The 48,698-nt window shown below is 55.6% G+C and carries 45 protein-coding genes and 5 pseudogenes; 17 read left to right on the top strand and 33 right to left on the bottom strand.

Annotated features, from left to right (window positions below; all coding sequences use genetic code 11):
- From AC56LN_RS22625 to AC56LN_RS22600, 6 genes are all read right to left on the bottom strand, one after another.
- On the bottom strand, positions 1 to 314 hold a 314-nt coding region (locus tag AC56LN_RS22625; RefSeq protein ID WP_499574813.1), incomplete at its 3' end, for a hypothetical protein.
- Between the two features lie 138 nt (positions 315 to 452).
- The gene (locus tag AC56LN_RS22620; RefSeq protein ID WP_499574812.1) at positions 453 to 3,638 is read right to left on the bottom strand and encodes a CusA/CzcA family heavy metal efflux RND transporter; all 3,186 of its coding nucleotides are present in this window, start codon (positions 3,636 to 3,638) and stop codon (positions 453 to 455) included.
- A gap of 12 nt (positions 3,639 to 3,650) precedes the next feature.
- A complete protein-coding gene (locus AC56LN_RS22615) occupies positions 3,651 to 4,901 on the bottom strand; it encodes an efflux RND transporter periplasmic adaptor subunit (protein WP_499574811.1) in 1,251 nt (416 codons plus the stop codon).
- Positions 4,898 to 6,202 carry a TolC family protein gene (locus AC56LN_RS22610; protein ID WP_499574810.1) on the bottom strand — a complete coding sequence of 435 codons (1,305 nt, stop codon included), beginning with the start codon at positions 6,200 to 6,202 and terminating at the stop codon, positions 4,898 to 4,900. The genes AC56LN_RS22615 and AC56LN_RS22610 overlap by 4 nt, the downstream gene beginning before the upstream one ends.
- 124 nt (positions 6,203 to 6,326) lie before the next feature.
- The gene (locus AC56LN_RS22605; protein WP_499574809.1) at positions 6,327 to 6,689 is read right to left on the bottom strand and encodes a cation efflux protein, CzcI family; all 363 of its coding nucleotides are present in this window, start codon (positions 6,687 to 6,689) and stop codon (positions 6,327 to 6,329) included.
- 25 nt (positions 6,690 to 6,714) lie between these two features.
- Positions 6,715 to 9,150 (bottom strand): heavy metal translocating P-type ATPase, encoded by a 2,436-nt coding sequence (locus AC56LN_RS22600; protein ID WP_499574808.1) that lies wholly within the window; start codon positions 9,148 to 9,150, stop codon positions 6,715 to 6,717.
- A 90-nt stretch (positions 9,151 to 9,240) separates the two neighbouring features.
- Here AC56LN_RS22600 and cadR point away from each other — a divergent pair, with 90 nt between their 5' ends.
- Both cadR and AC56LN_RS22590 read left to right on the top strand, forming a co-directional pair.
- Positions 9,241 to 9,669 carry a Cd(II)/Pb(II)-responsive transcriptional regulator gene (gene cadR / locus AC56LN_RS22595; RefSeq protein WP_290420669.1) on the top strand — a complete coding sequence of 143 codons (429 nt, stop codon included), beginning with the start codon at positions 9,241 to 9,243 and terminating at the stop codon, positions 9,667 to 9,669.
- Positions 9,670 to 9,799: 130 nt separating this feature from the next.
- Positions 9,800 to 11,728 carry an FTR1 family protein gene (locus AC56LN_RS22590; protein WP_499574807.1) on the top strand — a complete coding sequence of 643 codons (1,929 nt, stop codon included), beginning with the start codon at positions 9,800 to 9,802 and terminating at the stop codon, positions 11,726 to 11,728.
- 193 nt (positions 11,729 to 11,921) lie between these two features.
- On the opposite strand, the pseudogene AC56LN_RS22585 reads toward AC56LN_RS22590, so the two are convergent.
- The 3 genes and pseudogenes from AC56LN_RS22585 to AC56LN_RS22575 form a co-directional block, all read right to left on the bottom strand.
- Positions 11,922 to 12,075, bottom strand: a pseudogene (locus tag AC56LN_RS22585) (dihydrolipoyl dehydrogenase); the annotation flags it as partial.
- 66 nt (positions 12,076 to 12,141) lie between these two features.
- Entirely contained in the window at positions 12,142 to 12,498 is a 357-nt protein-coding gene (locus AC56LN_RS22580; RefSeq protein WP_499574814.1) for an efflux RND transporter permease subunit, read from the bottom strand.
- 131 nt (positions 12,499 to 12,629) lie between these two features.
- Positions 12,630 to 13,337, bottom strand: coding sequence for a TolC family protein (locus AC56LN_RS22575; protein WP_499574806.1), 708 nt, complete (start codon positions 13,335 to 13,337; stop codon positions 12,630 to 12,632).
- 119 nt (positions 13,338 to 13,456) lie between these two features.
- Here AC56LN_RS22575 and AC56LN_RS22570 point away from each other — a divergent pair, with 119 nt between their 5' ends.
- Together AC56LN_RS22570 and AC56LN_RS22565 are read left to right on the top strand one after the other, a co-directional pair.
- The gene (locus AC56LN_RS22570) at positions 13,457 to 13,870 is read left to right on the top strand and encodes a MerR family transcriptional regulator (protein ID WP_040778152.1); all 414 of its coding nucleotides are present in this window, start codon (positions 13,457 to 13,459) and stop codon (positions 13,868 to 13,870) included.
- Between the two features lie 101 nt (positions 13,871 to 13,971).
- The gene (locus AC56LN_RS22565) at positions 13,972 to 15,039 is read left to right on the top strand and encodes a cation efflux transmembrane domain-containing protein (protein ID WP_499574805.1); all 1,068 of its coding nucleotides are present in this window, start codon (positions 13,972 to 13,974) and stop codon (positions 15,037 to 15,039) included.
- A 103-nt stretch (positions 15,040 to 15,142) separates the two neighbouring features.
- On the opposite strand, the gene AC56LN_RS22560 is transcribed toward AC56LN_RS22565, so the two are convergent.
- From AC56LN_RS22560 to AC56LN_RS22540, 5 genes are all read right to left on the bottom strand, one after another.
- Positions 15,143 to 16,498, bottom strand: a complete 1,356-nt coding sequence (locus AC56LN_RS22560) for a TniQ family protein (protein WP_499574804.1) — start codon at positions 16,496 to 16,498, stop codon at positions 15,143 to 15,145.
- On the bottom strand, positions 16,495 to 17,475 hold the full coding sequence (locus AC56LN_RS22555; RefSeq protein ID WP_499574803.1) for an ATP-binding protein: 981 nt from the start codon (positions 17,473 to 17,475) through the stop codon (positions 16,495 to 16,497). The genes AC56LN_RS22560 and AC56LN_RS22555 overlap by 4 nt, the downstream gene beginning before the upstream one ends.
- Before the next feature lies 1 nt (position 17,476).
- Positions 17,477 to 19,456 carry a hypothetical protein gene (locus AC56LN_RS22550; RefSeq protein WP_499574802.1) on the bottom strand — a complete coding sequence of 660 codons (1,980 nt, stop codon included), beginning with the start codon at positions 19,454 to 19,456 and terminating at the stop codon, positions 17,477 to 17,479.
- Positions 19,453 to 20,151, bottom strand: a complete 699-nt coding sequence (locus AC56LN_RS22545; protein WP_499574801.1) for a hypothetical protein — start codon at positions 20,149 to 20,151, stop codon at positions 19,453 to 19,455. The genes AC56LN_RS22550 and AC56LN_RS22545 overlap by 4 nt, the downstream gene beginning before the upstream one ends.
- A 158-nt stretch (positions 20,152 to 20,309) precedes the next feature.
- The gene (locus AC56LN_RS22540; protein WP_367608846.1) at positions 20,310 to 20,675 is read right to left on the bottom strand and encodes a helix-turn-helix domain-containing protein; all 366 of its coding nucleotides are present in this window, start codon (positions 20,673 to 20,675) and stop codon (positions 20,310 to 20,312) included.
- Between the two features lie 1,194 nt (positions 20,676 to 21,869).
- On the opposite strand from AC56LN_RS22540, the gene AC56LN_RS22535 reads away from it, so the two are divergent.
- Positions 21,870 to 24,110 carry a DOMON domain-containing protein gene (locus AC56LN_RS22535; RefSeq protein ID WP_499574800.1) on the top strand — a complete coding sequence of 747 codons (2,241 nt, stop codon included), beginning with the start codon at positions 21,870 to 21,872 and terminating at the stop codon, positions 24,108 to 24,110.
- Positions 24,111 to 24,462: 352 nt separating this feature from the next.
- Here AC56LN_RS22535 and AC56LN_RS22530 read toward each other — a convergent pair whose 3' ends face one another.
- From AC56LN_RS22530 to AC56LN_RS22510, 5 genes are all read right to left on the bottom strand, one after another.
- Positions 24,463 to 26,214: a diguanylate cyclase gene (locus AC56LN_RS22530; protein WP_499574799.1), complete on the bottom strand. Its 1,752-nt coding sequence runs from the start codon at positions 26,212 to 26,214 to the stop codon at positions 24,463 to 24,465.
- Positions 26,215 to 26,804: 590 nt separating this feature from the next.
- Entirely contained in the window at positions 26,805 to 26,909 is a 105-nt protein-coding gene (locus AC56LN_RS22525) for an excalibur calcium-binding domain-containing protein (protein WP_312183871.1), read from the bottom strand.
- 440 nt (positions 26,910 to 27,349) lie between these two features.
- Positions 27,350 to 27,916, bottom strand: a complete 567-nt coding sequence (locus tag AC56LN_RS22520) for a hypothetical protein (protein ID WP_499574798.1) — start codon at positions 27,914 to 27,916, stop codon at positions 27,350 to 27,352.
- A 140-nt stretch (positions 27,917 to 28,056) separates the two neighbouring features.
- The gene (locus AC56LN_RS22515; protein ID WP_499561090.1) at positions 28,057 to 28,386 is read right to left on the bottom strand and encodes an H-NS histone family protein; all 330 of its coding nucleotides are present in this window, start codon (positions 28,384 to 28,386) and stop codon (positions 28,057 to 28,059) included.
- A 206-nt stretch (positions 28,387 to 28,592) separates the two neighbouring features.
- Positions 28,593 to 29,219 carry a tyrosine-type recombinase/integrase gene (locus tag AC56LN_RS22510; protein ID WP_499561092.1) on the bottom strand — a complete coding sequence of 209 codons (627 nt, stop codon included), beginning with the start codon at positions 29,217 to 29,219 and terminating at the stop codon, positions 28,593 to 28,595.
- A 286-nt stretch (positions 29,220 to 29,505) separates the two neighbouring features.
- On the opposite strand from AC56LN_RS22510, the gene AC56LN_RS22505 reads away from it, so the two are divergent.
- On the top strand, positions 29,506 to 29,724 hold the full coding sequence (locus AC56LN_RS22505; RefSeq protein ID WP_499574797.1) for a hypothetical protein: 219 nt from the start codon (positions 29,506 to 29,508) through the stop codon (positions 29,722 to 29,724).
- Positions 29,717 to 30,409, top strand: coding sequence for a nucleotidyl transferase AbiEii/AbiGii toxin family protein (locus tag AC56LN_RS22500; protein ID WP_499574796.1), 693 nt, complete (start codon positions 29,717 to 29,719; stop codon positions 30,407 to 30,409). Before AC56LN_RS22505 ends, AC56LN_RS22500 begins: the two co-directional genes overlap by 8 nt.
- A 1,232-nt stretch (positions 30,410 to 31,641) precedes the next feature.
- Here AC56LN_RS22500 and AC56LN_RS22495 read toward each other — a convergent pair.
- Positions 31,642 to 31,812 carry a DUF8220 family protein gene (locus AC56LN_RS22495; protein ID WP_499574795.1) on the bottom strand — a complete coding sequence of 57 codons (171 nt, stop codon included), beginning with the start codon at positions 31,810 to 31,812 and terminating at the stop codon, positions 31,642 to 31,644.
- Between the two features lie 200 nt (positions 31,813 to 32,012).
- Here AC56LN_RS22495 and AC56LN_RS22490 point away from each other — a divergent pair, with 200 nt between their 5' ends.
- Positions 32,013 to 33,038 (top strand): IS110 family RNA-guided transposase, encoded by a 1,026-nt coding sequence (locus AC56LN_RS22490; RefSeq protein ID WP_499574794.1) that lies wholly within the window; start codon positions 32,013 to 32,015, stop codon positions 33,036 to 33,038.
- An 822-nt stretch (positions 33,039 to 33,860) separates the two neighbouring features.
- Here AC56LN_RS22490 and AC56LN_RS22485 read toward each other — a convergent pair.
- Positions 33,861 to 34,151 carry a hypothetical protein gene (locus tag AC56LN_RS22485; protein WP_499574793.1) on the bottom strand — a complete coding sequence of 97 codons (291 nt, stop codon included), beginning with the start codon at positions 34,149 to 34,151 and terminating at the stop codon, positions 33,861 to 33,863.
- A gap of 737 nt (positions 34,152 to 34,888) precedes the next feature.
- On the opposite strand from AC56LN_RS22485, the gene AC56LN_RS22480 reads away from it, so the two are divergent.
- The gene (locus tag AC56LN_RS22480) at positions 34,889 to 35,059 is read left to right on the top strand and encodes a hypothetical protein (RefSeq protein ID WP_499574792.1); all 171 of its coding nucleotides are present in this window, start codon (positions 34,889 to 34,891) and stop codon (positions 35,057 to 35,059) included.
- 184 nt (positions 35,060 to 35,243) lie between these two features.
- Complete coding sequence (locus tag AC56LN_RS22475) at positions 35,244 to 35,513, top strand: hypothetical protein (protein WP_499574791.1); 270 nt, start codon at positions 35,244 to 35,246, stop codon at positions 35,511 to 35,513.
- Positions 35,514 to 36,224: 711 nt separating this feature from the next.
- Here the strand turns inward: AC56LN_RS22475 and AC56LN_RS22470 are convergent.
- Positions 36,225 to 36,892, bottom strand: a pseudogene (locus tag AC56LN_RS22470) (IS6 family transposase); the annotation flags it as partial.
- A gap of 78 nt (positions 36,893 to 36,970) precedes the next feature.
- Here AC56LN_RS22470 and AC56LN_RS22465 point away from each other — a divergent pair.
- On the top strand, positions 36,971 to 37,279 hold the full coding sequence (locus tag AC56LN_RS22465) for a hypothetical protein (RefSeq protein ID WP_499574790.1): 309 nt from the start codon (positions 36,971 to 36,973) through the stop codon (positions 37,277 to 37,279).
- A 221-nt stretch (positions 37,280 to 37,500) separates the two neighbouring features.
- Complete coding sequence (locus AC56LN_RS22460) at positions 37,501 to 37,749, top strand: hypothetical protein (RefSeq protein WP_499574789.1); 249 nt, start codon at positions 37,501 to 37,503, stop codon at positions 37,747 to 37,749.
- Here AC56LN_RS22460 and AC56LN_RS22455 read toward each other — a convergent pair.
- Positions 37,710 to 38,402: pseudogene (locus tag AC56LN_RS22455) on the bottom strand (IS6 family transposase). The gene AC56LN_RS22460 and the pseudogene AC56LN_RS22455 sit on opposite strands and share 40 nt — an antisense overlap.
- Before the next feature lie 306 nt (positions 38,403 to 38,708).
- Here AC56LN_RS22455 and AC56LN_RS22450 point away from each other — a divergent pair.
- Positions 38,709 to 39,008 (top strand): hypothetical protein, encoded by a 300-nt coding sequence (locus AC56LN_RS22450; protein ID WP_499574788.1) that lies wholly within the window; start codon positions 38,709 to 38,711, stop codon positions 39,006 to 39,008.
- Positions 39,009 to 39,173: 165 nt separating this feature from the next.
- On the opposite strand, the gene AC56LN_RS22445 is transcribed toward AC56LN_RS22450, so the two are convergent.
- Positions 39,174 to 40,400, bottom strand: a complete 1,227-nt coding sequence (locus AC56LN_RS22445; RefSeq protein WP_499574787.1) for an integrase domain-containing protein — start codon at positions 40,398 to 40,400, stop codon at positions 39,174 to 39,176.
- Positions 40,401 to 41,803: 1,403 nt separating this feature from the next.
- On the opposite strand from AC56LN_RS22445, the gene AC56LN_RS22440 reads away from it, so the two are divergent.
- From AC56LN_RS22440 to AC56LN_RS22430, 3 genes are all read left to right on the top strand, one after another.
- Positions 41,804 to 42,523 carry a nucleotide-binding protein gene (locus AC56LN_RS22440; RefSeq protein WP_499574786.1) on the top strand — a complete coding sequence of 240 codons (720 nt, stop codon included), beginning with the start codon at positions 41,804 to 41,806 and terminating at the stop codon, positions 42,521 to 42,523.
- Positions 42,524 to 42,525: 2 nt separating this feature from the next.
- Positions 42,526 to 43,137, top strand: coding sequence for a hypothetical protein (locus AC56LN_RS22435; protein WP_499574785.1), 612 nt, complete (start codon positions 42,526 to 42,528; stop codon positions 43,135 to 43,137).
- Between the two features lie 76 nt (positions 43,138 to 43,213).
- On the top strand, positions 43,214 to 43,630 hold the full coding sequence (locus AC56LN_RS22430) for a hypothetical protein (RefSeq protein WP_499574784.1): 417 nt from the start codon (positions 43,214 to 43,216) through the stop codon (positions 43,628 to 43,630).
- A gap of 64 nt (positions 43,631 to 43,694) precedes the next feature.
- On the opposite strand, the gene AC56LN_RS22425 is transcribed toward AC56LN_RS22430, so the two are convergent.
- The 4 genes from AC56LN_RS22425 to AC56LN_RS22410 all read right to left on the bottom strand — a co-directional run bounded on the left by AC56LN_RS22425 (position 43,695) and on the right by AC56LN_RS22410 (position 45,187).
- Positions 43,695 to 44,165 (bottom strand): lytic transglycosylase domain-containing protein, encoded by a 471-nt coding sequence (locus AC56LN_RS22425; RefSeq protein WP_499574783.1) that lies wholly within the window; start codon positions 44,163 to 44,165, stop codon positions 43,695 to 43,697.
- 27 nt (positions 44,166 to 44,192) lie between these two features.
- Complete coding sequence (locus AC56LN_RS22420) at positions 44,193 to 44,375, bottom strand: thioredoxin fold domain-containing protein (protein WP_499574782.1); 183 nt, start codon at positions 44,373 to 44,375, stop codon at positions 44,193 to 44,195.
- Positions 44,372 to 44,674 carry a thioredoxin fold domain-containing protein gene (locus tag AC56LN_RS22415; protein ID WP_499574781.1) on the bottom strand — a complete coding sequence of 101 codons (303 nt, stop codon included), beginning with the start codon at positions 44,672 to 44,674 and terminating at the stop codon, positions 44,372 to 44,374. Before AC56LN_RS22415 ends, AC56LN_RS22420 begins: the two co-directional genes overlap by 4 nt.
- Before the next feature lie 309 nt (positions 44,675 to 44,983).
- Positions 44,984 to 45,187 carry a hypothetical protein gene (locus AC56LN_RS22410; protein ID WP_499574780.1) on the bottom strand — a complete coding sequence of 68 codons (204 nt, stop codon included), beginning with the start codon at positions 45,185 to 45,187 and terminating at the stop codon, positions 44,984 to 44,986.
- Positions 45,188 to 45,440: 253 nt separating this feature from the next.
- Here AC56LN_RS22410 and AC56LN_RS22405 point away from each other — a divergent pair, with 253 nt between their 5' ends.
- Positions 45,441 to 46,496, top strand: coding sequence for a CAP domain-containing protein (locus tag AC56LN_RS22405; RefSeq protein WP_499574779.1), 1,056 nt, complete (start codon positions 45,441 to 45,443; stop codon positions 46,494 to 46,496).
- An 88-nt stretch (positions 46,497 to 46,584) separates the two neighbouring features.
- On the opposite strand, the pseudogene AC56LN_RS22400 reads toward AC56LN_RS22405, so the two are convergent.
- The 5 genes and pseudogenes from AC56LN_RS22400 to AC56LN_RS22380 all read right to left on the bottom strand — a co-directional run.
- Positions 46,585 to 46,977, bottom strand: a pseudogene (locus AC56LN_RS22400) (IS5 family transposase); the annotation flags it as partial.
- Complete coding sequence (locus tag AC56LN_RS22395; RefSeq protein ID WP_499574815.1) at positions 46,883 to 47,146, bottom strand: hypothetical protein; 264 nt, start codon at positions 47,144 to 47,146, stop codon at positions 46,883 to 46,885. The gene AC56LN_RS22395 and the pseudogene AC56LN_RS22400, both read right to left, overlap by 95 nt.
- Positions 47,143 to 47,466 carry a hypothetical protein gene (locus tag AC56LN_RS22390; protein ID WP_499574778.1) on the bottom strand — a complete coding sequence of 108 codons (324 nt, stop codon included), beginning with the start codon at positions 47,464 to 47,466 and terminating at the stop codon, positions 47,143 to 47,145. Before AC56LN_RS22390 ends, AC56LN_RS22395 begins: the two co-directional genes overlap by 4 nt.
- 57 nt (positions 47,467 to 47,523) lie before the next feature.
- Complete coding sequence (locus AC56LN_RS22385) at positions 47,524 to 47,973, bottom strand: hypothetical protein (protein ID WP_499574777.1); 450 nt, start codon at positions 47,971 to 47,973, stop codon at positions 47,524 to 47,526.
- Positions 47,974 to 48,458: 485 nt separating this feature from the next.
- Positions 48,459 to 48,698: pseudogene (locus AC56LN_RS22380) on the bottom strand (IS5/IS1182 family transposase); the annotation flags it as partial.

Raw genomic sequence — 48,698 nt, 5'->3', positions numbered from 1 at the left:
AGGTTCGAGGCATGATTAAGAGCATGTATTGCCCCCCCTGCTAGAAACGGACTTGGAATTAGCAGAACGACGACGATGGCAAGACGCATGTTTTCGTCCTGATCTACCTCCTCTTCTTTGCCAACTGCGCGCTTGCTTTTATTGCCATAAAGTGTGACGACGGCAATTTGATACAGGGCACTCGCAGCGAGCGAAAAGCTCTCCCAAAAAATGGCGCCATAAGCGGTCCACCCCAAGGCCAGGACACTCGAGCCCAGCACAAGATGCCGTAGAACCACCTCAATCGCACTTGGTGTCAAACGCATAATCGACATCTCCCAGACGGGGCCGAGCGAAGTGCATGTGGCGAGCCAAACATAAATGCATCTGTACAGGCTGCCACATACTGCTGACTCGCCCCTCAAAAGGCGGTGTGCTGTTCACACCGCCGGGTATCCAGCTAGACGCGGATTTTAGACAGGAGTTACCACGCGCGTCTCACGCAGGGGGCCATCTGGATCCTTACGGTGAGCCAGTCGATATAGAAGAGGCAGTACCAGCAACGTTAGTGCCGTGGACGACAGGATGCCGCCGATCACCACCGTCGCCAGCGGGCGCTGCACCTCGGCGCCGGTGCCGGTAGCGATCGCCATCGGCACAAACCCCAAGGACGCGACCAGCGCCGTCATAAGGACCGGCCGCAGACGCGTGAGCGCTCCATGGGTGATCGCTTCGTCGAGCGACATGCCGTCTTCTCGCAGCGACCGGATGAACGAAATCATTACCAGCCCGTTCAGCACGGCTACCCCAGACAAAGCGATAAAGCCGACCGCAGCGGTGATCGACAGCGGAATGCCTCGTAAAGCCAAGGCCACGATACCGCCGGTCAAGGCAAACGGGATGCCGGTGAAGACCAACAGCCCGTCTTTGACGTTTCGGAACATCATGAATAGCAACATGAACACCAGGAACAACGCCAGCGGCACAACGATCTGCAAGCGCTGGGTAGCCGACTGAAGCTGTTCGAATGTTCCGCCCCAGGTGGTCCAATAGCCTGCAGGGATCTTCACGCTCCTGGCCAGAGCCGCCTCCGCTTCCGGCACGAAGCTGCCGATATCGCGGCCGCGTACGTTGGCACTGACCACGATACGGCGCTTGCCGTCTTCGCGGCTGATCTGGTTCGGACCTGGTGCCAGATCGAGCGTTGCCAGTTCGCCTAAGGGAATGAAGGCGGGAGTGCCCTCACTGTCTCCAGCGCTAGTGCCTGAGCGTGGTGGCACTGCGATTGGCAAGCGGCGAAGCGCATCGAGGTCTGCGCGCTGCACCTCTGGCAGCCGTACTACGATGGCGAAGCGGCGATCGCCTTCGAACATGGTGCCGGCCTCGCGCCCACCTGTAGCCGCAGAGATCGTGGCCTGCACATCAGTGATGTTCAGCCCATAACGCGCTGCCTTGTTCCGGTCAATATTGACCGTCAGCATCGGCAAACCGGTAGTCTGCTCGACCTTAACCTCGGCTGCGCCTGGCACGCGCTGTAGCACCGCGGCTATCTGAGCGCCGGTCGATGCGAGCACATCCATGTCGTCGCCATACAGCTTGACTGCGACATCGCTACGCACGCCGGAGATTAGCTCGTTGAAACGCAGTTGAATAGGCTGCGAGAACTCATAGGCATTCCCGGTGTATTTTTCCGCCTCCTCTTGGATCGCCTCCACAAGTTCGGCGTGGCTGCGTTTCGGTTTCGGCCAGTCTGCCTCCGGCTTGAGCATGATGTAGCCGTCCGAGATGTTTTGCGGCATCGGGTCAGATGCGATCTCGGCGGTACCGGTGCGGGCAAATATCCGTTCGATCTCGGGGAACTTAGCTTTGAGACCGACCTCCAGCTTCTTCTGCATATCGACTGATTGGGTGAGGCTGGTCGCCGGAATGCGTAGCGCCTGGATCGCAATGTCGCCTTCATTCAAGTTGGGAATGAATTCGCTCCCGAGCCGTGTCGCTAGCAGTCCAGACAGGACCACGGTGACGATCGACGCCGTCAGCACGATCGGTCCGTTACGCAGGACAGCGCGCAATGCAGGCGCATAGGCATTACGCGCCATCGTCATCAAGCGGTTCTCCTTTTCGGCCACGCGCTTGCCGATGAACAGGGCAACGGCCGCGGGCACGAACGTGATCGACAGAATCATCGCGCCAAGCAAAGCTATGACGACAGCGAACGCCATCGGGTGGAACATTTTGCCCTCGACCCCGCTCAAAGCGAAAATGGGCAGGTACACCACCATAATGATCAACTGACCGAATAGCAGTGGCCGGCGCGCTTCCTTTGCGGCCGCAAACACTTCACGGAAGCGCTCTTCCAAGGTCAGGTCACGCTTGGTCTGCTCTTGCGCGTGCGCCAGGCGCCGCACGCAGTTCTCCACGATCACGACCGCGCCATCGATGATGATACCGAAGTCGAGAGCACCCAAGCTCATCAAGTTGGCACTAACCTTGTAGGTCACCATGCCGGTGAAGGTGAATAGCATCGACAGTGGAATGACCATCGCGGTGATAATCGCTGCGCGGATATTGCCCAGGAAGAGGAACAAGATCACGATCACCAGGATTGCTCCTTCGAGCAAGTTCTTACGTACCGTGGAAATCGCCTTGTCGACCAGCACCGTGCGGTCATACACGGGGACGGCCTTGACGCCAGCAGGCAAAGTCTTGTTGATCTCGACCATCTTCTCTGCAACAAGCTGCGAGACCTGCCGGCTGTTTTCGCCGATGAGCATGAAAACGGTACCGAGCACAACCTCGGCGCCGTTGTCGGTCGCGGCGCCTGTGCGCAGTTCGCGGCCGACGGCGACGTCCGCGACGTCACGAATCCGAACCGCGACGCCATCGGTATTTTTCAGGACGGTATTCTGGATGTCTTCGATGGTTCGCACCTGCCCCGGCGCGCGGATGAGAAGCTGTTCGCCCGAGCGCTCGATGTAGCCTGCCCCGGTGTTATCGTTATTGCGCTCGACCGCGGTGACGACGTCGGCCAGGGTCAGACCATAGGAACTGAGCCGGTTCGGATCCGGCGTGATGTGGTATTCCTTAGCGAAGCCACCGATTGAATTGATTTCGGTCACGCCCGGGACCTGACGCAACTGCGGCTTGATGATCCAGTCCTGCACTTCGCGCAAGTCAGTTGGCGTATAGGCTGTCCCGTCAGGCTTTTTCGCGCCTGCTTCTGTTTCGACCGTCCAGAGGTAGATCTCGCCCAAGCCAGTGGAAATTGGCCCCATCATGGGCGTTGCGCCCTCGGGCAGCCCTTCACGCGCCTCCTGCAGTCGCTGGTTAACCAGCTGGCGCGCGAAGTAGATGTCAGTACCATCCTTGAAAACGACTGTGACCTGCGACAGCCCGTAACGCGACAATGAGCGAGTCTGCTGCAGTCCAGGCAGGCCCGCCATCACGGTCTCGACCGGATAGGTAATGCGCTGCTCGACCTCGAGCGGCGAATAGCCTGGAGCCGAGGTGTTGATCTGAACCTGCACGTTGGTAATATCTGGCACAGCGTCGATCGGCAGACGTTGATAGTTATAGACGCCAATTGCCGCCATGGCCAGGACCAGACCCATGATCAGCCATCGGCTGTCGATGGCGAAACGTATGATGCGTTCAAACATGGAAATCCCCTATTAATGGTCGTGCTCGGCGCTGCCCTTGCCGAGTTCGGCCTTGAGCACGAAGCTGCCGCGATTAACGTAGCGCGTTCCTGCTGCCAGGCCCTCCAGGATTTCCACCCCTTTGCCGTCATTAATGCCGGCTACGATCGGCTGCGTGCGAAAGCCCCCTTCCGTCACCACAAACACTACTGGCTTGTCTTCCACCGTCTGGATAGCATCGGCCGGAATCGCCACAGCAGCCTGTTTAGTCCCTTGCACCAGCGCGACGTCCACGAACAGGCCAGGGCGCCACGCTCCGCCTGGGTTGTCGATCACGACACGCGCTGTGGCGGCGCGGGACTGCGCCCCGACTAGTGCGCCGACGTAACTTACCTTCCCGACGGCTTTCATATCAGAGCCGGTGGCACTGACAACCGCCGTTGCGCCGCTGCGCACGCTTGCCAGGTCTTTCGGTGTGACTGCGACATCGACCCAGACGCGCGACAGGTCGGTCAGTACGAACACATTGGTGTTTTCCTGCACAGCTTCGCCCCGTGTGATGTGCTTTTCAACGACGACAGCGTCGAACGGTGCACGTAGCTCGTACCGGTTCAGTCCGCCGCCTCCAGCACCGACTTCAAGAGCTGCCAATTTCGAGCGCGCTGCCTGCAAAGTAAGCTCGGCCTCGCGCAGTGCCTGTTCCGCCTGCTGATAGTCCTGCTGGGCAGAGATACGGTCCTCCCACAGTTTCTTTTCCCGCTCATAGATGGTTTTGGCCAGGCCGAGCCTTACCTGTGCCGCGCTCGCGGCGCTACGCAGGTCAGCCAGCTCCGGGCTTGAAATGACGGCTAGCACCTGGCCCTTCTTGACCGTTTGCCCCAGCTGCGCCGGCACTGATTCGGCGACGCCGCCCAGGCGCGGCACTACGTGAGCTGTGAGATCGTCGTTGACACGGACTTCCCCAGGAAGTTTGACAATGTTCTCGATCGTGGCCGCGCCGGCAACGGCGGTCGTAATCCCGGCCTTTTCCGCCTGCATGACCGGCAGCTTGACCACTCCTTCGTCCTGGTGCTCATCCTCGGAGCTTTCCTCGCCTGCTCCGCCGGCTTCTTTTGCGCCCTCCTTCTGACCGCTCTCGGCATGGCCATGGGCATCTTCACCGGCGCTGCCTTCAGCGCTTCCCTTGTTCCAGAACAGGATGGCCAAGGCCAACACGACACCGACGGCCACGATTGCGGCAATGATTGGCAGATTTTTCTTACGATGATTTTGCAGGGGCGTCATTGCAGGTGTTCCTTGAAGATGGTGGTGCTCTCGGCATTAGTAGCCGGTGCGATTCGTTCGATATCAGTTGCTGCTCGATACCGATCGGACAGAGCGCGCAGATACAAGCTGCGTGCCTGAATTAATGCGCGCTGGGTGTCAAGAACGTCGAGAAACCCGAATTTTCCTAGTTCAAAACCAGTCACGGCAGCGTCATAGGCTTGCTGCGCCGCTGGCAGCATCTCGGACTTGAGACTGTCGATCTGGAGCTGAGCGACCTCTGCACGCTGGTGAGCGTCCGCGATTTCCTCATACACCCGAAGCTGCTCGGCGCCTAATTCGTCGCGAGCCTGGTCGGCCCGTCTTAGTGCTGAAAGCATGTTCCCTTGGTTGCGATTGAAAAGTGGCAGCGGTACGGAGATACCAAAGACGGCTTCGCTCCCGCTGCGTTCACGATCCCGCTGGCTACCCACGGTCACCGTCACGTCTGGTACCCGCGCCGAACGTTCCATGCCGACCAAAGCATCCTGACGTTTGACCTGCGCTTCGGCCTGACGCAGTTGCGGCGACACGGTTAGCCGCTGTTCGAGCTCGTTCATCGTTGGTACGGCAGCGAACTCGACGACTGGCATCTGGAGTGGCTGGGCAATCGCTCGCGAGCTGCCCATCAGTACCGCTAACTTGCGTTTGGCTGACTTCAGATCGGCTGTTGCTTGCGTGAGGTCAAGACGCACGGCCGACTCTGCAACACTGGCACGGGTTTGTTCTACTGGCGATATCTTGCCAGCAGCGACGCGCCGACTCGCGGCATTCGTCGCCCGGCTTGCGACCTCAATGGCCGACTCGGCCAGACCGACCCGCTCTTGCGCTGTCAAGGCCTCCAGATAGGCCGCCATAACGTCGGCACGCAACATCGCTCGTCGCACGTTCAATGCTTGGACGGCGAGCAGACGCTCTTGTTCGGCGACCGCGATGCGGGCGCTTCGTTTGCCGCCGAGCTCGATGAGCTGGGTAATCTGGGCGGTCTCGACCCTGGACCGACGGTCGGTTCCTTCAGTGGATAGAGCCAGCTCAGGATTGGGTATGACGCCTGCCTGAAGCCTGCCACCCTCGGCGATGCCGATCGCCTGTGATGCGGCTCGTAAGCCTGGGTTGCCTGCGTACGCAGCCTGCAACGCCTGCTGCAGGGTCAGCGGTAGTAGCGACGTATTCCCGGCGAGCGGCGTACTGTTTGGATCGCGCAAAATTTCCGTTTGCGCGTAAAGGGACGTCGACTGTGAAAACAGCAACAGCGCGCCCATGATCATCGATCTGGATTGCATAGATAACTCCGAAATTAAAAGAATCGAAAGCTATCCGGCGACAGCGAGCACACCGGCCGAGTGCACGGGCACACGGTCGGAAGGCTCGGGAATTACCTGGTAAAAGAAGGTATAGCCGCCGGAATTACACGGCGGCGGGCCACTGGGGGCGCTCGGGAGGGACTTGAATAATTGAGGCGTAATTGACGTTTGGACCAACCGGCGCGAAGTGCGCCATCGTCAGGTAGGGGGCCGTTTGAACGGCTGCGGGAGCGAGCACTGCGTGCGCGCACGAAGAACAATGCGAATGCTGCGCGATCTTCTTTGTCGACGACGGCTTACCGTCATCGGCGGCCACCACCTGATCGTGAGCGTCGGTCTTATGCTGATGATGTCCAAGGTGCTGCGCGGCTCGTCCGGTCTCATGCATGCAATAGGCGCTGATCGCACTCCAGGTGAACTGGAATGCGAGCATCATCAGCATGCAAATGAGAAAACGGCGCGTCATGGTCGCGAGTATAGCATCGGTGCGGTTATTCGTTGCTGCCACGCAGACGTACGCGTAGCAGACGCATGCCATTAAAGATAACCAGCAGGCTGGCGCCCATGTCCGCGAACACGGCCATCCACAAAGTGGCTGATCCTGCGATAGCGAGCACCAGGAACACGGCCTTGATCAGCAAGGCTGCAACGATGTTCTGCTTGAGGATGGCGGCTGCCTGCCTGCTCAGGCGAATGAACTGCGGGATCTTGCGCAAATCATCATCCATCAGCGCGACGTCGGCTGTTTCGATGGCGGTGTCGGTGCCCGCTGCGCCCATCGCAAACCCGATATCGGCCTTGGCCAGCGCCGGGGCATCGTTGATGCCATCCCCTACCATGCCGACGGTACCGAATTGCGCCACCTCGTCATTGATGGCAGAGAGCTTATCCTCGGGCAGCATGTTCCCGCGGGCGTCATCGATGCCAACCTGCCGTGCGATCGCTTTGGCCGTCACCGCATTGTCGCCGGTGAGCATGACCGTCCGGATTCCCAACCCATGAAGCTGGGCCACCGCTTCGCGACTGGTTTCACGAATGGTATCGGCCACGCCGATCACCAGCAGTGGCGACGTCTCATCGCAGAGGACAACCGCGGTCTTCCCTTCACCCTCCAGTGTCGACAGGACGCTTTCCGTCGCGGTATTGCAGATGCCGAGCTCCTCGACCAGGCGGTGATTGCCGAGGTAGTACCACTTCCCGTCGATCCGCCCTTTCGTGCCACGGCCGGTCAAGGCCTCGAACTCGGTCACGGATGCGACGAGCAGGTCCAGGCCCAAGTTTTGCCAGTGGCGGCTCACCGCGGTCGATACCGGATGGTCGGAACGGTCCGCGAGCGCGGCCGCGAGCTGCAGATGAGTCTGTGCATCGCCTTGCAGGGGCAACACGTCCGTCACTTCGGGTTTACCCTGGGTGATCGTGCCGGTCTTGTCCAGTGCGAGCGAGCGCAGCTTGCCGCCCTGCTCAAGGTAGACGCCGCCTTTGATGAGGATACCGGCCCGCGCCGCCGCAGCCAGGCCGCTGACGACGGTGACCGGGGTCGAGATCACCAGGGCGCAGGGGCACGCGATCACCAGCAGAACGAGTGACTTGTAGATCCATGGCATCCATTCGGCGCCCAGCATGAGCGGCGGCACCAGGGCGACGGCGAGCGCAATGGCGAACACGATGGGCGTGTAGATGCTGGAGAAGCGGTCGACGAAACGCTGCGTGGGCGCGCGGCTGCCCTGCGCGTCCTCGACCGCGCGGATGATGCGCGACAGGGTCGAGTTGCTGTGGCCGGCGGTGACACGGTATTCGAAAGAGCCCGTTTCATTGATCGTGCCGGCAAACACCTTGTCGCCGACCGTCTTTGGTACCGGCATGCTCTCGCCCGTGATCGGCGCCTGGTTGACTGACGACTGGCCAGTGGTCACTTCCCCGTCCAGGGCGATCCGCTCGCCGGGTGCGACACGGGCCAGGGCGCCGATCGCGACCGTGGTGGCGTCCTGTTCACTCCAGTTGCCGTCGTCAAGGCGCACGCTTACCCGCTCGGGTGTCAATGCCATCAGGCCCTGGATGGCGTTTCTCGCACGGTCGAGCGAGCGGGCCTCGATTATCTCGGCAAGCGCGAAAAGGACCATGACCATCGCCGCTTCGGGCCATTGCCCGATCAGTACTGCGCCGGTCACGGCGATTGACATCAGGGCATTGATATTCAAATTGCGGTTCTTGACCGCAATCCAGCCTTTCTTGTACACCCCCAAGCCCGTCGTCGCGATCGCAAGCAGCGATAGCAGGATGACTGGCCACCAGTTTTCATCGCCCGTCGTCCATGCGACGACCTCGGCACCGACTGCTGCGGCCAAGCCCAGAGCAAGGACTGAATACTGCCGCTTTCGGGAGACCGATGGGACCGCAGCGGCTCGTCCTTGCCCAGCTGCAACGAGCACCGCCTGCATACCGATGGACGTCAGTGCATCCAGGATCGCCATTGCAGGCCCACTATGCCTGACGACCAAGCGACGCTGGACGAGATTGAAGTCAAGCTGTTCGACCTGCGGCATGCCGGACAGCTTGCTACGGATGAGCGTCTCCTCGGTGGGGCAATCCATGTTCTCGATGCGGAAAACAGTGCCGGCTGCTGACCCGCTTTGCTCCTCGGTCTGTTCAATCACCGGGTCCATGCCGACCGCGCGTACTGCTGCAAGGATCGCCTGTGGATCGCCGAGGCTGTGCTCCACCCGCAAGCGGCGCTGGACAAGATTGAACTCGAGCTTTCCGACGCCTGCAACGCGTCCGAGCGCTTGCCGCAGCAGTCCCTCTTCTGTCGGGCAGTCCATCTGGTCGATGCGAATGAGAAGAGAATGATCCAAGGCTGCAGATGAGGCACCCGCGGTCTCGATCGGTGCAGATTTTTCGCAACATGATTTTGTCTGGCATTCCGACATGACGACTCCTCGAGAACTGTGTATAGTTCACATTGAACACCCTGTAGCGGGTACGGGGTCAAGCATTAAGTTAACGCACCGGGATTTTTCTTGAAAATCGGCGAATTGGCAGACCGGTCAGGCTGCTTGGTTGAAACCATCCGCTACTATGAGCGCATCGGATTGCTCGCTCCGCCTGAAAGGTCGGCAAACAATTATCGAGCTTATAACGAGCTTCACGCTGAGCGCTTGCTGTTCATTCGGCATTGCCGCGCCTTGGACATGACACTCGATGAGATCCGGACGCTGCTCGATTTTCGCGAGGCGCCCGGAAAAAATTGCGAGAGCGTCAACGCGTTGCTCGACAAGCACATCGGGCACATCGTCGACCGTATAGCAAACCTGTCAGTACTAGAAGCGCAGCTCAGAGACCTCAGGAGCCGTTGCATCGCCACCGACAGCACAAATCCATGTGAAATCCTGCAGGCGCTCGGCGCTGCGGACGTTTGCGACGAGCCAGTAAGGCTTGGGCGCCATTGACTAGCCCTGGACTTTCCGCGCCATCACTGCATTGCTGAACCAGCGAACAGCCGGAACAATGCGCTTGACCTTCAAGTAGCTTGAAGGTGTTTAATATCAGATTCTCGAACCTGAAGACAAGTATCCCGATATGACGTACCCCATTTGGCGTCGGCTAATCGCCTTCGTAATGTTCTGCTGCTGCGTGATCGGTACGACACACGCTAATCCCACATCATCGGAAGCGGAAGTCCGCCAGCTCTGGCAGTTGCTCGATTATGTCGCCGTCGATTACGCCGGCGCGGTCCAGAACGGAGCGATTGTCAGCGAACTCGAATACGGCGAAATGCAGGAGTTCTCGACGCGCGCGCAGAACCAGGTGACGGCATTGCCTCCGCATCCTTTGCATGCAGAACTTGCAGCTGCCACCACCAAGCTGAAGCAGGCGGTCGAGCGCAAGGAAGCGCCGCAACAGGTTTCCCTGCTTGCGCGAGAGGCAAACCGTTTGCTGCTGCAGGCCTACCCCTTCCCTGTTGCGCCGCGCGCCTTGCCCGATTTGGCCAGCGGTGCGGCGCTGTACCAGGCGCAATGCGCTTCATGCCATGGAGCGGCCGGCGCCGGCGATGGGCCACTCGCGGCCAAGCTCGAACCTAAACCAATCGCATTTACCGATGAGGAAAGAGCCCGTTCCCGCTCTCTCATGGCCCTATATCAGGTCATCAGCCAGGGTGTCGAGGGCACATCGATGCCGGCCTTTGCAGGCTTGTCCGAGCATGACCGCTGGTCTCTGGCATTCTATGTCGGTAGCCTGGCGTTCAAGGGCACGGACATCGCAGCCGGAGAGTCTGCATTCGCCCAGAGCAGCTCCGCGTCTGCCACGATTCCCGACATGAACACGCTCGTGACGGCAACCGAAGAAGAACTGGCGAAGGCAAGCTCATCGTCGACCGCGCGGTCGGTTCTGGCCTATGCACGTACCCACCCCGGGGTGGTACTGGAGCAGCAAGAACGCAAGGGCATCGTTCTTGCGCGCAAGCTGCTGCAAGACAGTCTGGATGCCTTGAAAAATAACCAGCGGTCGAAGGCTACCGAGCTTGCTTTATCGGCCTACCTGGACGGTTTCGAGCCGCTCGAGGCGAGGCTCGATGCGACTGACCGCCAGTTGCTGGTCGACGTTGAGCGAACCATGCAGCTGTACCGGGGCGCGGTTGCACAAGGCAACGTGTTGCGTGCGACCGAATACGCTGCGCAACTCGACGCGTATTTCGTGCGTGTCGAGGAGCTTACCGGCGCGAACAAGACCGATGCGACGACGGTGTTCGTGGGCGCGTTGACCATTCTCCTGCGCGAAGGTGTCGAAGCCTTGTTGATTGTGATCGCGATGGTCGCGTTCCTGCGCAAAGCGGAGCGTCCACAAGCCTTGCACTACGTGCACGCAGGCTGGATCTCGGCGCTGGCGGCAGGCGCCTTGACATGGGTGGTGGCCACCTATGTGGTCAGCATCAGTGGCGCAAGCCGTGAAGTGACCGAGGGCCTCTCGTCGCTATTCGCTGCCGCGGTGCTGCTGTCGGTCGGACTATGGATGCACCAGAAAGGCCAGGCCGGACAGTGGCAAGCCTACCTCAAGCAGCATTTGACGGCAGCGATGGAAAAACGCTCCGCATGGGCCTTGTTTGCCCTGGCGTTCATCGCGGTGTACCGTGAAGTCTTCGAAACGGTCCTGTTCTACTCGGCGCTCGCCGCTGACGGCAACGGCACCGCCCTGCTGGCAGGATTCGTTACAGGCCTGGTCCTGCTGTCGGTGATCGCCGTAATTTTCCTGCGTACCAGTGCACGCATGCCGATCGGTAAATTCTTCTCGTTCAGCTCCGTGCTGGTGGCCGCCCTGGCAGTTGTCCTGGTCGGAAAAGGAATCGCAGGGCTGCAGGAAGCCGGATGGCTGACGGCCACACCGGTCACGGGACCGCGGATGCCAGTTCTCGGCCTCTACCCGACGATAGAGACTTATGCGGCGCAACTGGCCCTGCTCCTGGCGGCTGGTCTTGGCTTCGGCTTCAATCTGATGAAGGTCCGCAAATAGTAAGCGGACGCTCGCAGCTGGCATCGCGACCGATGCTAGCCGGAGCAATCTTCAGCTTGAGCCTCACCTGGCTCGACGCATGCAACCATGACGTTTTCGCCGGGAGCTAAACAGCTTGAACCGCGAAAGCTTGGACCGAATCAGATTCCAATCTATTTTGTAAGCGCCGCCTTGGCCGTGCTTGGGGGATCCTCGGGATGCTTCCCACGTTTAGGCAGGTTCCGCCGGGGCGCCTGGCCGTCGGGTGCGGCGTAAGGATTCGATTCGATGCAGGCCACGGACAAGCCGAGCTGTCCCGCGCGGATTGCGGCGATGTAATCGCCTGAACCCGCGCCGACGATGAACAGGTCGTACTACGCTTTCACGTGATTCCTCCCAATGCCCGAGTCGTTGCGTTCACTCTGCCGGATTGATTAAATTCCCTCCGCCACGTTCTCGGGCGGACGGGCGAAGCGCTGGTAAAGCGTTGGCAGCACGAACGGCGTCAGGATCATGGCGGAGATCAAGCCACTGATCACGACGGTGGCCAACGGCCGATGCACCTCGGCGCCGGCGCCGGTTGCCAATGCCATCGGCACGAAGCCCAGCGACGCGACCAATGCCGTCATTGAGACGGGGCCCAGGCGTCGCAGCGCACCTTCGGGCACCGCTTCGGCCCACGGAAGCTGTTTCGCCAGGTCGTCGATCAAACCCGCCATCACCAGCCCATTGAGGACGGCAACACCGGACAATGCGATGAATCCGACGGCCGCCGAAATCGAAAATGGCAGGCCACGCGATCAGAGTGCGGCGATACGCCTGATCCCGGCGAGAGGCACGCCCGTGAACACGACCGCGGCAGCGCGCTAGGAACCGACGGCAGAATAAAACAGCACCAAGATGAGTGCGAAGCAGGCCGGTACTACGACCGCCAGGCGCATCCGCGCACGCTCGAGGTTTTCAACCTGTCCGCCCCAGGTAATCCATGCACCGGCCGGCGGCCGCGCGTCGGCATTGATGCATTCACGCGCTTCAGCGAGCGCGTGGATTCCAGTCCGGGAATGCCGGCAAACGCCGTTTCGATCGGATAGGTGACCTGCCGTTCGACGTCGGCCGGCGCGAGCGCTGGTGCGACGACGTTGATCTGCACCTGCGTATTGGTGATGTCCGGTACCCTTTCACGTGCTGCATGGTGAGCACGCGCTGCCAGCTCATGACCAGCATTAGCGATTGCAACATAGCGCTCGCTGGCAGCAAGGGTAACGAACGCTTCGGTAATCCGAACTGTCAGCTCCGCTTCAGCAGAGCGCGCCCCAATGCCGGCAGCGGCCCGCTGCGACTGTGCCACGCGCATCCTGGCGCTCCGCTTACCTCCGAGCTCTAGAGGCATCGATAGCCGGACCGCCTTTTCTCCTCCACCGAAACCGGAGTAACGTCGCGATCCCATGACATTTTCGGCCTCAAGGGAAAGGGTCGGGTTCGATCGAAGTCCAGACTGGCGCACAATGGCATCGGCCACGTGCAAGGCCGCTTCGGCGCCCTTCAACTGCGGTGCCTGGCTACCGGCTCGGGTGACGGCTTCGGCAAGTGTCAATGGGGTGCTCTCAGCAATGGCAGAGCCTGCGGCCATACACATGGCCACTAGGGCCATGGCGACGGAAGCGTTGATCTCAATGCGCCTGATTGGATTCGCTTGACGAATTAATAAATGAGATTTATAAACCTTAAAGCCACTTTAATGTCGAGAACATGTCACGCACATTTACGATAGGACAGCTGTCCGCTGCGGCGCAGATGCCCCCAGCGACAATTCGCTATTACGAGAAAATCGGGTTGCTCGACTCTCCATCCCGCTCCGGCAGCAACTACCGGCTGTACGGGAGCGAGGATGTAGCACGCCTGAGCTTTGTTCGCCGTGCACGGGAGATCGGGTTCACGGTCGACCAGGTTCGAAGCCTGTTGGCCTTCTCCGACCAGCGAGACGGCGACTGCTGCGCCGTGACAGCGCTGACAGAACAACACCTTGCCGAGGTCGAACAAAAGATCAGAGACCTCAACTTATTGAAAGAACACCTTTCCCGTCTGCTGATTTCATGCCGGGGCGGCCGATTTGCCGATTGCGGGATCATTGATGCCCTCGCGCCGGCGGGACAAGCCGGGTAGCTCACTCAGCGTGGTGCCAATCACAGGTCCTGAGCACACTTGACCTTGAAGCTGGTTGAAGGTTTACCCTCCAATAACCAGCCACCAAAAAACTCACTTTCATGACACAAAATCAGACCACGCCTTCAAGCGGCTTTGAAACCGAGCTGTTCGTCTCCAAAATGGACTGTCCGTCTGAAGAAAACTTGATTCGGATGGCTTTGGACAAAGTCGACGGCATCGATCATGTCGCTTTCGACCTCAATACCCGAACCGTCACAGTGCTCCACCGTGGGAGCGCAGATATCCTTCTGGACGTCCTTCAACCTTTGCGACTGGGGGTGGAGCTTCGCAGCTCACGTCCGGCTGAGCCACGCTCTACCGTACAACGCACGATCAGCACGCTCGCAATACCGAAGATGGACTGCCCGTCTGAGGAAAACATGATTCGCATGGCGGTAGCAGATGTCGACGGCATTCATTCGCTCAACTTCGATCTCTCTGCACGGCAGCTCCACGTAGCACACTCGGGAAACATCGATCCTATATTGTCGAAGCTGACACGGTTAGACTTGGGCGCCCACCTGATTGGTTCCCGACCAGACCTGTCCCAATCGACTAGCGGCTCCGATAAAGCCGGAGACGCGTCAGAGGCGAAAACGTTGCGGCTGCTGCTGGCTATAAATGCTGTAATGTTCGTGGTCGAACTCGGATGGGGGTTGATTGCAGAATCCGCAGGATTAGTAGCCGATTCGCTCGACATGTTCGCCGATGCAGCGGTCTATGGCTTAGCGTTATACGCGGTTGGCCGCGCGGCTGCGCTAAAAACTCGTGCGGCCCACGTGGCTGGGTGGCTTCAGCTCGTGATCGCACTAGGTGCGCTGAGTGAAGTGGTTCGACGTGTCTTCTTTGGCAGTGAGCCCGAATCTGTTTTGATGATGAGCGTTGGAGCAGTAGCCCTCATTGCTAACGCTGCCTGCCTGATTTTGATCGCCAAGAAACGTGATCGGGGTGCGCATATGAAGGCAAGTTATATATTTTCCGCCAACGACGTTATCGCCAATCTCGGCGTGATCGCCGCTGGAGTGTTGGTTACCTGGACTGGTTCGCCCTACCCCGATCTCGTTGTGGGCACCATCATCGCCGTCATCGTACTCACTGGTGCGCGCCGGATCCTCAAACTAAGATAGCGAAATCTGCTTTTGTTGCAAGATTGGCTGACCGGTAGGTGGCGAGCTGCCCACCACCGGTCATGGTAGCTACTTCATTATCCGACTTCGCCCACCTATGACATCAGGGAGACAGGCTAAGCCGAAGTCCATCAACAGCTGGGAAGGCAACCTTACCAATAATATAGTCGCCATTACTTCCGTCGAACTTCACATCAACATGACTCATTGTCGCCGTTTCTCTTCTGAAATCGCCAACTCTTTTCCTCCCATCGCGCACAGCGACTAGCCACCAATAGAACGCTGCATACTCGGCAACGAACTGCGCCCGCCAGCATATCCTTACCCGCTGTGCAAATTCGTTCCCATAAGGAAATCCCACATTCCAGTCCTGGAAATCTGCTTGGTTTGGCGATGCATGCATCAAACTAAAATAGGTCTCGTAGCTGTTTCTGAGCATGATAAAGGCTAATAGTTTCATGTTGCAGCCGCTGGGAGAACTCAGAAGGTCTCTGATGGATTCGGCTCGATGACGACCATAGTCCTCATCGTCGAACGGTTCCGATTCTGCGATTACGCGAAGTAACCGTCGTAGCGTTGCACGATAAACCTTTAGTGCAAGATTAAGTTTTTCAATTTTCCAACGCTTCGGATAAAGGACGCTTTTCATAGGGTCGCTTCTTTCAAGAGCGATTCTCCAAGTCAAGACCACGAGTTGGGGAACTTTGCGTGTCGTGAAAGGTAGCGTTGCCGGCGGGGGGACTTGGTGAATAACCCACTGCAGCAATGTAGTTTCAGGCCTCAACCACGGCGAGAAATGATATGCCCGTGAAGACAAAAATGATTCCAGCTGATTGCGTGCTGCTGTCGACTCCTCCCACCAATGATCAAGACTTTCAAAAGCCCGCGCATATTCCCTTTTGCTTTGCTGTATCTCCAACCGAGCATCCACGCTCAATCCAACGCCTGAGATGGGACCGTTGCAGTGCGGGCAGACGTATGGCCTGCTTAGGATCTCTTGATGAAATCCGTAAGTGGGCAAATGCTTACCGCATGAGCAACACGTATCGCGCAGTGCAGCTCCATCTAGCGGGCAGTGGGAAAGGAACTTCGATTGATGCCAGAAGCTGTGATAAAGATGCCCTAGACATAGGGGACAATAGCGAAACGCAGTATTCCACCATATAGACCTATGTTTTTCAGATGATGATCCGAATACCTCTTTTTCACTCGGCTCATCAATCCACCAGCTGCTGTGACTGAACACGTCCGGGTCGAAACCACGCTTATAGGAAAAAGTGGCATGCTCTTTCTGATAGCCCGCACCGTGCGTGCAATGGGTAAGCAGTTCTTTTACTCCGAGGCCGTTACGCCATGCGAATCGCCATATTGAGGAGACCATCGATTCTTCCGGCAAGGGAACCAAATCGAGCGCGGCGTTGGAAGGAAACTCTCTAACGGCGTTATCGTAAATCTTCATCGCGGTCTCCCTTGTGCCCGCTTGGCCTCACCTTTCATTTCGGCAATTGAGTCCGCCAAAAGTGCAAAGTCAACAGCGTCGTCCCAAGCGTCCGAGCTTGGAAAAACCCCCGGTGCGTCGCGATGGTGCTGGACCGTGAGATAGCGCCGCAGTGCCGTGAAGAATTGTCGGGCTGGAAAACCCACTTTGTGGACCGAATGCGGGGAACATTTTTTCACAGCTTCGAAAAACCTTGTGGTTTCGTTTTCCAGCCGAAATCCAGCGTCCCAGGCAGTCGGCATAAAGAACTGGGTCCAGGTCTGGGAAGTTTCAGCGGGCCAGACGGAACTATCATACTGAGTAAAAATTGACGCCACATCTTCCTTATACGAGAATGCTCGAAACGATTCACGGCGCCGTGTAAATCTAGAGATGAGGTCAGACTTCCCCATCTCCCGAAGGTGGCCGATAACGTCGGAAAAATCTGGGTCCTGTCCCATCATGATCGTTACCAACTGGACGCCTTCACGGTCCAACTCGTTGTAGATGTCTTTCAGGAAGAGAAAATCTTCGAGACGCATGGCATTCGCTTCGTCGATAAGGAGCACGACGAACGGTGACTGATATACCCGAGCCAGATCAATGAGGCGTCGCACAAGTCGGTGGCGCAGGTCGAAGGTCTCGCCACGAAGCTCCGGGTGACCTACCGCAGTAAGAAAATGTTTGAAGAATGCCCGGATCGATGAAACCTGCTGGTTCCAACTGTTATGCCGGATCACCACCAATTCGGGCATGCGGTCACGCAGCAAATGTTCAAGTAGTACGAGCGCGCGAGTCTTTCCTACACCGCTTTGCGCAGTGAAACAGCAACCGCTTTCGCGCACGAGCAGGATGTGGCGGACGATTTGGTAGAGTTCCTTGATTGGTTCCGTCAATAGGACAGTATTTCGATTAAATGCCGGATGGTCGATCGTCAGTAGGTCAGCGAAGGCAGTCAATTTAATCTCCTAAATAAGTAGGACCAGTCTTGGGAGCTTCGAAATCGAAGAAGCTATCGGTCTTGGGCGAGATTGCAGGCGGCGAAGGTATCAGTGAGTCCCCTAGCGCCGCTTTATCACCGATGCGCTTTTGATCGGCCTGGACCTTGGAAAGGGAGAGCGCTTCCTTAGAAGCGCGCTTGGCGTTTCGAGCACGCTTGCTGCGTTCGCGCAGCTCGTCCGCCTTCCCATTGCACCAGCGTGCCGCTACTGACGTCGAATTCTCATGCAGGCGCTGCGACAGACCTGCTTGGTTCATAAGTGCACGGTTACGCCAGGAAATATGGTGTCCTTGCTTGTTCGCCGGGCCCTGCAGAGCGCCGAGCTCTTCGCCCGTCTCGAGTACGGTCGCATTTGCGACCTGGACATCGCGTCGATCGCAGTAGACGATGAGTTGCCGGTCGATGAGGTCGTAGGCGTTCGCAAGCGCGGCGTTTGTATATTTCCATCGCCCGAGAGTCACATGAGGCCGGATGTTATTCTTGCGGCTGCCGCAAACCTTAACAACTTCGACATGAGAAAGAAGCTTCAAGTCTTGCTGCGCCGGAATGGGTAAAGGCTGCAGAAACACTCCCGAATCGGAGCGATTCAAGCCATGCTGGAGCGCTCCTATCGGCGAAGAGAAATTGTTACCCTCATTCCCTTCCTCATTGTGCTCTCTGATGCAGGCATAAATGACATCAATGAGGTCACGTATGGTGATCTCGAACTTCACGGCCTGCTCGACGGGCTTATTGCGGCGCGTGTCTTTTGGCCCAGACCCGAATGTGGAAGGCAGTCTTTTTAAACCACGCTCGCTCAGTTTGCCAAAAATCCTTTCAACTGGATGCCTACGCCACCACGCCTTGACCGGACCGAAGTTGATCGCACAACCGAGTGTACGGATAATGTTATCGACGACTTCGGTCGCCGCATTCGACCATGCGTTATCCATTTTCAGGACGCCGAAGCCCTGGAACGCTATCTCGGGCATGATTTGTATGGGGAAAACCTTGCCGTCAATAGTTAATGGGCAAGTAGCCGCATCGCTTTCTTCGGCCGGTGGACGTATCGCGGACTCGACCACCTCTAGCACACTGTCCCCGCTCGGGTTCCCCTCGAGCGCTACAAACGCGCCCAGCACAAGATTCCATCGCTCCTCAATAAGAAAGCCGATGTGCCAGCGAGCAAGCGGTACTGGTAATCGTCCGCCATCTTCGGTCTCCAGGATCAGAACTGAACCTGCGTCGACCTTATGAAAGTCTAGTTGGCATGCCCCATAGCCGCGAAGCTGCGGAAAAAGGCTGCGCCGCCCAGAACCGATCCCATGTCGACGCGCCGCTTCCTCTCCAGAGCGAGCCGAGAACCAGCGCGTTGCGTTCTCGCTCAGCAAACCAATACAAAATTGCCGAAGAGACTTGTATCCGCAGTTCTTCGTACTGAATGGCCAGTCCTCTGACGTAAAACCCAGTGAGCGTAGCTGGTCAAGAAATTCACCATGAAGCTCGGCGTAGCTGATCCGAACTACTCGAACCGAACGCTCTCCAGTGCCAAGAAAGCGGTTCCGAATGTGTAGCTCCACTTCGGGAAATCGCGCGAACAGCTGCGATAGAGCACCTGCACACCCACCCGATCCTTCACCTAGCTCATGGACAACTGGAGCACGGCGCTCGTAGCCGCGTAAACGCTTCCAAGGCACCAGCGCACGAAAGCCGGCGATCGTGCCGTCCTCACCACCAGCCATGCATCGGCCAACCAGGTAGAAAATCTTCTGGCGCGGTATCGCCGTAGCAGCTGTGATCTGTTCGTGCGCGACTCCGTCCGCATACATTGCGACAGCCAGCTTACGAGGTCGGTAAATACGCAGGATCTCTTCATTCAGGACTTCCTCATCAGGTGCTGGCCACCGCGACAGGTCCGCAAAGGCAGCAGGAATAAGGGTCCGGCTACGTGGGACACTCATGACCGCACCCGGTCGAGTTGCGAGTGAGTCCCGAATAGGCGGCGAGTCAGATCGCTATGCACCGTGCCGTCCTGGAGCGCCCTGGCCACCACGGCAAGCATGATGCTTCGATCGGCCCGGGCGTCGGCCAAGACATCCTGTACGCGTAACGCGCCGTGTCGTGACATTAATGCTAAGAACAGCTCGGTTTCACGATACGTGGGATATGCTTTGGCACGGGTCATGATTGCGCAGAGCATGAGCCAGTTGTCCAGGAAGACTTCCTTCCCAAGCAGTTCAAGTTCGCTACGCGCATGAACTTCGACACCGGCCAATGATGCCTTCTCTCGCAAGTTCTCCGAAATCGAAGGACCACTGTCCTTGCCTGATGAAGAGCGCCCAGAACGAGCTATGACGATCCAATGCTCAGCGCCGTCGCGGCTGCGTACCCTGACATAGCCGGCATCACTGTTTGAAGCAACTTTAAAAGGATCATCGACGAGTTCGTAACCAGCAACGCCCGTATCACCTTCAAGTAGCATCAAGTGCATGAAGGGCACGTCACCGGACACGGTAAGGCGCCGATTATTCTTGGGGGAATCGAAGATCCAGAGATTCGATACCTTGGCCGCGCGTTTGCGTATCGCGGACAAAGGCGTAAGAGTTTCCCGAGCATGCGCACTTGAGGAAACGCGTTCTAAGACTGCTTTCACCATTGCTCTACCCTCCTGTTAATAGACGGATGCAGCTTTTTTGAAAACAACAGTTGACCGTCCGGCCGGAGAGCGATATCTTAGAATTTCCACGTTCGAAGATACTATCTCGGCCAGAAAGCGGCGGATCTCAGTTGTAGGGGGTTCGTCGTTTTCTACATTTATTCCTCCTTAAGGATCGCTGCGATACGCACCGTTTGCTCGTGTGTAATCCTGGGCGCTGATTGAATCAATGACTTCACGAGTGGTGCTATAGAGATCGAGGCCACAGAACTGTGGCAAGTTGCGGCGCACCGATCTGCAACCGCGACAGCGAACAAACGGTGCGACTCAGCGTCGCTCAGTTCTAGCGCCTCGACGATGCGGCACAAGAGGAGCGTCGAAGGCGGCCCCTTTCTTGAATTTTCCAGCTGCGAGTAGTAGCCTCTACCCAATCCAGCACGAGAGGCGACGTCTGCTTGCGTCACGCCTGTACGAATTCTTAGGGCGTACAATTCACTGCCAAAGTTAGTTTCGGCTGCTCGCATGTTTTAAAGCGGATGCTGATTGTGAGTGCGAATGCAGTTTATACAACTGCTTTCGGTATTCCGCAAGCAAAATATTTTCTGGGTTTAGATAATACTGGAGATACTGCTTTTTCTGCCACGAAGACCGCCCCAGATAATATCTGGGTACGTGTTTCAAAGGCTGCACCGCGTATATTCAGTCGCGAGACAAGAACGCGGTGCTCATGAGGGCAGATGTCTAGATAACGTCTGGTCGATTCGCCAAAAACTAACTTTTGGGGCGTCGTTGCTTGGCCCGAGGGTTCCGTTTCTCCATCTCTACGAGGACAGAGCATCTGTCTGGCAGAGGGCCTTCGCGTGCAGACCTGCAAAGTAACTTTTTCCAACGTCAAAAACCAACTACGGATTATCTAGATAACGTCTAGACGAATCGCTCAAAACTAACCTTTAAGGCGACGCTGCTTGGCCTAGGGTTCGGTTTCGCCATGCCTACGAGGACAGTGGGTCCGTCCCGCAGCAATCTTCCGCGCCAAGCACCTGAAAAGTAACTTTTTCCGACATCAATGACTAACTTTGGATTAAATCGGCGTAGCCGCGTCGGCAGCTCTACCAAGGAGCATTATGATTACTCCTGGAAATTGGTATTTCGATAGGAAAATTGAATGCGACTGATGCTCGATGTTTTGCTAAATCCATGAAGCTTGAACTTCGTACGGAGGGTGACTATTGCGAGGATATTTGAAAGCTGAGCTGGTTTCGATTTGCCCTGTGCTGCCAACGTCTTGCTAACTAGCAGGTCAAGGAAAATGCGGGGATGTGCGCTAAGTCTACGTGTTTAGGTTTGAATTCGATCCCGTCTACTAAGTCACCATATTTAGGTACAATGTTGCCGACGAGAGAAGTGCCAAAGTACTCAAAATAGATGACTTTTGCACGTATCCCAAACAATTCAATCACTTAGTCGAAAATTACGTCACCTGATTTAGGTACGAGTACTGTTTTTACTTATTTCGTTGGCTTTGTCGAACAAAGCCTAGCGAAGACGCGACCGTACGGTCACATCGCGACTTTTAATAACATCAGGAAGAGATATTTGTTGCTTTATACTACTGCGCAAAAACAGGGGCGACAGTGGAGTCAATTTATAGGTTATTTCGAACGGCAGGTACTGCAACCATCGTCGCTATGTTGGCCACCGGCGAAGTGGCTGCCGTGATGCTAGATAAACACAACTCGCCGTTGCCACCATTGCCTGCCATGCTGGCTGACCGCAGCGCTAATTTGCGCGTCGATGGCGCGCTTGATGAAGACGCTTGGCGCACTGCGCCCATGTTTGATGCTTTCCACCAGTTTCTTCCAACCGACGGCAAGCCTGCGCCGGCTAACCTGCGCACCACGGTACAACTACTGATTGATGAGGGCGCGCTGGTATTTGGCATCCGCGCTTGGGACGATACGCCCGAGCGCATGCTCGGTACACTCACACGGCGCGACAAGGTGGGCCCGGACCAGGATTTTATTGGTGTGTGGCTCGATCCAACGGGGCACGGCCGCGCTGCACAGTTTGTGCGCGTGAATATCGGCGGCGTATTCAGCGACGGCATGTATCGTGTCGACTTGGACGAGTCAGACTTGGGGCCAGACTTTCCTATCGACGCGGCGGTCAGGCGGCTGGCCGATGGTTACAGCATGGAAATTCGTTGGCCGCTGTCGAACCTGCGGTTCCCTTATGCCGACGGCAAGACCTGGCGCGTGATGATCGAGCGCAGCGTGCCGCACGCCGATGGTCTTCTTCTCACCAGCACCCCTCTCAAGAATGGCTCACTGAGCCACATCGCGCTGCTGCAGGACGTGGGTGGCATGGGTGACACGGTGGCGGCGGTGCGCGACCGCAGCTTCTTTGAGCTCAAGCCAGAACTAACCATACGCTCAAACCGCGACCGCAACGAAACGGGGCGCCAGCGCGGCGACCGTGCCAGCATGGGCCTAGAGATTAACGCCCGGCCACGCGCTGACTGGGTGTTTAATGCGACGCTCAATCCCGATTTCTCGCAGGTAGAAATCGACGAGCCAACATCATCGGGCGCTAGCCGAATCGCACTGAGCCTGCCGGAAAAGCGCGGCTTTTTCCTGGAAAGTTCCGACGTGCTGGGGTTGCCGCTGTCGGCGTTTTATTCGCGTACCGTGGCCGATCCGGAATGGGGCTTGCGCGCCACCTGGCGGGACGCCGGCGCTGACGCCACCGCCATGAGCTTGCGCGACCAGGACGGCGGCGTGGTGCTGCGCGGTGGCGCATACGAAACTGCCGAATACGCACAAACCCAGCGCACGCTAGCGAGTATGGTACGCACGCGCTGGCACGGCGTTAACACAGTGATGGGAGCGTTTGTTTCGCAGCGCGGCTACGGCAACGCAGGCAGCAACGAAGTGGCGGGTGTTGACGGCCAGTGGCGGAGCGACGGAAAGCAGGCTTCGTGGTTGCTGATGCATTCGCAAACCAGCACTGGCTTTGTGGAAGAACCGGTGGCGCGCAGCACGCGCATAACCACGCGCCATGGCGGCTATGCGCTCGGCAAATTCACCAGTATCAGCGACGACTGGTGGAACGAGCTGCAGCTGGAAGCGATCATGCCAGGTTTCATCAATGACAACGGCTTCGTGCCACAGACGGGTGTGCTCAAGACCGACATCAATCTCGCTCGGCGACTGGGCGCAAGCACGCTAGCACTGAGCGGCGCGGAGCTAGAACTCTACGAGTTTGAGGTGCACTTGGGTGTGCACGAGATTCGCACCCTTTCCGATAGCCGGCTGGACCAGCAGGCCAACCAAGTTGTCGAACGCAAGCTGCAACCGGGGATCTGGTTCCGTGCCGGTCGCCAGACCAACCTGTGGGCCAACCTCGGTTTCGACCAGCAGCGCAGTCACCGCTTGGGGCGCCTGCATGATGTGCCTGCGCTGCACTTCGGTTTCGAATCGTCTCCGTTGTCGTGGATGACTAGGTTAAATGCGGAAGTGACGCTCGGGCGTCAGCTCGACGTCGACGCAGACCGTGTTGATAGCGGCGGCAACGCCACCATAGACCTAGGCTTGCGCCTACCACTACCCGGTACACGGGGCTGGTCGATTGAGACGGATCTACGGGTAAACCGCGCCTGGGTAGAGGGTACGCTTGGTCGACCGGCGTTCGTCGACAATGGCTGGCGCGCGCTGGGCATGCTGCATTTTACGGCCGCGGACTCGCTGCGGCTACTGGCGCAAACTACCTCGGCCGCGCGCCGCAACGATGGCGTTTCGGGGCTTGAACCGTGGGCCGACCGGCAGATTCACCGCTCACTGTTATACCGCCACTTGTGGCGGCATGGCCGCTCAATGTCGGTGGGCTTTTCGCGCGATGGGACTCGCGATCCGAATACCACCAACAAGTCGCTGACTTTGAAATTTCAGTGGGAAGTTTAAGCACGCTAGTCAATTCAGCCCACTCATTCCAGGACACGAAAGTCTTTTCCTGGCTCAGGCTGTGAAAAAACATGCGGTCATCGTGTTTTCAGGGGCGCTCTATCACATTCTGAACTCGAGAGAACGCCGTAACTACGTTTCGAACGGCTGAGTGTCTCAAAATCGATGTCAAGTTTGCGTGCTACAAAGCCTGGCCGAATTCGGCCGTCTGGCGAACAGCTGGTATCGGCCTTGGATTCAACCGGTCGGCGCAGCATAGCAGGTTGCCTGGCTTGAAAAAGCACTGACTGTCACGACAGGCAGCTACCGACCCTAAGCGGACCTTGACTGCACTGTTTAGCGAAAGCTAGTCCTATACTGTTGCGCCCACGCCTAAAGTAGTCTCTCGCCTCGTTTGTAAGTGTTCGTCTTCTAGCTCCGGCGTCACAACTTCAGCGACCATCACTTTGTTGCGCCCACCTTTCTTTGCCGCGTACAAAGCGCGGTCAGCAGCAGATATTAGATCCCGTTCGCCGTTGCCATGACCGGGCCACTGTGCCACGCCGAACGATGCTGAAATGCCCGAAATTGTTTGTCCCGCGTGCTGAATCACCATACCGCTAAGAGAAGAGCGGATCCCCTCCGCGCACTTCCGCCCCTCCTCTGCACTGCAGTCCGGCAGCATTAGCACCAGTTCTTCTCCGCCATAGCGGCACACTACGTCGCTTGCGCGCACCCGTTGCTGGATCGCTTGACTTGCCGCCTTCAGTACCAGATCGCCGCCTTCATGGCCGTAGGTGTCATTGACGCGCTTGAAATGGTCCAGATCAATCATTACTACTGAACAGGCACTCTGGCTACGTTGCGCGCGTGCCAGCTCCCGCTTGAGCGACTCGTCGAAGAAGCGGCGGTTGTACAGGCCAGTGAGCGGATCGACTGTTGACTGGTGGCGCAGAGTGTCCCGCAGCGAGACATTGCTGATCGCCAAGCTAAGCTGCTCTGCCAGCGTGCTAATGTGCATGCTATCGCCCGAATTTTCTTTGTTCTGATCGCCTAAGATCATTAGAACACCTACTACGTCGCCTTGAGAGATCATGGGGACGCACGTCTGGCTTGAATACTTGCCTATCCAAGGGGCACCGTGATCGCAGAAAAGGTCGTGATGCGCTGTGGCTACATGCATTTTCCCCAGCCGCAAGCACCAACAGTCACCGGGCGCCATGCTGGGAGGCGCTTTATCATTCAGGTTCCATGATGCGTTCAGTTCCAGCGCGTCGCGCGAATTGCGGTAGAGATACACCGCGCCACCCGTGTCTGGCAGTAGTTTGCGAAGGAATACTGGAAGCATGCGGGCTAGTTCGGACGGTACCTTAACGCTGTCCAGCGCGTGCAACATATCGGCCGTTACCGTCAAACGCTCTGCTCGCACGGTCGATTGCTGCGCCAGTAGGGCATTGCTCTCGGCCAGTAACTGCGACTGGTGAGCCACTTCCGCCTGCTTGTTCAAGCTCCTTGTCACGATGAGCACCGTCGCGACGATCACGACAAAGCTGGCAATGGCAGCGCCGATACCAAGCGCAGAGTTGTAACCCAGCGTAGTAGATAGTTCCTCACGGAGCACCTTGCGATTCTCGGCCAGTCCATGAAGTTGGCGGCCAAATAGAATGCGCAGCTCGTCCATTAAGAGCTTGCCCCGTTTGCTGGCTACTGCATCGATAGCCGCTTGGCTTGCGCCTGTCCTCTTAAGCTGAATGGTGCGGTCCATCTCGAGAACTTTGGCTCGACTTAAATTGGTGAGGCGTGTCACCAGGGTGCGCTCTTGGTCTGAACTGGCGAGCCGCTGCAAATCCTCGAGTGCAGCGGGAATGCCCGCGACGCCGACGTTGTATGGCTCCAAGAAGCTCTCATCGCTGCCTATCAGGAAGCCGCGTTGACCAGTCTCGGCATCCTTTAGCAAGCTCAATGCGAGATTGTATGCGCGCTCCTTTTTCGCTCCCTCCTGAAGCGCATGCAAAGTAGTGTTCGCCTGATAGCTGCTGATACATGGCAGTGTGGCAAGGCAGGCAACAATGATGACAATCAGGGCACCGAATAGTTTCAGGCTGGGATCGAGTCGGGGGGGCATGCCATAGGGAAATAATTAATCGTAAGCAATCATAACCCGGCAATGCGCTGGCGATAGTTGCAAAAGCTGCCTGTTTCCGCGTCTGTTGGGACGATGGGGCCAAATGTCCGGTTTTGGCCGAACCCGGCCGTTCAGCTGAGCATATCAGGTCACCAAGGTGCAAAAGTCGCGGACTGTCACGAAGGGCAGGAACCGACCCGTTGCAGACACTTGCAAATTAACTGAACGTCCAAGGGAAATTCAGACCAAAACGGTGCCTATCAGGATAAACGCTGAAACCACGGCCACGAACAGTAGGCACATGGCGATCTGCCCGTCTCGCTGGCCGGCTCGCCACAGCTGCCAGAAATACCTGAAATACCCGAATTTATCTCGCCTCGTTCGGCCACTACCTACGTGATGAAAGTAAAGCTGGGTATTGATGACGCTGCACACTACCAGTAGCGCTGTGAATAATGGCCGATAGGAGGCAAGCCATTCCATTAAATTCATGATGATATTCCTGTCCGTAGAGTCATTAAGCATTGCCATCTGATTGCTGCCGCCTGTTGCAGGCGACACGTCCGCTTTTGGCCGAAACCGTTCTTAAATTAGCTGCACCACTGCTTCTCACATGGGATGCCATCATGGTTCCCGTCTAACTTCACGTTAGGGCAGTGCTCAAGAAAATACTTTGCTTCGTCGCAGGATTTCATCTGACTGCAGTAGACACGGCCGTCACATATGAATGTGCGTTGGCTAGAAGACCTGATATCGATGTCGGAGGCATCTTCAACCTCAGCTTCCGCATCGAACGAATGTTCCGAGGTAGCCTTAATCTGACTCACACTGTGGCCGTATTTTTCGTATCCTTTCCAACCCAAAGTTACAACAATCACTAAAAAAATTATCTTTTTTATCATCAAAGGTTTGGCTTGGGTGAATGGGTAATGGATGAACACGGCAAAGCATAGCGTAAATGCTTCGAAGAAAGCTCACACATTCTCATGCCTTCAAGCATCTGCTTCTCGCTAGTCTCGGCCGTTTGCGAAGGACCGCTACTGGCCGAACCCGGCCGTTCAGGCCAGCATAGCAGGTTGCCAGGTTGAAAATCCAACGGCGTTCGCGACAGGCCGGAATCGACGACCCTAAACAGTCATTCCAAAGCAGCATTCAGGACAGCTAAAACCTTGGCTCCTGGATACGAATGGCGCTCCGGATAAGCATGTCGGTGGTAGCTCCAGTAACTTGTGATTCGGCGTCCAAGTGTCGCCAGATATGAAGAATTCTCCAATGCGAAAGCCCGCAGCGTGGCAGGATTGTGCTCGCCAATGGCGTTAGCGACGTCCTCTATAATCTCGACAACGTATTCGCCAGCAAGCTGAAGAACATACGGCGTGAGCCAGGGCGCTTCGTTTTTAACCAATTCCCGAAGACATTCTTGACGTAAATAGCCGTCGTAATGGCGCGTCCCCAAGCACAGGAGTATTAGCCTAGCTGCAGCCTGCAACTCCCTTAGTTGCCGACGTAATAGGTCAGGATCGTAGTAGACCCGATAAGGTATGCGAAGCGCTTCGCCCTCCACGTTGACCATGAACGCATGTCTGGGCGGATGCCACTCGCCGATAGTCACGGAGGCAACAGCGTCACGCACGGCAGAGCGCAGCCTTGACGGGAATGCCGTAGCTTCATCACATCTGGCTTCACAACGGACGAGAAACATCAGAATCCTTCATCAATACTGCTGGCTAAAATCATCTCACTGCAGTGCTTCCAAAGGGCCGCTTTTGGCCGAAAGTTGCGTATTCAACAACTGCTGTCGGTTGAGCTAGCACGGAGAAATATACCTGTGTACCGTTGAAATTAGATTCTGAAGTCTGCCAGTTGCTTGCCGCCAGCGATGCCTTCTGCGATCCATTTCGGCTGGCGCCCACGGCCCGACCAAGTTTGACCTTTTTCAGCTGGATTGTGGTACTGCGGCTCTACCTTTTGCCCTTTCCCGTTCGACGACTTTTTCGAATTTACTGCGAGCAATTCCTCGACTGTCACGCCTACGTCCTGTGCAATCGAGAGAATTTGCTGACGTGCTTTTGCTAAGTCGCCTTGTTGACGGTTCTTGATTTCTTGGCCGATGCCATGCTGGAGTTCCTTCAGTTCGCTAAGGCTGTAGCTTGACAGGTCGATCTTAGTCATTTTGTTTCCTTTTCAGTAAGTTATAACGTTCTGGTGCCGATTCTACTACGTGCTCATTAATTCACATGTCTTACGAAGCACCGTCAGCGGTCTTCTAAAGGGCCTGAACAAAGCATGCGGAATGATTTGAGTTATCTGCCCTACTACCTTGAGCAAACGATCAGGTTGACAGAATACCCCCCCGACATCGGCCGGTGGCAGTAGGTCTAAGCCTCAGTTTGCTCGGAAATTTCAAGTGCGTCATCAACTTCGATGCCAAGGTATCGAACTGTGCTTTCGAGCTTGGTATGCCCTAGCAGAAGCTGAACCGCACGAAGGTTCTTGGTCCTTCGATAGATGAGTGTCGCTTTCGTTCGACGCATGGTGTGGGTGCCGTATGCTGCGACATCAAGCCCTATTGAAGTAATCCACCGTCTGACAATGCGAGCGTACTGGCGCGTGGACAAATGCGGCGACCGCTTGACTCTGCTTGGAAAGAGGAACGCGTTGTTAGAAAGCTTGGCTCGGTCAATCCATGCCAACAGCGACTGCCTTGTCATGTCAGTGACTTCAAACTGTACTGGACGGTGCGTTTTACGCTGCATGACTATCGCACGATGCATGATGCTACGTCCCTGTGCGATGTCGCTAACTTTCAAGCTCAGCAGGTCACAGCCGCGCAATTTGCTGTCGATTGCCAAGTTGAATAGGGCAAGATCCCTGACTTGTTCAGTCAACTGTAGGCGAATTCGGATGGCCCATATCTCTTTCAATTTCAATGGACTTTTCTGGCCAACCAGTTTCCCCTTATTCCAGGCAGCTTGAGAAGCCGACGTCTGCATGCACGGTTTCATGAGGTCCTCCTTAGGAATCGGACCTTATTTTGGCGTACTCTTGCTGTAGTTACGGACGGAGTCGGATGGCGTCACCCAACCCATTGCGGACCTTCAAGTACGGTTTAAATGAAAATCGTTCAACAACCGTCACCCCTCCTGGGGTGACGCTGGAAGCCAGTAGCTTTGATTGATAGCAAAGTGAACCGATTTTCCTGGGTTGACGGGTCTCGGGTAATTTGGACCCTCATCAGGAGTGCACGGGCAAGGCGTTGACTTTCTGCCGGGAAGACCGATAATCGTTCTCATGAAAATCCCACCGCTCACCCTGAAGATCGGGGACTACCCACAACTGGCTCTGCTTGCCTGGAGCCGGCGGCCGGACGATGTCATCACGGCAGAAGAGGCTTTCGGGCTCTACGAGAGCAACTGGCGTTTCGTCGACCACAAACAGCTGGATGACCAGGAGCGCGAGCTGATCGATGGCCTGACGGAGACCTGTGGCCATGGGCTGATGAATGTTTAAGCGCGACCACCATAATCGCATTCAGCTCCTGCTGGCCGCCCTCGACGCCGACTTCCTCTCCCAGAACAAGTGCTTCTTCGGCGGCGGTACCGCGATCGTGCTTGCTTTGAACGAATACCGGGAATCAGTCGACATCGACTTTCTCTGCGCTTCTCAAGAAGGCTATCGCGAGCTGCGCAATACAATCCATGACACGTCCTTAGGCGCTATCTTCTCCCGGCCGGTGCAGTTAGCGCGCGAGGTACGCGCGGACCGGTACGGCATACGCACATTTCTGCGCATCGACGACGTGCCAGTGAAGTTCGAGATTGTCAGCGAGGGACGTATCCAGATTGAAGGTGAGATGAACACGGCGACAGGTGTGCCGACCCTCTCTCGCGCCGATATGTACGCTGAAAAGCTACTGGCCAACACCGATCGGTACCGCGACAAGGCAGTGGCTAGCCGAGACATCATCGATCTGGCCATGATGATCGGTCATTGGGGTGCAGTACCGGAGGCAGCCTGGGATAAGGTACGCCAGGCTTACGGTTCGTCATCAGATCGTGCCTTCCACGGCGCAATCGAGATGGTGAGCGATCGCGCTTACTTGGCGCAGTGCTTAGTTAAGATGCACATGGCGCTCGAGCTCGTGGAGCAGATCCCGGCAGTCCTGCGGGGAGAGGCGTCATTCACGTCGTCATAGCCGCCATCGGCAAGCGCGACGGAGGTAATCGCCGCGGCCACGCGTGGCGTGCGTGCCGTGTATGGCAGTGCTCTTGTGACATCGGTAGCGCCTGAGAACCCGGACGAAAATTGCGACGCACCCGCTTCCGTTCCCCTAGGCAATTATCCGGCTAGCCGCGGCTCGCGTGTCTTACCTGTCTTAACGCCACCAACAGAGGCAGGCCCGTGGCTGGCTGCTCCCAACCCTCAGCGGACTGTGGAGCGGAGCATTCCCGCTAATGTGAAGGTAGCTGAGTGCTGACGGTCAAGTATCGTTTGTTTCAACTATATATCGGTTTTTCGACTTGGTTAGCAAGAGGAGAATTAGACGACGCAGCTCTACGTTTGCGTGCTTCCACAACTAACTTCTTGGTATGGTCACGGCGTCGTCGGACTGCTTCTTCAAGCTCTGCCGAAGTCATATACTGCGGAGGTCTGTTATCGAAAATTATCATCGTATTGAATCGAATGGCTTGGTTTATTTTCTTGACTGAGGCGTCTTGTAGTCAAAATCCTCCTGACTTTCAGCCCGTACTGTTCGGATCGTGCCTAAGATATCTACAACTGAGAAGGGCTTGGTAATGAACGCATCAACATATGGAGATAGGTGCTCAAGGCGTCCAAGTCCGCTTATTACGATAGTCTTGATGTTTGGCTGTATTGCTTTTACTTCCCAAGCGAATCGCCTGCCATCTGGATCGTCCCTAGTTGGACAGAAAATTATTGTTCCAAACCATACACCTAACAGCATACTCAAAGCGATGTCATGGGAATTAGTAACGATAGTACGGTATTCGAAAAACTCGAAAACGTCGCTAATTGTTTGACGGATTAGATCATCGATTTCGACGATAAGAATAGAATGTGCCACCGTAGATCATTGTAAAAATAAGACTACATTTTAGCTTATATTTACTTATCTATGATTGCCGTCAATACAAATAACCTTGCAATTCGTCTTAAAATAGTTTCAGAATAACAACTTGGCTAACGGATTGAGCCTGGGAATGCATTCGTTTTTGCTGCTTTGACATTCACTATAGTTTAGAAGATTGCAATTAAGAAAATTTCTCTAAACGTTATCGACCTGGATTGACTGTCTGCTCATCGCAACGCAACACGAAGGATCGTAGACCTTCCTGTGTTCATTTCCCTAGAAGAGAATGCCCTCAATGCCCATCACTTCGCGCTTGGGTACACGGCGTTTCGAAATTACTGTGAAAGCGGCGCATCCAATGTTCGCGACGAATGGTTTTTGTAGCCTTCATCGATAAAAGCTATGTCTAAGCCATCTTGGAAGATGAGGGAGAATTCCTCATCAGTCGCAGCGAAGATGTCACATACCGCGTTAGCGGCACCATCAAAAATCTGAATATTCTTCACGCATGGTTCCTTCCTCCGTCTGCTCTTGGCCAACCCGGTGGTTCGAACCAGCATAGCAGGTTGTTCGATTGAGAAGCCAGCGGTGGCCGCGACAGTCTGGAATCGACCCAAAGCAATGGGATGGACTCCTCCTCCCTTGAGGGCACGTTAGTGCCAAACTGGAGTTTCCACAAAACCGGTTTGGAAAGAAGGAGTCCACCATGAAGCTTATCCGCGTTGGAGTCGATTTGGCAAAGAATGTCTTTCAACTGCACGGCGTAGACCGCTCGGAAAAGACGGTCTCGCGGCGCAAGCTGGTCCGTGGTGATTGGATCAAGGAACTGCTCGAAAGGATTGAGCCGGGTTGCGAGATCGGGATGGAAGCATGTAGCGGCGCACATCATTGGGCGAGGATGCTGCAAGCACAGGGACATACGGTGAAGTTAATCGCTCCGCAGTTCGTTAAACCCTACGTCAAGAGCAACAAGAACGACGCAAACGATGCAGAAGCGATCTGTGAGGCGATGAGTCGGCCGAGCATGCGTTTGGTGGCCATCAAAACCGTCGAGCAGCAAGATATCCAGGCCGTACACCGGGTGCGCTCAGGCTTGATGGATCAGCGCAAGGCCAAGGCAAACCAGCTGCGCGGCTTAGCGTCTGAATATGGGTTGGTGGCGCCGAAAGAACTGCTTCACCTGAGGTCAGCGATCCCGCGCTGGCTTGAGGATCAGGAAAATGGTTTGACCGAGCATTTTCGCCGGCTTTTGCATGGTCTGTGGCGAGATCTGAAGGCACTCGATGAACGAGTTGAAGAACTCGACCGGGAGATTGGACAGATTGCTCGGCAAGACCCGGTCGCTATACGCCTGCAGCAAGTACGTGGTATCGGGCCGCTGACCGCAACGGCTCTGCTGGCTACAGTAGGTGACGCCAGCCAATTTGCTAGCGGGCGCGAGATGGCTGCTTCGTTCGGGCTCACGCCCAAACAAAACAGCTCAGGAGGAAAACAGCGATTGCTCGGCATTAGCAAGCGCGGCGACGCTTACCTGCGCAGTTTACTCGTGCATGGAGCCCGAGCGGTCATACGAACCGCACAGGCGAAAACGGATCGATTGAGCACATGGGTAATCCGCATTGCCACGACACGGCACCCGAATATCGCCGCAGTGGTGTTAGCGAGTAAGACCGCGCGCATCGCCTGGGCAATGCTGACCAAAGGGACCGATTACCGATCTCAAGCCGCGTAAGCATAGCTTTAGAACTACTGAAGTAGTATCCGAACCACGATTGCATGACAAGCCGCATGATGGCCAACAGGTCGAACCGGCGCTGATGAAACCCGATAATGTCTGAGGCCTTCGAGCCCGTCAAAGCGATAGGGAGTCAGCGCGCGAATAGCCCATCAGGGTCCAGCGCCTGAAGCAGGTGCAGCAGTACGAGACCGGATATACGTGAGCAGTCGTACCTCACGGCCTGAAAACGGATTGCTTGCAAACGAGGAGGAGTCCATATACAGACAATGGTAATGAAGACCGCTTCAAACCCTCTATTGTCTTGGGCACGACGTTTTTGCTACTTGGTTCGCTCCAGTGCCTTGCTTTGTGGCGACAGGCTAAGACAACTTATGAATTGAGAGATAACAAACCAGACCAGCGTGGCACATCACACCTTTACAGTGCTGCGTAAGGAAGTATTTGGGATTTTCGATAACGCTCCGCAGCGCGCGGACGAGCAAGAAAGCCTCGGAAACCGCCGGGCATCTAGCTCTGATTTACCTCGTGCAGCCTGCTGCCTAGCGGATCGATGGACACGGTGTCCATCACCATTGTCTTATAAGTCACTGATAATTAAACGAATTTTTATTTCCTGCGGGCAAAGCGAAACCGTTTTTGGCCGAAGAATCGACTTTCGGAAGCTTGCCAATCACCGACGCAACTGTAAGCTACTCACATCTTGTTTAGCGCGGCGAAGCTGGATGGGTAGCCTCCCGCCCCTCCCCCGCCCAAGTAGCGCACAAACCGGCTCAGCGCTTCTGCGCTCCCACCCTCAATCGGTACCAGCGTCTGTGCTTAGAAGTGTAGGCTGTTGCGCTTTCCGCATTCATCGGCACTCGTGCGAAGGTTCCTGTAACCGCTGTTGATGATCAATGGCTTGGCGACGCCGTTAGTACGCAGCCACCCATAGGCGCCTCGGGAAATGTCGAGCATCACTAGGTCGAACCGGACAGCTTGTTCTGCCTGCACATCACGCAGAATGCGGCAGATCTCGATATATCCCTCCGGAATGATCCTGCCATCTGCCGCGCACCTGCTCGTCAAGAGGCTGACCTTTTGCGGCAGGCCGAGAGAGCCATAGTTCACGCGGTAGGAGCCAGAAGTCGGGCGTCTAGCCGAACGCAGACGCTGTGATGCATGCGGCGGCGCCAACGAGCTTTTGAAGGAAACGACGGGGCGCAGGCAATAAGATGTCGGACTCGTCCGCTACGGCAAAAAATTTTAGCCGTTCCGCATTTCTTCAATACTTCGCAGCAGCATCCTTCTCGGCCAGCTTGCGGTTCGTACCCTTGCCCGTGGCAATGTTGAGCTGGAAACGCAGCACTGCACTTCGAAGGTGCTAGCGCTGGGCCTTCCCTGGCTCACGATCGAATACGTTGGTACTCGAATCTGTGTGTTTGAACGTGCTTCTGGAACGGAGTCTTTGCATCCTTGCGGAGATGCGCTTCGCCGCGCTCAAGCAGGGAAAGCATTTGGTGAACGATGGCCCTTTTCCTACAGGAGCCTGTAACTTAACGAGCACGCCACGTGCCCCCGGATATAGATCAATACCACGTCGATCGGAAAGCGCATCTCGTTAAAGTTGATCATTCCGATTTGTCTTGGATTCGGCACTATAGTTATTAGACCAGCCTCGATTTGCTTGCTAATTTAACAGAGTGACTTTTTTTAATGTTTGCACTGGCTTGTCGGCGTTGCAACTATCTGCAGCTTGCTAGCAATAGGAAGCGTTATAGTGTCAATCCGCTGTTGACTTGCGCGATGAGAATCGCGGATTAATATAGGTCTTGCAGTTGAACTTTCTTAAACCTATGGAGCAAAAAATGGATTTTCTTTACGCAATTTTGGATTTAACTTTTGCGCAACTGTTCGTAGCGGGAGCAATCATTCTTTTAATGTTTAGTGGCCCTACAGTCATCACTAAAGAAGAAGACAACAATAGCGATTACGAAAATGCGAGCTGGAACCCTGCCAGCGTTAACTATAACGAATAATTTTTAGATGCCGTAGCACTGGGTAGGTAAGTCCGTTAAAAGCTGGCTTGCAGAGCCTACCCATACTGCACGACCCTCTCTGAACGTACCAATGTAGGTTTGGGAGCGACTAAAAATTTATACTTAAATCAAGGACCACCGACTTGAATTCGTGGCTTCTCGATCACATGCACTGGAGGCAAAATTGACCCTAGCTACACGAATAAAACGCATTGGACGTTTATCCATCGCGCCGATTAAAGGATTTTTTAAGGCTCCGTGGAAGTCGCTAGTCGATCCCACGCCACGCTTTGATCCCAAGCAAACTAACCTTTGGGCTCATCTGAAGGAAGTGGCCCGCAAAGACACTATTCTTTTCTTTGAACCCTTTATCTCTGCAATCAGAGAGTTCAGGGAGGAGCTTGCAAAGCCGTACAATCCAAAACCTAAGAAAGGTGGCAATGAAACCGACTAGTTATACCTGATTTATTGAAATCTCAGGCAGCCATAAAATCAGGCAATAACAATGCGAGGTCATACCTGCACCATCTCAGGTATGGCCTGCTTGAAATTTTCGCGTGCTACCTTTTACCTGATTCTTTAGATTTTCGAAAAGTGCGCGAACCTTATTCAATTGCTTCAGACACGGCAGGCTGAGTAGCGATTCTAGCTCCTAAAGCTTGCCTCTTTACCTCTTGCTGAATCAATAATTCCCGCGTGAAACTCCTAGCGAGATCTAAGCCCGAAGATAGTTCATATCTGTAAATTTTAGCTTAGTTGTAAAATTCTGATGACAATTCCAAGAGAAGCGACCCTGCGGATCTGTCAATATTTTTTCGAATTAAGACGTTTAGTTTTCCTGAAAATTTAATTTCCATGAGTTTTTTTCTAAGCACTCAATGGCTGTCGAAAATACTGCTTTTCGTGTTCGATCAGCGACAGGTTATTGCTACAGATGTGCTGGCACTCTGGATTGTCGAACGTTCCGATATAATCAAAAATACCCTGCTTGTTTCTCTACCACGCAATACGTTTTTCTTGGAAGTCGTTCGCGCTTGAACAGTTGGAAGATCTCTTGGCAATGTTAGCATTGCGGAAATCTCCACGCCAGAAAATGCTCTGCTAAAGGTATTGCACTCCTTTGAAAATTGCGCCGATTATAACTTTTTGAACGGACCATTCCAACTAGCATAGAAAATTGGTCGGCAAACGACATGGCATCGGCGCCGTCGATTGCGAACTGGCCCTTGCGGATCATGTGGATCAGTTCGATGCCAACGAGCACAAATCCGGCGGTGCGAAATGACTTGAAATTGAGCATCGGCCTAGTTACCCGCTTGACGGCGCGATGGTCGTTTTCGACAATGTTTTGATGTATTTAACTTGGCGCATAAGGATCAGCACGTCGCGGACCGCGTTGATTGCATCCATAGCAGCCTTGTTGACACCGCTCTTGTCCATCGCGACTTTGTTTGGATCGCCGTTCGCTCCCGTAGCCTTGTCGAAGAAGTGCATCTCCACTGCCATGTCACGCTTCGCCGTCAACAGGAAGTCGACGGTCTCGCCATGTTTGTCGACGGCGCGGTAGAGGTATTTCCGTACGCCCTTGACCCCGATGTAGGTCTTATCCATCCGCCAGCTGCCGCCGACCGGCCGCTTGTATTTTCGGACCATTTTCTCGATGAGCGGCAGGAAACGAATCGCTCACCGGTTGATCGACAGATGGTCGACCGACACGCCGCGCTCTTGTATGATCTCTTCGAGGTGCCGGTAGCTAAGCGAATAGGACGCATACCAGCGGATGCAGACTAGGATCACATCGATCGGAGAGCGTGTCCCCTTGAAGTTGAGCATGTCGAGTCATCCTGGATTGGGCAACGTAGTTTACCCGACCGGCTCGCTAGGATTCGCTAATGCGACGGAACCCGGCGCATGCTCCTAAACTTGCAAGCTAAAGTTGATCGCCTGGAGGACATCGCCCGCCCATATGAGATGCCTAGCAGTGCCCCAGCTGCCACCTGCTCGATGCGGATCATCTCCGATGAGGAACAGTTACTTTTTGATGCGTTGATTTCAGCTGATCATTCACTGCACAAGCTAATGCACAGCCCACTTGCGGAGGTGGCAGAGGACAACATGGGGCCGTTTCTGCGCACTTTCACGGTGCTGCGTAAGGAAGTATTTGGATTCTTCGATAACGCTCCCCAGCGCGCGGACGCGCAAGAAACCCTCGGGAATTAACGGGCATCTAGCTCAGATTGACCCCGCGCAGCCTCCCGCCTAGCCGATCAATGGACACGGTGTCCATCACCATGGTCTTGTAAGTCACTGATAATTAAACGAATGTCGATTTGCTGCGGCTAAAGCGATGCCGTATTTCGCCGATGAATGGACTTTCGGAAGCTTGCCAATCGCCGACGCAACTGTAAGCTACTCACATATTTAACTCGGAGCATCACTTCATGAACAACCTAGAACAGCTAGAAGCGACTTTCGACGCGAAGATCAGCCCCGGCGTCCTTAAGGAAGCCATGAAGGAGGCTGGCGCGTCCAAAGGTGATCTCTGGAAACTCCCCTTCGATCAATTGTGCATCATTGATGGTTTAAATCTTCGCGGGTTCTGTCGCGTTGTTAATCAACAGCGAATTTCCCCCGACCCGACCTGCACCGCTCAAACTGAACGGACTATTCCTGCCAGTGTAGAAAATTGATCGGCGAACGACATGGCCTCGGCGCCGTCGATTGCGAACTGGCCCTTGCGGATCATGTGCATCAGCTCGATGCCGGCGAGCACAGAGCCGGCGGCGTGGAACGATTTGAAGTTGAGCATCGGCTTGGTCAACCGCTTGATGGCGCGATGGTCCTGCTCGACAATGTTGTTGAGGTATTTAACTTGGGGCACGAGGATCGGCACGTCGCGGCCGGCGTTGATCGCATCCATGGCCGCCTTGTTGGCGCCGCTCTTGTCCGTCGCGACTTTGTCTGGATCTCCGTTCGCTCCCATGGCCTTGTCGAAGAAGCGCTTCGCCGCAGTCATGTCCCGCTTCGCCGTCAGCAGGAGGCGACGATCTTGCCCTGCTTATCGACGGCGCGGTAGAGATATTTCCAGACACCCTTGACCTTGATGTAGGTCTCATCCATGCGCCAGCTGCGCCCGGATCGGGCGCTTGTGTTTTCGGGCCATCTTCTCGATGAGCGGCAGAAAACGAATCGCCCACCGGTTGATCGACGAATGGTCGACCGACACGCCGCGCTCTTCCATGATCTCCTCGAGGTGCCGGTAGCTCAACGGGTAGGCTGCATACCAGCGGATGCAGACCAGGATCACATCGATCGGAAAGCGCATTCCTTTGAAGTTGAGCATGTTGATTCATCCTGGATTCGGCACCGCAGTTACTCGACCGGTCCGCCAGCGTTCCCTAATGCGACAGAACCGCGCGCAATGCTCAAGCGGATCGAGGGTGACGAGTTTGGATGGTGCGCCGAAACAGGCGAGATGATCGGCGTTGGCGGCTACTCATCTGTCCAACGACGACACTCTGCGTCGAAGCGCAAGAGCGCCGTGAGAACAAGACGACTCGCTATAGGAGCTGATATGTACAAGTTCACTTACGAGGCAGTGTGACCAGGCAATCCGCACTATAATCCCACACTACTTCTCGATACCCTCATGCAACTGCTGGGTGCCCGTAACGATCGGCAGCTCGCGACGAGGCTTGATGTCAATCCTTCGCAAATTTGCAAGGTGCGGAAGCGTCGGCTTTCCGTAGCGCCGGCCTTGCTTATCAGTATGCACGAGGAAACTGGCCTGACCCTGCGCCAGTTGCGAGCTCTGATGGGTGACTATCGCGAGCATACCGGCGCCAGTGCCAAGCACCCTGCCGTGCCGCAGCTTCAATATCTCAATGGTGTCCGCGCGCTTCAAGCGCTACAGTCACAAACAAACGGGACTAGTAGCCTTGCAGAATGAAGGCCCTAATTAGCCCGGCAAACGAATGCTGGCCAACGCGCAAATCAGACTCGAGGATGCGCGGAGCGCCACGATCGACCGGCTAGCATCTCGTACCGAGTGACTGTAGCTGAATCAAACAAGAAGAAAAATGCCTGGTCAACACCAGGCATTTTTTCTGAGGCCTTAACGAGCAGTAGCGAAATGATTGGCAGCCGCTTCGAGAGCCGCGATGTTATGCACTCCCGGCACCAGCCAATCCGTGCAATGCCGGCTGCTATGATGCTCCCACAGTGCTTGCGTCACACTCGGCTCGACAAATGCGCTCGCCGTCATTAGTTCCGCGGTAAGACGAATGCAATCATTCATCCGATCCTGCGGAACGCTTTTCAGCTTTTCCGCAGGAATCAATGGGATGGCAGCTGCGATCGCATCCTTAGTACGGTCTGGAGCGTCAGGACCATTATCTCGACCGAAAGTTCCGTAATAAGCACCGGTTACGCTCTTTCGGGAGTGGCCGAGCAATTCGCTCACCTGGACTCGTTTGACGTCTAAAGCCTCTCTGGGCATCTGTCCGCCCGACCCGCCCAGCGTAGGCGGAATCATGTCGGCAATAAGGGCAGCGTTCTCAGCATACTGTGCGCGCAGCCCATGACCGGTGCAATTGCTTGCCTGCTTCGTTATTCCGATTTTGGCCAGCATCTTATTCCATTTCGACAGCGAATATTTCAGACTGGCTTTACTACCATCGCATTGCGTGAGCCAACCCATTCGTTCATGCGGCTTTAGCAAAGCCTTAACATGGTCGAGCACTTTTCGCTGTTCGTTAGTATCGATATAAATATCACGTGGGCGACCACCCTTAGTTTTATAAGCCGCAAACTTGTTCACGCGATCTACCTTCCATGGAACGCATTGAATGACTTCCATACGGCGCAGACCAAATGCGACTACCATCCTAAGCATCACCCCGAATCGCCAATCTATGGCATCGGCCTCGCGCACCTTCTCGGCTACGTCAATTCCATTGGCAGTCCAGCTTTTGCTTTTCTCCGCGATGGTCTTCACACGCAATTCCTCCCGAGGGACATCAGGCAGGTAATGCGCTGCATCCTTCACCATTTCGCCTTTTCCGATCCAGCGGCAGAAGATGCGCAGCTGAGACAGGTTCCCTTGGATCGTCTTTGGCTTGTATTCGTTCCCGTGCCAAAAATCGCACAGCGCCTGAATGTGCTTCTCTCCCAGGTTTTCCGGGTTTTGGAGGCGAAACCCAAGTTTGACCAGGCGTGCGAAACTCGAATGCAATGAATCACGCGCAGCTTCGCTTGTCCGATCGCTGGCGACCGAGCCATTTACGCGCGTGCGAGCATGCTTCGCCAGAATAGCGTCCAGTTGTCTTTTGAGCGAGTCCATTGATATCTCCAGTCTAAGAAAAAGATGCGTTTAGGAAGCCGCATCCCATTGCACATTTCGCTACGCCCAAGGGGATACGGCCTCTTAATAAAATACTAACCATTACTCATTGCCGGGGAGAGGGACCCAAACGTAAGAACCTTGATTTCGCCTTGTCTCCCCTCTTGGCAAAGAGACAATTCGCCGGCACCTTTCGGTTACCGATCGCCTGACTTGCTGCTGCCAGGCCCTGAACTCTCACGTGGTTTCTCACGTAGCGCTTCCCGCCCGTAGGCAGGTCTGTGGTGGCGCTCGAACCCGATGGTCTTACTCACACCCGTAGGTGTCGCGGAGGCTGCATTAGCACCGGCCACAGGGCCAGCGATTCATGCGTCGGGGAGCATTCCCGATATCCGCCTTTCTTCGTCTCTTGGTATTGATGCGGTCCAGACCCGGACCATGGGCGCAGCTGCTGTCGAGCTGCTGTTGCTAAGACACCGACAACCCTTGAAACGTGCCTCCCAGGTGGGTGGCAGTTCCAATCTGTGGGAAATCTGTGTTCCTAAATGTCTCGAAACGCTGATGTAGCCTAGCTTTCGTCGACACTCTGTGTTCCACCGTATTTCCTGCACTGTGCCAAAAAAAGTGGCAAGATAGCCACGGGCGTACAAGGATATGGAGGATTGCTTTATTAGTGCCAGGCCAAACTTCCCTGGTCAGGAGGTGTACCGCTAAGGCGGCGTACTAATTGGTGCTTTTCGATTCGACAGAACGGAAAAGGGGAGGTTTACAACAATGCCGCATAGCGACGAAAGGAATTCTATAGGCAGCGGCGACGAAAGTGCAAGCTAATCCTTGCGAAAAACATGGCGCTTTCATTAGCTGGGGGATACGGTTGACTGTGTAATGTAGCGGTGTCCCGCGAATGTATCATGGGTTCATCACCGCTATATCATCTGCATATCGTCCATATATCAGGAGTATATCATCATGGATCAAAGCCGCTTTACGCCCTTTTCCTGTACGGGCCACCTCAACCTTAATGGCGAGGTTGAGAAATGACAACAAGCTTACTTGCTGGGGTGTCTCCACCGCCCAAATCGAAAGCGGCGCAGCTCGCTGATCTATTGCCGGCCATCGAGGCGGCGCTTGCAGCTGGCCATCCACACACTGCTATTTTCGATCATCTCGAAAATAAGCTAGGACTCGCTCTGACCTATCGATATTACCAGATCACACTTCATCGTCTAAGAAAGCGACGCGACGAGTCCAGTTCTAAGAAAGGTAGCAACGGTACTTCACCGGTGCCGGTCAGAGCGCCTCGATCGACGCCAAGGCCGATTGTTAGCGAGGAGCCGAATACGGGTTTTTCATACGACCTCAAAGCACCAGTAGACGATTTTTTTTCATAAAGGACTTTTGGAATGAACACTATTCACCTTGTAATGATGGGCAAAGGCGGCGTTGGAAAATCGCTTGTTGCGGTAATCTTGGCACAGTATTTCCAAGACGAAGGCCGCGAAATAAAATGTGTTGATCTTGATCCGACAAACGCGACTTTCAATGCATACCCTGCGCTGAATGCAGAGCATGTCAACATCGCGGACAAAGACCTCAATATTGATCCGGCAAAGTTTGACGTTCTTATAGAGAAATTTTTGACCGAAGAAAATGACTGGGTTATCGACACCGGCGCAGCGACCTTCCTCCCCCTGATGAGTTACTTAATTCAGAACGAGGTGCTTCCCTTCCTCGAAGAAAATGGTCGAAAAGTTATTGTGCACACGCCGCTGGTCGGTGGGCCCGCGATGGATGAAACTGTACGAGGGCTTCGTTTCATTCTGGAAATGGGCACGGCGCCGGTCGTGGTCTGGGAAAATGAATTCTTCGGGCCTGTTTCGAAGAACGGAAAAACTTTCGCACAAACGTCCGGATACGAGCAATTTAAGTCGCGCGTGTTGGGGTTCGTGAAGCTGGAAAAAGGTGATCCGAAGCAATCCGAGAAAGACATGCTTGCCATGAACTCGCGCCGCCTTACCTGGAATGAAGCACTGGCTGATCCTAGTTTCATGATTATGCAGCGCCAGCGATTGACCCTAATGCGCCGTGATATTAAAAAAGAACTCGATAAGGTCGAGATGTAATTATGGCTTGCCCAGAAAACAGGAAAGCGCTTGCTGTCGAGCTTTTTATAGTTACAGGGGACGCTGTTCCGGAAAACGATCCGATCGTTACCGGTGCTCTTTTCTTCTCTTATAAGTTGGGGGAATCTGGGCGCCTGGCAGAAGCAGCCATCCGTGAGGCTGCATCGCTTGCCGTGACGGAAATCCGGGAAGCTGGCCGGCAGGCCGCGAAAGATATCCGCGAGGCCGGCCGCCAGATCGTCTTGGATAATGGCGAGGCAACGACCGCATCCGAGAAGGTCATGCGTTCAACTGCCGGTGCCCTCGAAAAAATGTCGGCAGATCGATCCCAGCTGCTGAAGGCCGTTGAGGCGCAAATCGTGAAGGGCATGAAGCAGGTCAATAAAGGTGCGGCCGTCTCCCAGGACGTCAGCCATATCCCAGTCCGGTATGCTATTTTCAGCGCCCTCGCTGCAGCGGTTGTCCTTACCGCGGCCGTGACGGTCGGCATAGAGAGGGGATCTGCTCAGGCTGAGGAAGCAGCGATCGGGCGTGCCTTTTCGCGCATCGTGCCCGAGCTGGATCCAAAGGTACGGGAGCACATCATGGTTCATCTGGAGAAAAAGGCCAAGTGATCGCTGGTGGCGCGACCTGGACTTGCATCGCTGACTCCATTGCTACTCTTGGCTTACATCACTACAGGAGCACAGCATGTTCAACCCGAAGTCCAACAACGCCGACATCCACCAGCACGACTGGGCCCAGCGAGATCGCGCCACCATGCTCCGTTCCCTACACGCTGGCCGTGCGCTGCAGGCGCCGGTCACCGCCTCGAGCGGCTGGAGCGCCGACGCCGCTATGCAAGACCCGCGTTCGGTTCACGCATACCTTGCTGGCAAAGGCGATCTCCGGGCTACCTGGTGGAACCTGTACAGCGCGGTCTACATGGCTGCAGTGCTAAGCGCTACGCTCGAGCACGCAATGATTTCGTTCCATCGCCTTCACCACGCGCTGACCCTGTTCAGGCTCGGCTTTGTGCAGTCGGTAGCCAAAGCAGCTGCCGATATCGAAGAAGAAGGCGTGCTTGTAGCGGCCTTTAACTCTGTCCGGCGTGAGATGAAACGCTAAAGCGCATATTGGAATGCAAAAGGGAAGACACACTATCTTCCCTTTTTTTCGTCCTAAAATTTGCCTACCGCGGCATGATGCCCCGCTCAATCCAGAAGTTGATAATGTGCTGGATCTTCGCAGCGTAAGCATCACGTTTGCTCGGGGTCTTGCTGTGATAGGTTCCAATCCCCTGCCAGTTATTACCCCGCTCATTGATCCTGTTTCGTAAGTGCCACGCCCCCAAGAATACAGACTTGCATCCATCGCGCATGTCTCCAGTGCTAACGCCGTACCGAGCAAGGTCTGGCGCGTGCACGCTGTCAATTCCCATCATGCCTTCGTCTACCGACCCGTCTATATTGCGCGAGTGCTTGGCGGCTGGATTGAAGTTGGATTCGACTGCAGCAATCGCGCGAAGAATCCATGGGTTGACATTGTGGAATCGGGCTGCGTCGTCGAAGCAGTCGGCCGCGGCAGGGATCGGGGCAAGAAACTCCAGCACCAGGGCGGCGCCGGCGGCGAACGTGGGATGTATGTTGCGGTTGGAGACCATTGCTTCTTCGGGCGGGAGCTTAATGCGTTATTTCTTGAACTTGGCCTCGATGACGTCGGCCGTGACATAGCCAGGCGTCTTGCTGTTGTCCGGGAAGAGCACGGCCGGTGTGCCAGTAATGCGCAGCTTCTCTTGCAGCGCGGTGTTTCGCTCGAATGGGGTTTCGCAACGCCCTGCCGGCGCTGCCGGTAGCGGGGCCTTACCGGTCATGAAACCAGTCCAGGCAGCAGACTGGTCCTTCGCGCACCAGATCGCGGTGGCCTTAACCACCAAATCGGGCCCAGGATCGGGATCAGGAAAGTGTAGATCGTCACGTTGTCCAGCTTTTCCACCTCGGTCATCTGCTTGCGGCAGAAGCCGCAGTTGGGATCTTCGAACGTGGCGATTACACGCGACCCATCACCCTTGACCATCTTGATGGCGTCTTTGAAAGGCAGGTCCTTAAAAACGAACTTGCTGAATTCCTGCAAGCGCTTTTCGGTTAGGTTGACTTCTGTGGCAGTGTCCACGATTGGACCGAAGCTCACGAACGAAGCTGTTTTGTCGGTGCAATGCCTCGGGGCGTAAGCACTTCGTATAATCCTGCGTAAGCAGAAGGCATGACCTTCTCGACCATCTTGGGTCCAAGAATTGGTTCCAGCTTAGCAGCGAGCTGCTGGGTTAGCGTACCAGGCGCTGCGTGCGCGGGGAAGACCGTAGCTACGCTGCCGATCAACATGGCCACTGCCGACACGCTATAAAAAAGGGGCATACGCATACTCGGAATCCTCAATAAGAAAACGCCTGCGCGTTTCGGCGCAGGCCTTAGTACAGCTGGATTAACGTACTTCGACGAGGATGTTCACGGAAGTACCGTTCGCATCACTGTTGCTGACGAATTTTTGTGCGCCACCGCCGATGCTGAATTCCGCAATCGTTCCGAGCGTTACCGTCACCGCGGAACCCGCGTCCGTGAACACGGCGACGCCAGGTTTTTCGTTGACTGTGTTACCGCTGCCACCACCACGCGCGGAGACTGCCAAAGCGGTTGTAACAGCTGCTGCAATGGCAGCTCATCGGGTTGCTGTTGAAATGATGGTACAGCTCATCAGGACACTCCAATCGGAAGGATATGTTGCACTGTCCCAATATCGAAGGTTTCTCAGTTCATGAAAGCGGCTCAGAATCGATAGGATTTCCGGCTCAATTGTCGGCTTGCATGTATCAGTAGCTGCCATATCATGGTTATAAGTTTCATCAAAGAAACGTACTCAACTTCTCACTAAAGGCAAGACCATGATGAAATTCAAAACTTCCGTTACCGCTGTCGCTATAGCTCTGACCCTCGTTGCGTGCGGTGGCGGCGGTGGAAGCGACGCTCCTGTGACTCCTCCGGTTGCGGTGATCCCTCCTGTGTGGACGCCTGCGCCAGCGCCGGTTCCGACGGTTACGCCTCCGGACATTCAAACCAGTGTCCCGGCTTTTTCCTATGCAGTTGCAAGCGAGAAGTACGTTTTCGTCACCGCGCTCAACAAATTCCGTTCTGACATCGGCCTAGGCTTGTTGGCGCAAAACACGTTACTGGATACCGCAGCGGCGAAGCACTTGGACTACGTTCTTAAGAATGACATTCTTAACGGCGGCACTGTCAACATGCGTACCAATGACGCAGCAACTGGTCGGTCAATGTTCCACATCGAGCAGGGAGACAAACTGCTGTTCACTGGTATTCAGGAACTCGATCGTGCAAAGTTCGCTGGTTATGCCGGCTCCTATGTTGGCGAGGAACTTGCCTTCGCCGGCGGTAAGGGAGCCCAAGTAGCTTTTGATGGACTCGCTTCGACCGTGTATCACCGCGCAGGACTCATGATGCAAAGCGTCAATGATATCGGCGTCGCTGTTGGTAAAGACCGTTCGCAAACGGTAGTGATGGAAATGGGCACCACTAAGGCGCAGAGGCAAGCGGGCGATTTCGTCGGCTTGTACCCTGCAGCAAACCAAACTGCCGTCGGACTGCATGCGGGCGTCGAAACTCCGAACCCATTCCCAGAGCTGTCGACGGCCACTGCCGACTTTTCGACCAAAACAGGTTATCCAGTTAGCGTCCTTGGCAAAGAAGGGGCGACTGTTGAAGTCGTCACCTTCACGCTCACGGAGGCTGGCGCGGCCGGGCCAATGGATGCTCGTATCGTGACCAAGGACAACGATCCTAACCGCTATCTGTCGTCAAACATCGCGTTTTTGATCGCTAAATCGCCGCTGAAAGCAGGCACGGTTTATACCGCCAAATTCTCAGGCCGCGTCAACAACGTGGTAGTGCACAAAGAGTGGAAATTCACGACTCGTTCATGAGTGAATCTTTGCACGACGCGCAAATAGTCAGGTAGAGCAGCAGCAACAAAAGAAAACGCCCGGAGTTATCCGGGCGTTTTTCATTACGAAGGTGTACCTTGCGCCAGTGGCGACGATAGTCGGCCCCATGCTTTTTGGTCTTCCACTCGCCTTCCCCCAGCATCTTGATGCCCGGCTGTCGATCAGGAGGTGCAATCCCGTTGTCGTCGGCTGCACTCCGACCGTCACCGAAAGATACTTCTGGCGCCGGCTAACGGTACTGAAGTCGAGTACCCGCCGGTCCAGGCCAGCAAGCTTGAACAGGCTTTGCGCCATGCCCATCGCCTGGCGCAGGGCCAAGTTGAACAAGCCCTTGATTGTCAAGCAGAACTAGGATCGCCGCCTCACTATACTTCGGGCGCCGGCCCCGCTTGCCACTGGCACTGCCGCGCCAGCACATGCCCTTGTCCAACCAGATAAGCAGGGAGCCGCGCGCCTTCAGCGCCGTGTTGCAGTCTTTCCATAAGCAGCGCGACGAGCGCTGCTCCGCCAACGATGTTCTTGAAATACTTCGTGATAGCGCAGAAGTATTCCGTTCCGTCGGCGGCAAATGCCAGTTGCGGCGACATCAAGACCGCGCCGAGTGCGGCTCCACGCACGACGGATTTCACCTATGACAGCTGGCCGCTTCGTCCTCTATGACGTCGCCAGCTTTGGGGTAAAGGTCGTCGATTGTGCTGATGAAGTCATCGGCTTCATGGTCCTGAATGTAGATGTCTTCCTGACCTTCGGTCGAGATCGTCACTGCGCTCACGTCACGGTCGAGGTAAGCGGCAACGTATTTCATGCGCTGGGCAGCATCTTTGATAACCGTGGACAGGTCAGTGCTGCAGCTCGTCGGGCTGGTGCCGCCTGATGGATTGAAGATGCTGGCGAAAGTGCTGGTTAGACCAGGTGCCTGCGCAAACAGGGGTGCGAATGTGCTGCTCATGAATTGCTTTCAGGGTGATGGTTTGCGGGTTGGAGGGCCGGGAGCAGGATGCTCAGCTCAGTTGATTCTCCAGTTGGACATGTCGAAGTAGTCGGAGATTTTTTCTTCGCATAACTGTGCGTGATGCTCACCTAACATGGTGGACAGGAGATGCATCACGCGCTTAAGTTCCTTGCGGAGATTACGGCCTACAATTCGGCGCACGCCGTGAGGGTCGAAGCCGAGCAGATCGCAAACCCATTCAATACTGACGAGGCTTCCGTCCGGATTGAGGCTGTAGAACCAGATCAGCGCGTCAAGACGATACAGGTCCGTTTGGCTTGTTTTATGACTTGCCAACGAGCTCTGCCCGAACAGGTCAGGCTCGACGTCTTCGGACTTCCCCTCGATGTCCCACATCATTCGCAGGAACATGCGCTTGGCAAGGATGGTTTCGGGCGTGTCGCTCGATTCGATGGCTTCCAGATCGACTGAGATTGGCTCATCTGGATCGACAAGCAGTTCCACGGCGCCCTGTGGTGCTTGCGCAGGTGCTGATGGGCGGGCTTGGTCTGGCTGGCCGGGCCACGTTTGACAGGCTCGACAGCTTTCAGTGGTGTGCTTGGGTCGTCGTTGAGAGGCGCTGGACGGACGGTGTCGCTTTGGCTAGCTTTGGCGGTTTGACGGGGATTTCATCGACGTCGCCGAAAATGTTCAGCCGCAGGATCACAGCCGGCATTTGCGAGGCGACTGGATTTGTTGGGTACATAGAACCTCCAGTAGATGCCGCAGGGCGGCAATAGAAAGAGGTGTCCTGTGAGGGATCTGCGCTTCGTCAGGGCAGATACGTGAGATGGGAAAAGACGACATGCGCGTAGCGCACCGGCACATACAATGGGACCATTATTACTTGAGGGAATTTTATGGCAACTGACTTGAACAGCATTCCAGATGACATGGGCTTTGTTGAGCAAATCGGGCGAAGGCCGAGCTAACGCTATTTGTAGCTAGTTTTACAACACTGGAACCGTAACCGGCCTGCCCAGTCGAGTAAAGCGGTTGAGCACAGCGGCTCGCCCTTGCAGTTCGGCGACTTGACGGTCGAAGTCACGTGCCATGACGCGTTCACCCAGCAGCTTGAAGCAACGCATCTTGGTTTCTACAAGGCTGCGTCGATGATATCCACTCCACTTTTTCCAGATCGCTCGGCCCAGCCTGCGCGTTGCCTGCAGGATATCGTTACGCGCATCCGC

The organism is Telluria sp. ZT3P26, assembly GCF_059686035.1.
The sequence above is the reverse complement of the archived record's forward strand: the minus strand, read 5'-3'. Positions and strand labels throughout refer to the sequence as shown.

Excerpts from the sequence above, each read along its gene's own strand:
- AC56LN_RS22515 (WP_499561090.1), bottom strand. The coding sequence starts at position 28,386 with ATGACTAAGATCGACCTGTCAAGCTACAGCCTTAGCGAACTGAAGGAA.
- AC56LN_RS22460 (WP_499574789.1), top strand. The coding sequence starts at position 37,501 with ATGAACAACCTAGAACAGCTAGAAGCGACTTTCGACGCGAAGATCAGC.
- AC56LN_RS22525 (WP_312183871.1), bottom strand. The coding sequence starts at position 26,909 with ATGAAATCCTGCGACGAAGCAAAGTATTTTCTTGAGCACTGCCCTAAC.
- AC56LN_RS22405 (WP_499574779.1), top strand. The coding sequence starts at position 45,441 with ATGATGAAATTCAAAACTTCCGTTACCGCTGTCGCTATAGCTCTGACC.
- AC56LN_RS22425 (WP_499574783.1), bottom strand. The coding sequence starts at position 44,165 with ATGGTCTCCAACCGCAACATACATCCCACGTTCGCCGCCGGCGCCGCC.
- AC56LN_RS22560 (WP_499574804.1), bottom strand. The coding sequence starts at position 16,498 with ATGAAGATTTACGATAACGCCGTTAGAGAGTTTCCTTCCAACGCCGCG.
- AC56LN_RS22550 (WP_499574802.1), bottom strand. The coding sequence starts at position 19,456 with ATGAGTGTCCCACGTAGCCGGACCCTTATTCCTGCTGCCTTTGCGGAC.
- AC56LN_RS22510 (WP_499561092.1), bottom strand. The coding sequence starts at position 29,219 with ATGAAACCGTGCATGCAGACGTCGGCTTCTCAAGCTGCCTGGAATAAG.
- AC56LN_RS22430 (WP_499574784.1), top strand. The coding sequence starts at position 43,214 with ATGTTCAACCCGAAGTCCAACAACGCCGACATCCACCAGCACGACTGG.
- AC56LN_RS22620 (WP_499574812.1), bottom strand. The coding sequence starts at position 3,638 with ATGTTTGAACGCATCATACGTTTCGCCATCGACAGCCGATGGCTGATC.
- AC56LN_RS22575 (WP_499574806.1), bottom strand. The coding sequence starts at position 13,337 with ATGGCCGCAGGCTCTGCCATTGCTGAGAGCACCCCATTGACACTTGCC.
- AC56LN_RS22605 (WP_499574809.1), bottom strand. The coding sequence starts at position 6,689 with ATGACGCGCCGTTTTCTCATTTGCATGCTGATGATGCTCGCATTCCAG.
- AC56LN_RS22615 (WP_499574811.1), bottom strand. The coding sequence starts at position 4,901 with ATGACGCCCCTGCAAAATCATCGTAAGAAAAATCTGCCAATCATTGCC.
- AC56LN_RS22490 (WP_499574794.1), top strand. The coding sequence starts at position 32,013 with ATGAAGCTTATCCGCGTTGGAGTCGATTTGGCAAAGAATGTCTTTCAA.
- AC56LN_RS22530 (WP_499574799.1), bottom strand. The coding sequence starts at position 26,214 with ATGCCCCCCCGACTCGATCCCAGCCTGAAACTATTCGGTGCCCTGATT.
- AC56LN_RS22500 (WP_499574796.1), top strand. The coding sequence starts at position 29,717 with ATGTTTAAGCGCGACCACCATAATCGCATTCAGCTCCTGCTGGCCGCC.
- AC56LN_RS22520 (WP_499574798.1), bottom strand. The coding sequence starts at position 27,916 with ATGTTTCTCGTCCGTTGTGAAGCCAGATGTGATGAAGCTACGGCATTC.
- AC56LN_RS22440 (WP_499574786.1), top strand. The coding sequence starts at position 41,804 with ATGAACACTATTCACCTTGTAATGATGGGCAAAGGCGGCGTTGGAAAA.
- AC56LN_RS22545 (WP_499574801.1), bottom strand. The coding sequence starts at position 20,151 with ATGGTGAAAGCAGTCTTAGAACGCGTTTCCTCAAGTGCGCATGCTCGG.
- AC56LN_RS22570 (WP_040778152.1), top strand. The coding sequence starts at position 13,457 with ATGTCACGCACATTTACGATAGGACAGCTGTCCGCTGCGGCGCAGATG.
- AC56LN_RS22505 (WP_499574797.1), top strand. The coding sequence starts at position 29,506 with ATGAAAATCCCACCGCTCACCCTGAAGATCGGGGACTACCCACAACTG.
- AC56LN_RS22590 (WP_499574807.1), top strand. The coding sequence starts at position 9,800 with ATGACGTACCCCATTTGGCGTCGGCTAATCGCCTTCGTAATGTTCTGC.
- AC56LN_RS22445 (WP_499574787.1), bottom strand. The coding sequence starts at position 40,400 with ATGGACTCGCTCAAAAGACAACTGGACGCTATTCTGGCGAAGCATGCT.
- AC56LN_RS22540 (WP_367608846.1), bottom strand. The coding sequence starts at position 20,675 with ATGCGAGCAGCCGAAACTAACTTTGGCAGTGAATTGTACGCCCTAAGA.
- AC56LN_RS22420 (WP_499574782.1), bottom strand. The coding sequence starts at position 44,375 with ATGACCGGTAAGGCCCCGCTACCGGCAGCGCCGGCAGGGCGTTGCGAA.
- AC56LN_RS22565 (WP_499574805.1), top strand. The coding sequence starts at position 13,972 with ATGACACAAAATCAGACCACGCCTTCAAGCGGCTTTGAAACCGAGCTG.
- AC56LN_RS22450 (WP_499574788.1), top strand. The coding sequence starts at position 38,709 with ATGCAACTGCTGGGTGCCCGTAACGATCGGCAGCTCGCGACGAGGCTT.
- AC56LN_RS22535 (WP_499574800.1), top strand. The coding sequence starts at position 21,870 with ATGCTAGATAAACACAACTCGCCGTTGCCACCATTGCCTGCCATGCTG.
- AC56LN_RS22610 (WP_499574810.1), bottom strand. The coding sequence starts at position 6,202 with ATGCAATCCAGATCGATGATCATGGGCGCGCTGTTGCTGTTTTCACAG.
- AC56LN_RS22435 (WP_499574785.1), top strand. The coding sequence starts at position 42,526 with ATGGCTTGCCCAGAAAACAGGAAAGCGCTTGCTGTCGAGCTTTTTATA.
- AC56LN_RS22480 (WP_499574792.1), top strand. The coding sequence starts at position 34,889 with ATGGATTTTCTTTACGCAATTTTGGATTTAACTTTTGCGCAACTGTTC.
- AC56LN_RS22600 (WP_499574808.1), bottom strand. The coding sequence starts at position 9,150 with ATGTCGGAATGCCAGACAAAATCATGTTGCGAAAAATCTGCACCGATC.
- AC56LN_RS22390 (WP_499574778.1), bottom strand. The coding sequence starts at position 47,466 with ATGAGCAGCACATTCGCACCCCTGTTTGCGCAGGCACCTGGTCTAACC.
- AC56LN_RS22465 (WP_499574790.1), top strand. The coding sequence starts at position 36,971 with ATGCTCCTAAACTTGCAAGCTAAAGTTGATCGCCTGGAGGACATCGCC.